This is a genomic window from Paenibacillus sp. LC231, assembly GCF_001860525.1.
Classification (GTDB): Bacteria; Bacillota; Bacilli; order Paenibacillales; family Paenibacillaceae; genus Paenibacillus_AQ.
The window spans coordinates 1-57,671 of sequence record NZ_JFOM01000010.1 but is presented as its reverse complement, the minus strand read 5'-3'; the positions used below and the strand labels follow the sequence as shown (position 1 = coordinate 57,671).

The window sequence follows — 57,671 nt, the reverse complement described above, 5'->3', positions numbered from 1 at the left end:
TGATGCTGGAGGGGCACCCGGAAGAGTTCGCTGTACAGGAAGCGGTGAAACAAATGGGGGATCCGGGGGATATCGGCAAAAGCCTGCATTTAGCTCATCGGCCACAGTTGGATTGGAAGCTGCTGGTTATGCTGGCCCTGTTCTTAATCATTGGACTGGTTGGCATGTTGAGTGTTTATTACGCGGATGAAAGGTATTCCGTTAGCCTAGTCGAGAGGAAGTTGTTTTACTTCGGAATCGGAGTTTTATTGCTGATAGTTTTTTATTTTCTGGATTATCGGAAGCTGAAAAAATACTCGGCCCCTGTGTTTTTCCTTATTGTTATTCTAATGGTCATTTCATTGGTATATGGAGAACTGCACGATATGAGCACTGACTATCTCAGCATAGGTCCCATTGGAGTCAATATCATCACGTTCTCCTTGATACCGCTTCTGCTCGCTTTGGCAGGGATGAAGCCTGTTAGTCAGTGGGGACGGTGGGAGACGGTATTGAACATTCTCTATCGAGGAGTATTCCCTGTAGTTTTGTATAGCATGAGCAGCTCTATTATCTACACGTACATCTATGTAATCGGGTTCCTAATTTTGACATGGAGAACAAGTATAAGCATGAAACAATTCGTTATGATCGCCGCGCTGCCATTTGCAGGATTAGTTATTTTCCTCTGCACCCGGACAGATCATTTACTGTTACGGTGGAGGGAATTTATGAACCCTTCAGCCAAAGAAATGTGGTATATGGGGAATAACGCAGATGCTATCCAAGCAGCGGGTTGGTTTGGACAAGGTTTTGGTCAAGCCACACCGAAGATTCCATATGTCCTATATGATAACGTATTTCCATACCTCATCTATTGCTTCGGCTGGTTGTTCGGGGGTGTGGTTGGCGTACTGATTCTGCTGTTCCTCGCTAGACTATGGAATATTTCTACGGTTCACAAGGATTCTTATGCGAAGCATATCGCTGTATTACTCATCGTTGTCTTTGGATTTCGACTGCTATGGCCGCTCCTCATGGGGCTCGGTATTCTTCCAAGGGTTACATTGGATCCACCCTTCTTTTCTTACAGCGGGATGAACCAAATCCTGGACATGGCGGCCGTCGGCCTGCTCCTCTCCATTTACAGACGTAAAAACATGATCCCAAGCGAGGTGGGAGAAGCTGCCACGATGAAAGTGGTTTAGTGGAGGTTGGAGATCATCCTTCGATTTCCGTTAGCAGGCTAAACTTTTGCAAAAGAAAAAGCGAGATCTTGGCTCTCGCTTTTTTCTCTTTTATAGAGAGGTGCCGTTATCCGTTCGGGGCGTATAAGCTACACCTTTTCCAGCGCACCGGCTGCGATCTCTTGGATATAATGGCAGGCCGCCTGATGGCCTCCGCGCTCATCGACTTCTCGAAGCAATGGCGCCTCGGATCGGCAGCGATCCGTGGCATACATGCAGCGGGTATGAAAACGGCAGCCGGAAGGCGGGTTGATCGGGGACGGAACATCCCCCTTGAGAATAATGCGTTCCTTCTTGTGCTCGGGATCCAGCGTCGGGATGGCTGACAGCAGGGCGCGGGTGTAAGGATGCTGCGCGCGCCGGAAGAGGGAGTGCTTATCTGCGATTTCCACGATTTTCCCCAGATACATCACAATAATCCGGTCCGAAATATGCCGGACAACCCCGAGATCATGAGAGATAAACAGATAGGTCAGCTTGAATTCGGTTTGCAGCGACTTCATCAGATTGAGCACCTGTGCCTGGATGGACACGTCCAGCGCAGAGACCGCTTCATCGCTGATGATCAGCCTGGGATTCACGGACAAGGCGCGGGCGATCCCAATTCGCTGCCGTTGTCCGCCGCTGAATTCATGCGGGTACCGATTGGCTTGATAGGCGGCCAGGCCGACCGTTTCCAGAAGCTCGATGGCCCGTCCCCGCCGGTCCTTCTTTGGAACAACATTCTGAATGTCCATCGCTTCTTCCAGGACTTGCAGCGCTGTTTTTCTAGGATTCAGTGAAGCATAGGGGTCCTGAAAAATCATTTGCAGGTCTTTGCGCCTTCGGTTCATCTGGGCTTTATTCAGGGAGAGCAGATCGGTTCCTTCGAACAGCACCTCGCCGGAGGTCGGTTCGTCCAGTCTCAGGATAGCCCGGCCCGTGGTTGATTTGCCGCAGCCGGATTCGCCCACGATACTGACAGTTTCCCCCTCACGTACGGAGAACGAAATATCATCAACGGCTTTTACGACGTTGACGGTACGGCCCAGGATGCCGCCCTTGATCGGAAAGTACTGCTTAAGATTTTTTACCGTTAACAGCTCTTTGCTCATGGCAGAACGTTCACCTCGCTTTCCGGCTCCCATTGATCGGTATATTTCCAACACCTGACCTGCTGGTTATCCTCCAGCGCCTGAAGCTCCGGCAGTTTGTCATAGCACAGCTTGGCTGCATGGGGACAGCGGGGGGCAAAGCGGCAGCCTTCCTGTGGGTCATAGGGACTTGGAACCGAGCCTTTAATCGGCTCCAGCGTTTCCTTATCGATATCATGCCGTGGCAGTGAGTTCATCAGGCCAATGGTGTAGGGGTGCTTCGGATGTTTGAAGAGGGTTCGTACATCGGTATATTCCACGACTTTTCCGCAGTACATGACGGCTACTTCATCGCAGGTTTCGGCGACGATGCCCAGATCATGCGTGATAAAAATAATCGACATCTGCAGCTTCTGCTGCAGCTCCTTCATCAGCTCCAGAATTTGAGCCTGAATGGTCACGTCCAGCGCCGTGGTCGGCTCGTCTGCAATAAGCAGATCTGGATTGCATGCCAACGCCATGGCAATCATGACACGTTGGCGCATACCGCCGGATAACTGGAAGGGGTACTGTCGGACTCTTTTTTCCGGAGAGGGAATGCCGACCAGTTTCAACATCTCAACGGCTTTGTCCATCGCTTGTTTCTTGCTCAGATTCTCATGGATCTGGTAGGCCTCCGCGATCTGATCGCCCACGGTGAAGACCGGGTTGAGCGATGTCATCGGCTCCTGGAAGATCATCGAGATCTGGTTGCCTCTTATTTTGCGCATCTGCCGCTCGGATTGTTCGAGCAGATTCACACCGTTATATAGGATTTGGCCACCGACGATTTGTCCCGGATGAAAGATCAGCCGCAGGATGGACAGGGACAATATGCTTTTTCCTGAACCGGATTCGCCCACGATCCCGAGCGTCCTCCCCTTGCGTACGGTTAGGCTGATATCATCCACAGCTTTTACTTCGCCTAGCTCGGTGAAAAAAGAGGTTCGCAGGTTCTTGATCGTAAGCAAGCTTGATGCGTGCTGTTCCATCTTGTCTAAGCTCCCTTCGCTTTCAATTGGCTTTGGAAATCGTTTGTCCGTGTGGACTCGCAAATAGATCGGTTTTCGGTAAATAGCGGATTATGTGTCCAAATTGGCTCAAAAACAGCTCGTTTTTTAGAGCAAATAGCGGATCCTATGTCTGCCGGCCCGAAACAGCTCGTTTTCAGCAAATAGCCGATCATGTGTCCGCATGGTACTCACCAACAGCTCGATTGTTCTGGATTCGCGATATTTGATGCTATTAGAGGACCGTGGTTCCGCTATTCCTTTGTTTTCTGCCTTTTAGTGGAGGTATGAGGACATGAGATCCGCTATTGCAAGATATTGCGGGCTAAATCCGCGATTTTGGGTGCATTAACGGATCCTCTGTCCGGATGGCCTCCCAAATGGATCGGTTTTCGGTAAATAGCGGATCGTGTGTCCGAATGGGCTCCTAAACAGTTCGATTACAGTAATTAGTAGGTTAAATGTCCGCATAGCCTCGAAAATAGGTTGGTTATCAGCAAATAGCAGATCGTGTGTCCGAATAGGCTCCCCCAACGGCTCAATTACAGTAACTAGTGGGTTTAAAATCCGCAATAGCCCGTAACTTCTATACATCGAAGGTGTGTATGGACTTAAAACGGCTCAGTATGGCTGCATTAGCGTAGTTGAGGACCGTGGTTCCGTTATTTCTTAATTCTTCGCCTTTTAGCAGCAGGTTGAGGACACCAGATCCGTTATTGCGAGAAATTCCAGGAGTAATCCGTGATTTTGGATGCATTAACGAATCGTGTGTCCGCATGTACACGAAAATAGGTCGGTTATCAGCAAATAGCGGATCGTGTGTCCGAATGGGCTCCCAGGTCGTGTGTCCCGATAGGCCCCAAATGTTCGATTAGCGGATCCTGTGTCCGTATGGGCCCCCAAACGGCTCGACTACAGTAATCAGTGGGTTATAAGTCCGCAAAAAGCTCGGTTTTCGCCAGATAGTGAATCCCGCCGTGTCCGTCTACACTCAAACCGCGATAGACGGGAACTCGCCAATCAATCGAAATCAATGCGCTTGTTGAAGTAGCGGTATGAGATGTCCACGAGCAGGTTTACGAGCACGAACATGATGGAGAGCACCAGCACGGTTGCCTGTACGACCGGAAAATCCCTTGCCCGGATCGAGTCGATGACGTAGCGCCCCATGCCGTTCACGGCGAATACGGACTCGGTCAGTACCGCTCCGCCCAGCAGGCCGCCAAATTCCAGGCCGATGACGGTAATGACGGGAATCATGGCGTTTTTCAAGGCATGCCGGTAGATAATGACCCGCTCCCGGACGCCCTTGGCTTGGGCGGTTCGGATATAATCCTGGCCGATGACCTCCAGCATGCTGGAACGGGTCATTCGGGCAATAATCGCGGCGCCGCCGGTCCCGAGCGTAATCACGGGCAGGACGGTTTGCGACCACGTGCCCCAGCCGGAGGGACGGAACCAGCCCAAATCCACGGCAAAATATTGGATCAGCATGAGCCCCAGCCAGAAATTTGGCATCGACAGTCCGAACAGGGCGATGAACATGACGCCAATATCGGCAGGCGAGCTTTTTTTGACAGCGGAGATGATGCCGGCCAGAATGCCGAGGAATACGGCCAGGATCGTAGAGTACACGGCTAGCTCGACGGTGATCCAGAACCGGCTTTTGAATATTTCATCGGCGATGGGGCGGCTGCTGCGGATCGAATCTCCCAAATCTCCCTGCAGCAAGCCGCTGACGTAGTTCCAATACTGAAGCGGCAGCGGATCGTTCAATCCCAGGTTCTCGCGGATCCTCTCAACCTGCTCTTTGGGTGCCCCTTCACCGATAATGACCTGCGCCGCGTCTCCCGGAATGAGATGCATCAGCAGGAAGACAACGATGGTTACGCCAATGACAACGGGTATCGTCTGAATCAGCCTTCGAATGGAATAGATGAGCATGGCCCGGCAGCTCCTTTCATTATTTTTTCATTTTCGGGTCAAGAACATCTCGCAAGCCGTCGCCCAGCAGATTAAATGCGATGACAACGAACACGATCGATAAACCGGGGAACAGGGCAACATGGGGGTGATCCATAATATAGTTGCGCCCATCATTCAGCATCGCTCCCCACTCCGGCGTCGGCGGCTGTGCGCCAAGACCGAGGAAGGACAGGCCGCTGGCGGTCAGGATAGCGACGGCAATCCGCAGCGTAGCCTGCACGATGATAGGGGATGTGATATTCGGCAAAATATGCCCGAAGATGATTCGTCCATCGCTTGCGCCCAGCGAACGCATGGCATCAATATATTCGAGCTTGCGGACGGCCAGCGTCGAGCCGCGCACGACTCTGGCAAAGGTGGGGATCGAGAAGATGCTGACGGCGATGATCACGTTGAACAGATTTTTTCCAAGGACGCTGACAACCGCCAAAGCCAGCAGAATGCCGGGGAACGCCAGCATAACATCGGTAATTCTCATAATGAGTGCATCCCATTTACCTCCGTAATAGCCGGAGATGATTCCGAGCACGACACCAAAGGCTGCTCCGATGATGACCGAGATAAAACCGACCGAGAGGGTGAGACGCATGCCATGGATAATCCTTGTAAAAATATCTCTTCCGTTGTGGTCCGTACCAAACCAGTGGGCAGAGGACGGCTTCAGCAGTTTCGTAGAATAATCCACTTTGGTCGGATCATACTGGGTGAGCAGGGGGCCGAAAATCGCGATAAGAATCATCAGCAGGAGAAAATAGCCCCCGAATAAGGCTGCTTTGTTCTTCTTCAGACGGTGGTAGAAAGATTTCCATTGTGCAAGTCGGGTTCCACTAGGGAGCGAATCTTGTGCTCTGGCATCAGCGGTCATGTTAGGCACGTGAAATCATCCTTTCTCCAAGTATGGATGTCAGAATTGGTGTCGTAGAAACGTGAGGTAAATCTGGCTTCTACTGGTATAAATATCAAATAGTAAAATATATGTTAACTGTGTATGAAATATTTTCCTATTTTGATTGCGAAGGGGGAGTTTGTTTCACATGACAGGTAATAGAAGATTCAAATGGCTTGTCTGCATCCTGTTCATACTTACCGTAATGATGTCGGCGTGCGGCAGTCCAAGCAAGAGCAGTAACCCGGAAACGCCGCCAAGCGGCACCAATACGCCAGCTCCTGAGCCGGGGGCCAAAGATCCTCCCGAAGGAACGGCCAATACCGGTGCGAATGAGCTTGTGATTGCCTGGCTTTCTGATCCGCCATCCATGGACCCTCATATGTCGACGGACCAGCAAACGAGCGTAATGACAACGCATATCTATAACACGCTGGTGATTCATGATAAGGATCTGAATATTCAACCGGGGCTTGCCGAGAGCTGGAAAGCAATCGATGAATTGACCTGGGAGTTCAAGCTGAGACAAGGCGTGAAGTTTACGGACGGCTCACCATTCAATGCAGAGGTAGTCAAAGCCAACATTGATCGGATGCAGGATCCGGAGGTTGCTTCTCCCCGCGCATCGCTTGTCGGCATGATTAAAGAGGTTAAAGTTGTTGACGAATACACGGTGCAGCTCGTGACCGAGTATGCCTTCTCGCCGCTGCTTGCCCATCTGGCCCATTCTGCGGTGAGCATGATTAGTGCGGAAGCCATCAAGCTGGATTACGAGAAGCTGAAGGCAGGAGAGAAAGCAGGCGCGTATCTGGCGCAGAACCCTGTAGGCACGGGCGTATTCAAATTAGAGAGCTGGAACCCGGGACAGGAAGTGAAGCTGGTTGCGAATGCCGATTATTGGGGAGATAAAGCGAAGGTTGAACGGGTCACGTTCAAGGTCGTAAGCGAAGAGGGAACGCGGATCGCGGAGCTGGAAACCGGCTATGCGCATATTATCGATCCGGTGTCGCCGAGCAGCATCAGCCGCATTGAGAGCACGGACGGCATGTCCCTGAACCGTCAGGCATCGCTGAGTCTGTCTTATATCGGGTTTAACAATAATAAAGAGCCGTTCAACGATGTGCGGGTGCGGCAAGCCCTATCGATGGCCATCAATAAGGATGAGATCATCTCGGGTATTTACGAAGGCACGGGCATCCCTGCCGTCGGTCCGCTGGCACCGGACGTGAACGGGTATGATGCTACCGTCAAGCCGATTGAACATAACATCGACAAAGCGAAAGAGCTAATGAAAGAGGCCGGCTACGAGGGTGGCTTCTCGACGACCATCTGGACCAATGACAATCCGGAACGGATTAAGATCGCCGAGTACGTACAATCCAAGCTGAAGGAATTGAACGTCGAAGTCAAAATCGAAGTGGTGGAGTGGGGAGCATATCTGGCACAAACCGCAGAAGGCAAGCATGATATGTTTGTTCTCGGATGGTCCACGGTAACGGCTGATGCCGACTATGGCATGTATGAATTGTTCCATTCCAAAAATGTAGGGGAGCCGGGCAACCGTACCTTTACGAAGGATCCGGAACTGGATAAACTGCTGGATGACGGGCGTAAAGAGAATGATCCGGAGCAGCGCAAGCTCATCTATAAACAGGCGCAAGAGAAGCTGGTTGAGTTAGCGCCGATGCTGTATATCCATCATCAGGAGTATTTAAACGGAGTCAGCAGCAAGGTGGAGGGCTTCTGGCGGCATCCGAACGGCATCATGCAGCTGCATCAGGTCTCCATTCAGCCATAAGGATGTCTGAAAGCTTTATAGCTTTGAATGATCGTAATTTATAGAGTAGTTTATAGCAAAGAGGCCGCTATACCGGGCCTCTTTTTTAATGTTTTTAAAGCCCCTGGACAGGTGAGCAGGGCCTAGCCACTGGATCATTAGCGTGCTCATCTGGGTATCTGGATAGACCCTGCAGCATGCCGAGTGAACGGTTGCCATGTTTTTCGATGTCAAAAAATGATGTGAAAAAATTTAACACATTCATTGACATGTATATACGCTTAAGTATATATTCAAATCATGAATACATCAGCTATGCAATTAACCCTGTTTACGATCTCAGAGCCGAACCGCTTCAACATCGTTGAGCTCTTAAAGCAAGGCTCGAGATCGGTCAGCGACATCGTAGAGATTCTGGGCATCGGCCAGCCCCAAGTATCCCGCCATCTTCGGATACTGAGCGAGGCCGGGCTGGTGAAAGTCCGTAAGAAGGCACAGCAGCGCATCTATAGTCTTGAAGCCCAGCCGTTTCAGGATCTGGACGTCTGGTTCGATTCGTTCAGTCGACTATGGGAAGAAAGACTCGACAAGTTCGAGGACTATATGAGCGACTTCAACGGAAAGGAGAGTTAATCAATTTTTTAGTAGATCCACAGGAAATTACGGCTCTGCGCGCAGAGCCGATTTCACAGAGAGGAGGAATTCATATGGGTAGAAAGACCATTGTCACGAAAGACCGGGAGCAGCGAAAGCTGATCGTGGAGCGTGTCGTATCGATACCACTGAAGCTGTCCTGGCAGGGATGGACGAAGCCGGAACACATCGAACGCTGGTGGGGGCCAAAGAATTGGAGTGCCACGGTATACGAGATGGATGTCAGACCGGGCGGCGTATGGCGCTACAAACTGGCTCCCGATGCGGTGGGAGAAGGGGAAGAAGCCTTTTGCAAGGCGACCTACTCCGAAGTGGTAGAGTTATCGAGGCTCGTATTTACAGACACATTCACGGATCAGAACTGGAATTCCGTAGCAGGCAGCGATATGTTGACCTCGGTTGCGTTTGAAGAGGACGGAGACGGAACGAGGCTAAGCATCATAACCCATTTTGCAAGTGCGAAGGAACTGGAAGCTGCGGAAGTCATGGGAATGGTGGAAGGATACACGGATACGCTGGAACGGTTCGAGGACGAAATAAGTTTGTACATAAAAGGACAATAAAAGGAGAGATGATCATGAACTCCGTGATGTCGAATGACGGTACCCGAATTTTTTATGAAAAGAAAGGGGCTGGTCCGGCTGTTATCCTTGTAGCTGCTGCAGCTTCGGATCACAACGATACAAAGCGCCTTGGTGAGCTTCTATCTGAACATTTTACCGTCTGCAATTATGATCGACGGGGGCGAGGCAGCAGTACGGATACGGCTCCGTATGCCGTTGAACGTGAGATCGAAGATATTGATTCCCTTATTCAGGAGGCGGGCGGCAGCGCGTATGTATTCGGAAGTTCTTCGGGCGCTGTTCTGGCGCTGGATGCGGCGAGCAGACTCGGAAGCAGTAAAGTTAGAAAACTGTTCTTATATGAGCCGCCGTTTATCATTGACGATAGCCGCGAACCTGTACCGGCGGAATACGTGCAGCATTTGAATGCGCTGATGGCCGAGCATCGACGCAGCGATGCCGTAGAATATTTCATGACGGCAGCGCTGGAAATCCCCGCGGAATATATAGAATTCATGAAGGCAGATCCTTCTTGGCAGGTCATGGAGGGCATGGCGCATACATTGGCTTATGACGGCATGATCATGGGGAGCACGCAATCCGGTCAACCGCTGCCAACGGCTCGCTGGGATGTCGACGTCCCAGTCATGGTGATGACGGGCGAGAACAGCGGACCTATGTTCCATGGGGCCGCGAGCGCATTGGTTGACTTGCTCCCTCAGTGCGAGCATCGGATGCTGTCTGGTCAGGACCATTCTGCCGTCGTGATGGCGCCGGAAGTGCTGGCTTCCGAGGTGTCGGGTTTTCTGCAGCCTTCGGCAGATCAAATACCGAGATAAGTGTATTTGGCTTGTTAAGAAACCGTGACCCTTAGGGCCACGGTTTCTTCCCGTTCCGGTCGAAGTATTTATTCGGTCTTCTCAAACGGCTCAATAAAATGATTAAAGGCGCTGGTGCGAAACAGGTCGCGCCGGAATACAAAATGGACCTTGGAGCTGCGATAACGCTTGGGGATTTGGAAGGCCTGCAATTTCCCGGCATCGACCCAGTCCTTAACGGAAGAACGCGTTAGCAGCGAGATACCCAGCCCGGCGGCAACACCGCCCATGATGGCTTCCAGCGTGCCAAACTCCATAATATTCATGGGACCCACGTTCTCTTCATGAAGCCATTGCTCCAAACGTTTACGGTGGTAGCAGCCCTTGCCAAAGAACAGCAGCGGTTTGGTGAGCAAATCGCGAAGCGCAGCCTCCGTCGGTTCCGAGATGAGGACAAGCTCCTCGTCAAAGGCCCGAATTTCGTCAAAGTCCGGGTAATCCAGAGGTCCGCTGATAAACGCCCCGTCCAGTTCATACTCATTCAGGGCTCGGACCAGGTCAGCCCTGTGGCCTGTAATCAATGACAGTTTCACATTAGGGTACCGTCTATGATAATCCAGCATGATCCCGGGAAGATGTACCGCGGCTGTGGTTTCCGAAGAGCCGATCCGCAGCGCTCCCGACGGTTCTTCCGAGAATTGCGTCGATTTCACGGCTTCGTCAAGCAAACGCGTAATCTGATCGGCATATTTGAGCAGATTACTGCCGGCCGAAGTTAAGGCGACGCCGCGGCTGAGCCGATAGAACAGGGGCGTGTTCAGCTCGGATTCAAGCTGCCGGATTCTAGCGGTCACGTTCGATTGCACATAACCTAGGCTTGCGGCAGCCTTGGTTATGTTTCCCTCGCGGGCAACAGCCTGGAATATCTTCAGATCTCCACTCTCCACCTTAGCAGCCTCCTTTATATCCATCACTCACAGTGATGGTTTGGATCTTATTTAATTATTTTACATGATATGAAGGTCGGAATAAACTGAGGATACACTTGGTCAAGGAGAGGGGAATTCATGGCATGAGCAAACCGCGTATGCTGTTTCTGACGATATTTACGATGCTGGTCGCGGGACTTAACTTCCCGATCGGCAAAATTGCGCTGTCCTTCGGTTCCCCATTCGTGCTGCTGGCGATCCGGTTCGTGGTCGCGGGCCTTCTGATGCTGCCATTCATTGTAAGACGGCCTCATCCCAGGAGCAGCGCTGCCTGGCTGAAGCTGGCAACGATCGGTCTCTTTCAATCGGGACTCGTGATGAGTGGCATCTACCTGAGTATGCAGACCATTTCCTCCGGCAGCTCCTCGGTTTTGTCCTCCAGCAACCCGATATGGTTCATCGTGTTCAGCTTCCTGATCTTTGGTATAAGGTATCGCCTTCTTCAGTGGGCGGGCGTGATCATCGGGTTTATCGGCGTGTTCATTACGCAAGGATTGGAGATGCAGATGCAGAGCGGATTCTGGTTTGCGCTGGGGGCGGGGATGGCCTGGGGCATGGCGACGCTGTTAAGCTCCCGTTGGGGCAAGGAGTTTGACGCTTGGGTCATGGCTGCCTATCAGATGCTGATCGGAGGCATCCTTCTGCTCATCGCAAGTCCACTGCTGGAGCAGCCGCATTTTGTATGGGATTCGTCCCAGATCGTCAGGGAGCTCTTTGTTCTGGGCTGGATGATCCTGATGAGCTCGATTGCCCAGTTCGTCACTTGGTTTTATGTGCTGCGCAATAGCGATCCCAATAAAGCCAACGTGTATCTGTTCCTCATTCCCGTGTTTGGCGTAGTATCCGGATGGCTTATACTAGGCGAGCAGCTGCATTGGTACACCTTGGCCGGCACAGTCTGTATTGGGCTTGGCATTTATATGGTGAATCGGCCTGGACGAGTGGACGGACAAGAGATCCATTCACGATCAGGGAGCGGTGCGGTACCGTATAAAGGGCAAAAAATCTAATGAATTTCGGATTTAGCAGGTCACGGCGATGGATTCGCGTGGCCTGCTTTTTGCTGTGACGAACAAAGAGTTCCTGGTCTGTGCAGTATTATGACAAGCAATGAGAAGGATGATGATGCAAGGAAAATATCGCCCAAGCAAAATAAGTAAATTTTATTAAAAATAAATCCGTGTTATATTAAATTTACTAACGCCTTTGGAGAGGGGATAGGATTCATGAGTGGTTTGAAGGAAATTGCAAAGCTCGCGGATGTCTCGGTGTCTACAGTGTCCAACGTGCTGAACGGGCGCAAGAACGTGGGGCGGGAGACGAGGGAGCGGGTGCTGAGATTATGCTCGGAGCACGGCTATTTTCCGCATAAGTCAACCAAATCCGATAAAAGCAACACGATTATATTCGTCTTCAGCGACTTTGATCGCGATTATTATTTAAAGATCATCAAAGGGATCAGCCATTGCCTGACGGAGAATGGATACGACCTTATCATCTGTACGAATAAATCCAGCACCAATTTTATGCGCAGCAAATTTGCAAGCGGTACCATAAGTTTGGATCGGAATATGACGGACGAATATTTAGTCTCGGTAGCCACGCCGCAATTCCCTGTCGTTCTCATGGATCGGATTATCGATAACGAGTACGCCAACACCAAAAGCGTGATCGTGGACAATTACCCGGTCATGTGTGAAATGGTCCAGGCCTTGGTGGATAAACAGTTTACGAATTTCGGATACATCGGCGGCTTGGAGTTTACCCTGGATCACAAGGAGCGGTTCGCCGGATTTATGGATACGCTTGCGAAGAATGGCATCGTGTTTGACCGTCGCAATTACTTCCATGGCGATTACAGCGAGGAAAGCGGATATCAGGCCGCCAAAATTCTGATCCTGAGCAATGCCTTGCCTGAAGTGCTGGTCTGTGCGAATGACAATATGGCTCTCGGCGCGATCAAAGCTTTGGAAGAGAACGGAATACGGGTCCCGGAGGATATCTCGATCACCGGATTCGATAACTCGGATGCGGCGGCGATGGCTGGTTTGACCACGATTGCGATCCCGCGTTATGAAAGCGGTTATTTGGCGGCGAAGGAGCTGCTCGAGATGATCAAGGGCACAACGGGCAGGGAGCCCTTTAAGCTGAATGCCACCATCCAGTGGAGAAAAACGGTGAGATAAACTTTATGATTGTAACTAGTAAAATATCAATAATTTTACTAGTTTTTTTACTTAGTATTTTTATGAAAACGCGTACAATTTTTATTGACATTCTAGGTAAACCGCCCTATGATGGGTTTGTAAACGTTTTACTTTATAGAGTCCTTAAGGGGGAGGCGTGTCACTTGAAAAAAGTAAAAAAGGTATTTAGCATACTTACAGCAACGGCTTTGGTTGCAACACTTGCAGCCTGCGGTGGTACATCTGACAAAGATTCTGGAGCAGCATCCGGTGGTGATGGGGGAGATAAGCTGAAGAAAATTACGCTCTTCCAATCGAAAGTTGAAATTACAGAACCTCTTGAAGCTTTGGTTAAAACCTATAAAGAAGAAACCGGCAATGAGGTTGAAGTATGGGGTGCCGCAGGAGACGCTTATTCGCAGCAGCTGGTAGCGAAGCTCAGCAGCAACCAGGGACCGACGATATTCAGCGTGGCTCCAGGGCCCGAGTCCGAGAAGCTGAAATCCTATTTCTCCGATTTGAGCGGCGAAGAGTATGTGAAGAACATCGCGCCTGACATGGAATTGAAGGTCGATGATAAAACGGTCGGCGTTCCATACGGCGTAGAGGGCTTTGGTCTCGTGTATAACAAGGATCTGGTGGATCCGGCTAACATGAAGGACCTGGATTCCTTCACCAAGACGCTGGAGCAGCTGAAGGCTGACGGCAAGAACGGTTTGAGCCTGTCCCAAGAGGCATACTTCCTGATCGGACATATCATCAACACGCCGTTTGCGCTTCAATCCGATCCATTGGCCTTTATCGAGCAGCTTAACAAGGGCGAAGTGAAGATGGCCGATACGAAGGAGTTCCAAGAGTGGGCGAAATTCATGGACGTGATCAAGGCCAACACCAAGAATCCGCTGGAAGTGAAATACGATAGCCAGATGGGCGACTTTGCTACGGAAAAAACGGCTATGGTGCACCAAGGCAACTGGAGTTATTCCATGCTTGCGGACTTCGGCGATTTCGGCTCCAAGGTGGGCATGATGCCGTTCCCGCTAGCCGGCAACGATAAAATCGCCGTCGGCGTGGCCAGCTACTGGGTCGTGAACAATCAGGCGGACGCTGAGGAAGTTAAAGCCGCGAACGCATTCCTGAACTGGCTCTTTACTAGCGACAGCGGCAAGAAAGCCATCGTGGACGATTTCAAATTCATCCCGGCTCTAACGAATATTGAAGCAGGCGATCTGGATCCATTGTCTCAAGCGGTGCACGAAGCAACCACGAAGGGTGAGACGATCACTTGGGCGTTGAACTACTTCCCTTCGGGTATCATCACCAATGACCTGGCTCCGGCTACGCAGGAGTACTTCATGAATCCGGGCATGACAGGAGAGCAGTTCCTGCAGAAGCTGGATGAAGTGTGGGCGAAAGCATCGAAATAATCGAGGCAAAGCGATAACCACCTGAAATAACAATTCCATGAAAATGAAAGCCTAGCCTCAGACGTTCCGATGATGAGCGTTAGGCTTTTGTTTTTTCTAACACGAATTCAAGGTTTGATGCCGCCTTGCGGGAATCATCCGGAACGGAAAGAAGGTATGGATTATGAGCAAAAGAAAGGATAAAGCCTGGTTTGCCCTGTTTACGGTGCCGCTTCTGTTTATTTTCACGACCGTGGTTCTCATCCCGTTTATTATCGGGATTGTGTACTCTTTCGTAAATTGGGATGGCATTCCGGCAAATCCCAAAGTATTCGTAGGATTTGATAATTACGTTCAGCTGTTCCAGGACGAACGATTCCTGTCATCGGCTTGGCATACGGTTCAATTCACGCTGCTCGCGCTGGTATGCGTCAACATTCTGGGCCTGGCCTTTGCCCTGTTGGTGACGACGAAGCTCCGCTCGAGAAATGCGGCGCGAACGATGTTCTTTATGCCGAACCTCATCGGCGGCCTGATTCTGGGCTACATCTGGCAGTTTATTTTTACGGATGCCTTCAGCTTCCTGGGCGAGAAGACCGGATTTGACAGCGTGTTCTTTAACTGGCTGCTGCATCCGCAGTTTGCGCTGTACGCCATCGTCGCCGTATTCACCTGGCAGCTGGCGGGTTATACGATGATCATCTACATCGCGGGCATCCAGGGGATTCCGGATGAGCTGATGGAGGCAGCGAAGGTCGACGGCGCCAACCTGTGGCAGCGACTGAAGAGCATCGTGTTCCCGCTGTTAATGCCTTCGTTCACGATCTGTCTGTTCCTGACGCTGTCCGGGGCGTTCAAAATCTATGACGTGAACCTGTCGTTGACCAAGGGCGGACCGAGCAATGCGACGGAGATGTTTGCGATGAATATTTTCAACGAGATTTTTGCTTACGGTAATTATGGTTTAGGTCAGGCAAAAGCGATCATCTTCTTCCTGATTGTGGCCGGACTTACGCTGACGCAAGTTATCATCACGAAGAGAAGAGAGGTGCAGATGTAATGAAGAAATCAGGGAAATGGCTGCTCGACATCCTGCTGTTCCTCGCCTCGCTGGTCTTCTTGTCTCCGGTCTTCATCATGCTGATTAACTCTTTTAAGGATCGTGCGGAGCTGTATGAGAATGCACTCGCGCTGCCTTCCTCCTTCAGCTTTGAGTACTATAAATCCGCGATGGAGAAGATGAATTTCTTCACCGCTCTGGGCAACTCGCTGTATGTCACCGTCATCTCGGTGATTATCGTCATCGTGCTCGCCTCCATGACGGCATGGATGCTGGTGCGGACGGATAATAAGCTGAGCAAAGTTATTTTCTTCACCTTCGTGGCGACCATGCTGATTCCCTTCCAGACGCTGATGATGCCGCTGATGCAGGTGATGGACTGGATTCGCACCAATCTGCACATCCCGATGCTCAACACCCATGAGGGCTTGATTTATATGAACGTCGGCTTTACGTCCAGTATGGCGGTCTTCCTGTACCACGGGTTCATCAAATCCGTACCGGTTGCGCTGGAGGAGGCAGCTACGCTGGACGGCTGCTCCAAGCTGGGCGTGTTCTGGCGAATCGTGTTCCCGCTGCTGAAGAACATCAGCGTGACCATCGCGATCCTGAACGTCATTGCGCTGTGGAACGACTACCTGCTTCCATCGCTGACGCTGTCGGATAAAGGGCTGCGGACAATTCCGCTGTCGACCTTTTACTTCTTCGGGGAGTTCACGATTGTGTGGAACCAGGCGATGGCCGGTTTGACGCTGACGATCATCCCGGTTGTCATTTTCTATATTTTCGCTCAGAAATACATCATCAAAGGGATTGCGGCAGGTGCGGTAAAATGAGGCGGATCATTACGAGGGCCGACGATTATGCTTCCAGCCGTTCAGCCAATGCTGCGATTGCCCGGACTGTTGAGGCCGGATTCATTAAAAACGTGTCCATCATGGCGCCCGGTCCTTATCTTGCCGAGGCCGCGCAGCTGTTGGCGCATCGCAAGGACATCTGTTTCGGCTTCCATATGACGCTGAACGCGGAGTGGGATAACGTACGCTGGGGACCTGTTGCCGCGAAGGAACAGGTTCCTTCGCTTGTCGATGAGGCCGGTTATTTCTATCAGGATCCGTTCCTGTTTCAGGATCATCCGCCTTTGCTGCAGGAGATCCTCTTGGAATGCGAAGCCCAGCTTGATAAACTGACCGCAGCAGGCTTCAGCATTTCTTATGTCGATTCTCATATGCTGCCGGAGCGTTTCATACCCGGGCTGCAGGAAGAGCTGGACCGCTGGATTGAAGCGAAGGGGCTAATCAACCATCGCCATTACTACAATTTTTTCCCGGGCGGCGTGCCGGACGGGGTCGAGTCGTTTGAAAGGGTGCTTGGCGGCTTAACGGATGACCAGTATTTCTTCCTGTCCCATCCGGCATTGTATTCAGAGGAAATGGTACAGTGCGGCAATGCTCAAGTGGATGGGGAGGAGCTGGCGCGCGGACGTGATCAGGAGGCTTCTTTTCTTGCACGGGAGGACTTGAATGAGATTAGTGAGCGGCTGGGTTTTCGTGCCATACGGTATGATGAAGCGGTCCCATTACCTGGTGTATAATGGAAGCGCCATAATGAAATTATCTTATTGATACAGGGAGAGGCGAAAGGAAGATGAACATGAAAACGGTTCAATTATTGCCAAGAAGCACCCCCGAAAATCAAGGAATCTCATCTCAGTCGATCGAACGCTTTATCCGATCGATTCAGGAAAAGGAGCTTGAACTCCACAGCTTCATGCTGGTACGGCACGGACATGTCGTGGCGGAAGGCTGGTGGAAGCCGTATCAGGCGGACAAACCGCATATGCTGTTCTCGTTAAGCAAGAGCTTTACCTCCACCGCGATTGGACTCTTGGTCCAGGAGGGCCAGATTACGCTGGAGGATCAGGTGATCGGCTTTTTCCCGGAAAATACGCCGGAGAATCCATCCCCGAATCTGTCCGCCATGACGATACGCGACTTGCTGATTATGGGAACGGGACATGCCCAGGAGCCTGCCATCCAGTCCGATATTTGGGTGGATGATTTTTTCAAGCAGGCAGTCGAGCATGAGCCCGGTACCCACTTTGTATATAACAGCGCAGCGACGTACATGCTTTCGGCCATTCTGCAGAAGGTTACCGGCATCACGCTGCTGGATTATTTGCAGCCCCGCCTGTTCGACCCGCTAGGCATTCATGGAGCGACATGGGAAGGCTGTCCGCAGGGAATCAACACCGGCGGATGGGGACTTAAGCTGAAGACCGAGGACATTGCCAAGTTCGGCCAGCTTTATCTTCAGAAGGGCGTATGGGAAGGCCAGCGGCTGATCCCGGAGGCGTGGATCGAGGAGGCGACCTCCAAGCAGATATCCAACGGACCTGCGGATTCCTCTTCGGATTGGACCGAAGGGTACGGCTATCAATTTTGGATGTGCCGACACGGGGCTTACCGCGGCGACGGCGCATTCGGACAATTCTGCGTCGTGCTGCCGGAGCAGGATGCGGTCATAGCGATTACCTCCGGCCTTGGGGACATGCAGGCCGTGCTGAATGAAGCATGGGAGCATCTGCAGCCGGCGATGGGATCTGATGCGCTCCCGGTCGATACCGGAGCTGAGGCTTCTCTTACTGGAACGCTGCAAGCGCTGAAGCTGGATCCGCCAAGCGATGAGTCGGCATCCCCGGTCGAGAAGGACGTCTCCGGGATCGTCTATGATCTCGAAGAGAATGAGGCGAAGCTGCGTTCGTTCTCCGTCCGGTTTGAAGATGACGGCGCGGTAATGGAGCTTGAGGGGGAACACGGCGTCAATTCGGTTGTCTGTGGTCGCAACGCGTGGAAGACGGGAACCACGAAGCTGATCATGATGGCGGATAATGAATATGCTGCCTCCATGACCTGGAAGGATGAACGGACGTTGAAGCTGACCATCCGACTGACAGAGACGCCATTCTACTTAACCACGGAATGCACCTTTGGTGAGGAAGGCATTCGTCTTGCGCACTGGATGAATCAATCGTTCGAGGGCAAGGTGGTCCGGGAGATTAAGGGCAAGGTTAAGGCGTAAAGACGGTAAAAGAATCGCTGTACATAAAGAAACCTCTCCATTGTCATGGAGAGGTTTCTTTACATGGCGTAATCAGAATCGCTCCGATACCGCCTTCGCCTGTGTGAACAGGAGCAGGTAGTCGCGCCCGCCGGCTTTGGAATCGGTCCCGGACATATTGAAGCCGCCGAACGGGTGGATGCCCACCAAGGCGCCGGTGCATTTCCGGTTCAAATACAGGTTGCCGACATGGAAGTCGCGCCGGGCTTGCTCCAGGTGCGCGCGGTTGTTCGAGATCACCGCGCCGGTCAGCCCGTAGTCGGTATTGTTGGCGAATTGGATCGCTTCATCGAAGGAGGCTGCCTTCGTGAAGGCCACGACCGGACCAAAGATTTCCTCCTGGGAAATACGAGCGGTGCTGGCGACGTCCGCGAAGATCGTCGGCTGTATGAAATACCCCTCCGGATCGCCGGGAAAACCGCCGAGGACCAGCCTGCCTTCGCTTTTCCCGATTTCGATATAGTCGAGAATTTTACGGTACGCCTTATCGTCGATGACGGGTCCTACCTGAGCCTCGGCATTGGAGGGGCTTCCGATCACCAGCTTCTTGGAGCGGTCAATCACCTTCTGCAGCACGATATCATAGACGTCCTCGTGCACGATGGCTCTGGAGCAGGCGGAGCATTTCTGACCGGAGAAGCCGAATGCGGAAGCGGTAATCGCGTCCGCAGCGAGCTCCAAATCGGCTTCGTTGTCCACGATGATTGCGTCTTTCCCGCCCATTTCGGCGATAACGCGCTTGATCCATCGTTGCCCCGGCTGCGTCTTGGCCGAGCGCTCCTGAATCCGCAGTCCGACGTCGCGTGACCCCGTAAAGCTGATGAACCTGGTTAATGGGTGATCCACCAAATAGTCGCCCACTTCCTGGCCCGGTCCCGGCAGGAAGTTGACGACACCCGGAGGCAGGCAGACCTCTTCCAGTAGCTCCACGAATTTAGCGGCTATGACCGGGGTGGTGCTGGCCGGCTTCAGCACAACGGTGTTGCCGGAGACGATGGCAGCCGTTGTCATGCCGGCCATAATCGCTAGCGGGAAGTTCCACGGCGAAATGACGATGCCGACGCCAAGCGGGATGTAATAGAGATGATTCTCTTCCTCCTCGTGGACCGTCAGCGGCTGGGGCGCGCTCAGGCGCTGCATTTCGCGTGCATAGAATTCCATGAAATCGATCGCCTCGGCCGTATCGGCGTCGGCTTCGGCACGCGTCTTGCCGGCTTCGAGAGTCATGAGTGCGGAGAACTCGAGCTTGCGCCGCCGCATGATCGCCGCGGCCTTGAACAGATAGCGTGCCCGTTCGCTCGGCTCGGTGTGCTTCCACGTCTCAAAGGTACGCGCTGCCGTCTGAATGGCTTGTTCGGCAAGCTCGGTATCCGCCTGGGACACGACGCCGATGACTTGGCGTTTGCGCGCCGGATTGACCGAATTTGCGGTGCGCTCCGTATGGATTTTGGCACCGCCGATGACCAGCGGGTACGATTGGCCAAGCTCGGCTTCGACCCCGGATAACGCCGCGTCGTATAACTTGTTGTTCCATTCGTTGTTGAAGTCCATAAATGGTTCGTTCCGAAAAGATGCTCGCATGGGGAGGCCCCTCCTTAACATGATATGAATCGAAGCTTCTGGCCAATGGTCCAGCTGCGAATGCGTCATGGTGGCATGGTTAGGAACTCCTGGTGAAAACCTCTATGTAAGATATGTATGTCTTCCTGCATGCCGTCATGATTTTTGCATATGAGTTAGATAGAGTGCATTTTTGGTTTACCTTGCAGAGGGGGCGCGCGCATGGACGGAACCGAGCTTTACCGCAAAGTGATCCTGACGGTGTCCGGCAATAAACTCGTGAAATGGTTGTCGATCAAGTACGGCCGGAAATTGGCGGGCCGATTCATTGCCGGCGATACCTTGGATGAGGCGCTGGATGAAATCGAGAGGCTGAACGCGAAGGGCATTCTTGTCACGCTGGACCATCTGGGGGAGGGCATCCGGACGCTGGACGAAGCAGCCGGGTATCGGGAGGAATATTTGAAGCTGGTGGAAGGGATCGCGAGGCGTGGAGTGCAGTCGAACGTATCGCTGAAACCGACGCAGATGGGCATGGCGCTGGATCTGGAGAAGGCGTACGAGAACATCAAAATGGTGGTGAAAAAGGCGAAAGAGCACCGCAATTTCGTTCGTCTGGATATGGAGGATTCGCCGTACACCCAGGCGACGATTGATATGACGCTGCGGCTCCATAAGGAGGGGCTGACCAACGTGGGGACCGTAATGCAAGCCTACTTGTTCCGTACGGAGGAGGACGTCAACAATTTGATGCATGCCGGCGTAAATCTGCGGTTGGTCAAGGGGGCGTACAAAGAGCCGGGAACCATCGCCTTTCAGCAGAAGCGGGAGGTCATTGACAACTATAAGAAGTTGATCAAAATGCATTTTGATCAGGGAGCCTACGTCGCGATTGCTTCGCACGACGACAACATCATCGACTGGGTGAAGGTGTTTGCCGAGCAGAGCCGCATAGGCAAACAGGAATTTGAGTTTCAGATGCTGTACGGGCTGCGGATGAACGATCAGGCTGCGCTTGCGCAGGACGGCTACCGAATTCGGTGTTATATGCCCTACGGAACGATGTGGTACCCGTATTTCACCCGGCGGCTGGCAGAGAAGCCGGCCAACCTGATGATGGTGCTCAAAAATATGTTCAAGTGAGCGGGGGGAAACGGCCAATTGCAATGGAAGCGAGAACGGTAGCTCTTTCTAGCAGCTGTCCTAGAAGGAATAATACGCCTCCGAGCAGTCCATCAGGAAGGAACGCTCCAGCGGCAGGCTGCCTAACCGCATACGGGTGATGTGCTGTTGCAGATTGGCCTCCAGATCGGCGAGGGCCGATACGGCGAGCTGCATTCGTACGGATCCCCACTGCTGCTGCTTCTGGGCATAGCGAACGGCCTCGGTCACGGGCATACCTCTCAGCCTCGTAAAGACGGATGCCCAGCGGATCAGATCCGCGAATTCTCTTGTGCTTGGCAGGGCATATTCGGCATACCCGGCCGCGTCATTGCAGCTGATTTTGAACAACCCGCAGTTCCAATCTCGGTCGCTCCAGGGGATAAAGCGTTCAGCCGAGCCCCGGTCGAAACGATATATCTCCATGCAGCGGATGAGCTCTGCATTTAATGCAGGCGATTCAGTTTCGATGACGGGGGCCAGTGCGGCCTCGATGAGTTTCGTCATGATCTACGCTCCTTTATAGGAATGTTATATGCACGGCAAAAAGGCCCGGTGAGCAGAGTAACCCCGCTCTCCAGGCCTATTTATCGTTAGAGGCCCTGCTACAGTGGCCGCTTCGCTTAAGGCTCGGGTGGTGTTCTCTCTCAAATCGCGCCTACGAGGTTAGCTGACGGATTCGGGCTTGAGAGCACCCTACCGCGATGCCTGATCATCAGGCCTGCGGATTCACCCCATTCACCAACAGAAGCTCCGTTGGCGGTTTTGGTTCCCCCGTCTCCCGATCTGTCGAGAGCTCAGCGTAAACGAATGTTTCGAATGATGGATGAATCATACGCCGGAGGACTCTAAAAGTAAATGGCCATATTGAACGGATACATTCCGAAAATCGATGAAAACCGTAAAAGAAAACGCGTACATTCGGTCGTGACATCTATTATCATGGCAAAATCTCGGTATCTCGATAGATTGCGATAAATACAAGAAAACAAGAGAAATACATAGTATAGAGCAGAATTCAGGAGATAATGGAGCGAAATCGGTCAGATCCTGTTCGACATAAGGCTACATGTGTTTTTGCTCACATTTACTTCCTGCAAGGCCGGACGTATGATACGAACTATGAATTGACGGACATCGGCGGTTGGTATACAGGCAGCCGTTCCATGAAGACCTAAAGGCTGTGTGAGAGCTGCCGTGCTCTTTATGGATCGAATCTCGGGCGAGGGCAACATGGGCCTTCGCTGGAAATGCAGGATGATGCGACTCTCACCGCTCGAACCTGAAGCTGTGCTGTTTTGTCGGACCTGGATGTTAGTCAATGGCTAATAGAATAACATGCTACTCGTTTTTAATTTTCGCTGAGTCCTTGAATGGAAAAGGAACGGGGGAACCAGTCGGGAGATGAACTTGATCTCTCAGGGGTGAATCCCATGGACAAGATAACGGTCTATGGGTAGGGCGACTCTCACGCCCGAATCCGTCAGCTAACCTCGTAAGCGTATCGAGAGAGGCAACGATTGTCGTGGACTTGGGCCACGGTGTATTTCACCGTGTTCTGATGAAGAAGCCTGCGGGAAGAGTTCTTCTCTTTCCCCAGGCTTCTTTGTTGTTGTCTTCTCTTTCTGAACTTTTTAGGAGGAGAACAAAAGATGGAGAAACCGCAGGAGTTTATCCTGGTATCCGCGCCGAACAAGGCCGGGGAAGAATTTATCCGCCAGCTGATCTATATGCGCATTTCGTTTGCGGCCATAGCCAACAACCGGGTTGAGCAGGAGAGGCTGCGAGAACTAGGCTGCACCAACATGATTCTTATCGATACAAGGGATGAACAAACCTGGATCATTCCCGAGTTTCCCGTCAGCAAGGTGTATTTGTTCGAAAGCAGCTTGAACTTGTGCTGCCGCTATTTACGGATCTGCCGGACATGGACGACGGAGTCGATTTATGTGATTACCCATTCCAGCAATCCGCGATTGATATACAAGGGACTGGGTGCCGATGTGGTGCTTCATACGAACCATCATCAGGTATCCTTCCTGATTACATCCATTGTCAGCTAAGCTTCTTGGCTGATGTGACCATGAGGTTTTAGGAGGTTGTATTCATGCAGGATTTATATATGGTGCTTATCTTGGGAGGAACCTACGGACTGCTCATGCTGTTTATGTCCTGGTGCGGACGGGTCATGTCGGAACCGGAGGTGGATTAGTCGTGATGATCATTTTAATATGCACGCTCTTTATTTTTCTATATTTGATTTATGCGCTGATTCACCCTGAAAAATTCTAGGGGAACAGCTGAAGGAGGAAGGCATTCGTCATGGGCATTTTACAAATTGCCATCGTTATACTCGTTCTGGTGCTGCTGGTAAAGCCGCTCGGAACTTATCTATATCAGGTGTTTCGCAATGAGGGGAATGGAACGGATAAATGGTTCTCCTGGTTGGAGAAACCGATCTTCGCACTGATTGGCTTGAAAGAACGCAAGGGAATGACATGGAAAGGGTATGCCATCAGCTTTGTGATAACGAATATCGTGCTCGTCGCGGCGGGGTATTTGATTCTGCGGATGCAGAGAGTATTGCCCTTCAACCCGAACGGTATCGACAATATGGAATCGACCTTGTCATTCTCTACGATCATCAGCTTTATGACCAATACGAATCTTCAGCATTACAGCGGGGAGTCGGGATTATCCTATATGGCCCAGATGGCCGTCATTACGATGATGATGTTCACGTCCGCGGCGACCGGGCTGTGCGTGGCGATTGCGTTTATCCGGGCGGTGACCAGCAAAGGTACAACCGTTGGCAACTTTTTTGAGGATTTCGTCAAAGCCCACACCCGGGTGTTCATCCCGGCCGCATTTATCATTGCGATGGTACTGGTTGCGCTGCAGGTGCCGCAGACTTTGCAGCCTACGCTCAGCGTCACGACGCTTCAAGGAAGCGAGCAGCAAATAGCTGTAGGGCCGGTGGCTGCACTGGAATCGATCAAGCACCTGGGCACCAATGGCGGCGGGTTTATGGGGGTGAACTCGGCGCATCCGTTCGAGAACCCGTCCCCGCTGACCAATGTCATCGAAATCCTGTGCATGTGGAGTCTTGGGGCGGCGCTTCCGTATACATTTGGTTTGTTCGCGAAGAGCCGCAGACAAGGATGGATCATCTTCTCTGTGATGATGACCTTGTTTATCGGATTTCTGTCGCTGAACTATGCGGCTGAAACCAATGGCAATCCGGCGTTGAATCGGCTGGGCATCGACGCCTCGCAGGGCAGCATGGAGGGCAAGGAGGTCCGGTTCGGGATCGCTCAATCCTCCCTGTTTACGACGGTGACAACCGCGGCCACGACCGGGTCGGTCAACAACATGCATGATACGCTCACGCCGCTTGGCGGGATTACGCCGCTGTCCCTGATGATGCTGAACTCCGTTTTTGGCGGAAAAGGCGTCGGGCTGATGAACATGCTCATGTATGCGATATTGGCAGTGTTTCTGGCTGGTCTTATGGTTGGCCGAACACCCGAATTTCTAGGAAGAAAAATAGAGGCGCGGGAGATGAAGCTGATTGCGGTTGTTATCCTGGTGCATCCATTGATCATTCTGGCTCCGACCGCACTTGCGCTGATGACGGATGCAGGGCAGGCGGGCATTACCAATGCGGGCTTTCATGGCATCTCGCAGGTATTGTACGAATACACGTCTTCCGCGGCCAATAACGGTTCCGGATTTGAAGGTCTGTCGGATAACACGCCGTTCTGGAACATTACAACCGGACTGGTCATGCTATTCGGGCGTTACATTTCGATGATTGCCTTGCTGGCAGTGGGCGGCTCGTTGATGCGGAAGCAATGGGTTCCCGAGACGCTCGGGACGTTCCGGACAGATAATAAGCTGTTTGCCGGCATTCTGATCGCGGTGGTTCTGATTATCGGTGCATTGACCTTCCTGCCAGTACTTGTGCTCGGTCCGATTGCTGAGCATCTGACGATCCGTTAATAGAAAAGGTGGCCTATTTCCATGAATAATACGAGAAAAAAAGCGATGTCCAAAGAGATGGTCCGTCAGGCGCTGAAGGACAGCTTCACGAAGCTGAATCCCGTCCTGATGATGAGAAATCCGGTCATGTTTGTTGTGGAAGCCGGGACTCTGGTTGTTCTGTTGATGACGTTATTTCCATCCTATTTCGGGACAGAGGGCAGTATCGGATTTAATGTGACGGTGTTTGTCATTCTGCTGTTGACGCTGCTGTTTGCAAACTTCGCAGAGGCGCTTGCCGAAGGACGCGGAAAGGCGCAGGCCGATTCCCTTAAGCAGTCGAAGCAGGAAATGACGGCACATAAAGTGATGGAGAACGGAGGGGTACAATCCGTGCCGTCCACGGATCTTCGCAAAGGAGATATCGTGATCGTCACGCAGGGCGAGATGATTCCCGGGGACGGGGAAGTCATTGCGGGCCTTGCGTCCGTTGACGAATCGGCGATTACCGGCGAGTCCGCCCCCGTCATTAAAGAAGCCGGCGGCGATTTCAGCTCGGTCACCGGGGGGACGCGGGTTGTCAGCGATACGATCCGCGTCCGGATTACGAGCGATCCCGGGGAATCGTTTATCGACCGGATGATCTCGCTTGTTGAAGGAGCCTCTCGCCAGAAGACGCCGAATGAAATTGCGCTGAATACGCTGTTGATCGTCTTAACGCTGATATTCCTGATCGTTGTCGTTACGCTGGCTCCGATTGCGAAGTATCTTGGCATCGAGCTGTCCGTTCCGGTGCTGATCTCGCTGCTGGTATGTCTCATCCCGACCACGATCGGGGGATTGCTGTCGGCGATCGGGATTGCCGGCATGGACCGGGTGACGCAGTTCAATGTGCTGGCGATGTCGGGCAAGGCGGTGGAGGCTGCCGGTGACATCAATACGATGATTCTGGATAAGACGGGTACCATTACGTTCGGGAACCGGATGGCCAGCCAGTTGATTGCCGTCGGCGGCGAATCGTACGCATCGCTTTCGCAATGGGCAGGCGTGAGCTCGCTGCTGGATGAAACGCCGGAAGGACGTTCCGTGCTGGAACTGCTGAAGCAGGAAGGTCTCGAAGCAGATTCAAGCATGACGGCTGAGGCGGAATTCATCGAATTTAAGGCAGAGACCCGGATGAGTGGGATGGACCTCAAGGATGGGCGAAAAGTCCGCAAGGGTGCGGTGGATGCCGTCAAGGCTTGGGTGTTGTCGCAAGGAGGCTCCATCCCTTCGGATTTGACGGCAAACGCTGACGCCATCGCGACAGAGGGTGGAACCCCGCTCGCTGTTGCCGTGGATAAACGCATCTATGGTCTAATCTACTTGAAGGATACCGTGAAGCCGGGGATGAAGGAACGGTTTGACCAGCTGCGCCGGATGGGCATCAAGACGATTATGTGCACGGGCGACAATCCGCTCACCGCAGCGACGATTGCCCGAGAAGCAGGCGTCGATGATTATATCGCCGAGAGCAAGCCCGAGGATAAGATTGCTGTGATCCGCCGAGAACAAACCGAAGGCAAGCTGGTTGCGATGACTGGTGACGGTACGAACGACGCCCCGGCGCTGGCCCAGGCCGATGTAGGGCTGGCGATGAACAGCGGTACCACCGCAGCCAAGGAGGCGGCCAATATGGTGGATCTGGATTCGGATCCATCGAAGATTATCGAGGTGGTTGCCATCGGCAAGCAGCTGCTAATGACGCGCGGCGCGCTGACCACGTTCAGCGTCGCGAACGATGTCGCCAAATATTTTGCCATCATTCCGGCAATGTTCGCGGCCGCCATTCCAAGCATGAATGTTCTGAATGTTATGGGACTGGGTTCTCCCATGTCGGCGATACTGTCGGCGCTGATCTTTAATGCCATCATCATTCCGCTGCTCATTCCGCTTGCGATGAAGGGCGTGGCTTATAAACCGATGAGCTCGTCGAAGCTGCTGCAGCGCAATGTGCTGGTCTATGGCTTAGGCGGCGTGATCGTACCGTTCCTCGGGATTAAGCTGATCGACATGATCGTCCATCTATGGATCTAGATATGATAATCGTACCGGGGAATAGAGATAACTCGAAAATGGTTTACGTGGAAGATATGAAGGAAGGGATCGAGGAACCATGAATAATCCATTGCAAAAATCATCACCGGCACCTCATGCTGTGGCGGATGCGGCCCGTATCTCCCTGGGCATGGCCCTAAGAACGAGCCTTGTATTTATCGTGTTATGCGGGGTTCTCTATCCGCTGATTACGACGGGAGCCGCGCAGCTGCTCATGCCGAAGCAAGCCGGCGGCAGCTTGGTCACGGATTCCGGCGGAAAGGTGGTCGGATCGGAATTGATCGGCCAGAACTTTACGGAGCCTCAATATTTTCACGGCAGGGTGTCCAGCATTGAATATAACGGAGCCGGCTCAGGCAGCAATAACTATGCACCTTCCAACCCGGACCTGATCGATCGGACGAAGGCCTCGATTGAAGCGTGGAAGGAGAGCAACCCGGACGTTCCGGTGAGCAAGGTTCCGATGGATCTGGTTACGAATTCCGCCTCCGGATTGGATCCACACATCTCGCCACAGGCCGCGGAAATTCAGATTCCGCGGATCAGCAAGCTGACCGGAATTACGGAGGCAGAACTTAATCAGTTAGTAGAGGAGTATATAGAGGGACGGGACTTGGGCGTGTTCGGTGAACCGCGCGTCAATGTGTTGAAGCTGAACCTGGCGCTTGCCGAGCTTCTTGATTGATCATGGACCCGTTTCGGAGAAAATCACCGGAGGAAATTTTAAGGTCGATTGCGAAGCTCCACCATGGAAGGCTTAAGGTATATATCGGGGCCGTAAGCGGTTCGGGAAAAACCTATCATATGCTTCGCGAAGGACATACCTTGAGACTGCAAGGCATCGATGTTGTCATATGCGCGGTATCCACGATGCAGCGTCCGGAAACGGTCGAGCAGGTCCGGAATCTGGAGCGGGTGCCCAGCATCCATTGGGTGGAGAACGGCGTAAAGAAGAAGGATCTTGATCTGGATCTGCTGGTGCAGCGCAACCCGGAGGTGGTACTTGTCGATGGGCTTGCCCACCGGAACCGGAAGGGGGCGAAGCATGCCACGCGGCTGGATGACATCCGATTTCTGTTAAGCCGGGGGATTAGCGTCATCACGACGGTCAATGTGTATGAGCTGGAGGACGTCCAGGGTATTGCAGTCAAGCTGACAGGCATTAAGGCTAGTTATACGGTTCCTGCCGATACGCTAGAAAACGCAGACGAGGTGGTGCTCATTGATGTAACGCCTGAAACGATGCTGGAGCGGGCACAAGGCGGCTTGCTCGGGGATGGCAGCGTATGGAAGGAGGGTAATCTGGCCGTGCTTCGGGAGCTAACGCTTCGCCTCGTAGCCGAAGGGGTAAACCACTCGCTGGAGCGGCACCGCAAGGAACGGGGATTGGTCGGCCCATCGGGAGCCCATGAGCGAATATTGGTATCCACCCAGTATCATTGGAACGGATCCATTTATATGCGGCGCGGACAGCAGATCGCGAAGAGATTGAACGGCGAGCTTATGGCCGTTACGTTTGTGAATCCGAGGTTAGAGCTCACGAAAGAGCAGGCGGCCTTCAAGCGATCTTTGCTGAAACTGTCGGAGCGTATCGGCGTCAAGCTTGAAGAGCTTCCTCTCCGCTCGCGTAGGAAGCTGGCCGACGTGCTTGTTCAATATGCGTTGGAGCACCATGTGACCCGCATTGTGCTGGGTCACTCGAAGCAGACCCGCCCGCAAGAGATGCGGCAGGGCTCCCTCCTTCAGGATCTGCTGAAGAAAACGCGCGGGATCGATATTTTTATTGTGGCGGATCGGGCGGCGCATGACGGAGAACGGATCATCCCGGCGCAGATCCATCCGCGGCGAGTTTCCTCCGATTCGTTTCACCGATTGAATGAGCAAGAGTTGGACCGGAAGATGGAGCAGGTCAAGCGCGGACGGTTTAAAGTCTATATCGGGGCTGCTCCGGGCGTGGGCAAGACGTATGCGATGCTGCGCGAAGGCAATGATCTGCTAAAGAAGGAGTTGGCCGTTCTTACCGGACTGTTGGAGACGCACGGCCGGATGGATACGCGATCACAGATCGGTGATCTTGAGGTTCTTCCGCGCAAAGAGATGGACTACCAGGGATCACGCCTTGAGGAGATGGATACCGATGAGATCATTCGTCGCAGGCCTGACGTTGTTCTTGTGGATGAGCTGGCGCATACGAATGTTCCCGGAAGCCAGCACAAGAAACGGTATGAAGACGTGCTGGATATTCTGTCGGCCGGCATCTCCGTCATTACGACCATGAACGTGCAGCATTTGGAGAGCTTGAATGATGCCGTCAAGCAAATGACCGGCGTTCGTGTTCGCGAGACGGTGCCTGATCATATTCTGCAATTGGCCGATGAGGTTCAGCTCATCGACGTCACGCCGGAGTCGCTGCGGCAGCGGATGAAGGACGGGAAAATTTATGCGCCTGAGAAAATCCCGCAAGCCCTTGGACATTTTTTTAAGACGGGAAATCTCATTGCCTTAAGAGAGCTTGCCTTAAGAGAAATTGCGGATGATGTGGACGAGAGACTGGAGTCATGGCAGCGCAGCAGTTCGCTGCGGGGGCCGTGGCGGCGCGAGGAGGTTATCTATGTCATACTTGGTGAAGGTCCCCAGGGAGAGCGGCTCATTCGCCGCGGCTTCCGGATCGCCCATCGGCTGAAAGCGGCCTGGTATGTGGCATTCCCTCTGGAGCGGCATCACAGTCTGCCTCTTGATGACGAACAGCGCCTGACGGCGCTTCAGACTTTAACGGAACGTCTCGGGGGAACGTTCACTGTGCTGCCGGTAAACAAGGGGCCAACCCGCGCCGTTTCTTCTCAATTGGTCGCAGCAGCAGATGCGGTCAAGGCCACCCAGTTGATTATCGGGCAGCCGCAGATGGCCGGATGGAAGCTGTACGCCCAGCGGAGAATGATCCGGGGCCTGCTAAGAAGCGCAAGGCATATGGATGTGCTGGTGGTTGCGGATTACGATCCGCACGCTTGACGGCTTAAGCGGAGGGAGCTGAACGTTTTGAGAGGAGCGGGGACACAAGAGGCATTGAAAATGCAGGAAATGCAGGAAATGCAGCAAACGCAGTAAACGCAGTAAACGCAGGAAACCGCAGTAGACGCGGAGAACGCAACAATTCGGAAAGCAAGAACACCGAGAACGAACATGGAACGAACATGGAACGAACATGGAACGAACATGGAACGAACATGGAACGAACCCTCCGGAAGGCAAGAACACAGAAACCCAACAAACGTGGAAACGGAAGAACGCAAACATGACGAGTGAGTTATGCAATACTAACACAATTGACACGGATAACACCAAAAAGCCCACAGACCTATAATTAAAAGGTCCTGTGGGCTTTTCCATGCTGCCAAACTGCTGATACGCAGGCTTGTCCTATGATTCACCCGACAGCGTGCGGTCGCCGGTCAAATATTTCTCGGTCAAGATGGAGAGCAGGCGAATGCCGACTTCATTCTCTCCGCCTTCGGGAATGATCAGGTCGGCATACTTCTTGGAGGGTTCGATGAACGCCTCATGCATCGGCTTGACGGTTGTCAGGTACTGATTATGGATCGACTGGATGGTCCGGCCGCGGTCCTCGATATCGCGTACGACCCGGCGAAGCAGGCGTACATCGGGATCGGTATCCACAAACACTTTAATGTGAAGCAGCTTGCGCAGATTCTCATCGGACAGCACGTGCAGGCCTTCAATGATGACGATGTTGTTCGGCTTCAGTTCGATGGTCTGATCCGTGAAACGGGCATGAGCGGTAAAATCATACACCGGTGCAAATGCGGGTTGTCCGGTTTTCAAAATGCCGAGATGTTCGACGAGCAGCTCGTTGTCAAAGGCGAACGGATGATCATAGTTAATCGCTTCGCGTTCCTCGAAACTGAGCTCCTTATGATCCTTGTAATAGTTATCCTGCGAAATAAAAGTGACTTTATCTGAACCAAGACGGTCAATGACAGAGCGGGCAACCGTCGTTTTGCCCGATCCGGTGCCGCCGGCGATACCAATTATGAGCATGGCGAATCCATAACCCTCCCTAGAGTTTGCAATTTTATTATTGTAGCACAGCATGCGCTTATTTTCACTATGGGGGCATAGAGCAAAAGATGGGATTTCCCATATGTTCTTTATTCTTACCATGGAATAGCTAACCGAATCTGTATGTCTTATCATAGAGGATAGACTAACCATTGAATTTTTTTCGGAGGGATGATCATGCATTATACGGCAATTTATTCATGCAAGCCCGCCCTATACATCCAGCAGGGAGAGCATCGTGGGAACATCGATTGGAACCGGTATGAAGCGGTAGCCCTGAGCGATACCGTGACCGGGCTTGCTGCAAAGGAAGCGACCGAGGTTCGCGCCTGCTGGAGCTCCGAATACCTTTATGTACGGTTTGTTTGCCAGGATTCTCATATCGTATCGGAGTACCAGCATCGGGATGATCCGCTGTATGAACAGGATGTCGTGGAATTGTTTATAGACGAAGCAGGAACGGGAATGGAATATATCGAGCTTGAGGTGAGTCCGAACAATATTATATTTGACGCCCTGATCCGTAATGATGGAGGGAAGTCGATCACAAGCAGCGATATTCATTGGGATCTTACCGGTCTTCAAACCTCGGTAGAGCATGACGGTAAGGGGAATTTGATTTATGAAATTCGCATTCCGGCTGCGACCTTCAAGAATCCTCCGCAAGCGGGACGAAGCTGGAACGTGAATTTTTACCGCATTGATGAGGACACCGAAGGAAACCGGGAATATCAGGCATGGAGCCCGACCGGTGAGGTGAATTACCATATTCCTTCGCGTTTTGGGAAGCTGGAGTTTGTCGATGTGATTTAGCATATCCATATAAACCAGAAGGCCGCATCGGTGGATTTTTATATCTGCAGTGCGGCATTCTTGTGTTAATCCTCCGATAGGAGAACGGGCTATCTCTGTCCCGCAATGGCCTATCCCTGGTATCGAATTAGCTGATTCCGGTCATGAAATAGCTGCGCTTCAGCAGCCAGAAATCCCCCAGGGTGTTTTCATAAAAGAACCAAAACGAACATCTCAAGAGGGATTTTGTCCCTTTTTTTGCATGCCGCAGGACATGTTGTTTTCATTGCAGCGTTCTATATACTTTTTAGTAAAAGGAAGCACTCGGCTTTGAGTGAACATGCAATCAACGGAGGTTATTTTATGAATGCTGTCATGGATAGACTGATGCTCGAGCTTGAGCAGCAGTTGGAGGAGAAGGTCGCCGAAGATCTTCGGGATTTGCTGGATGAATATAAACAATTGGAGGGGGCGGCACCTGACCAATTTCAACTTTTTGAAGCGGAGTTCGGGATCGAGCTGCCGCAGGACTTTCGTTCGTTTTACAGTAAGAAGAACGGCAGCGGATATGGGTTTCACGTGCTCTACCCCGGTAATGAAGGGGATGGGGAATACACGCCGTTTTATCTGATGAGCCTGGATGAGATGAGGGAGGTCAAAGCTTATTTCTGCGAACGGGATGAACCTCTGGATGCGTATTACAGTTCGGAGGAAATACAGCAGCTGGATCCGGAGATTAAGCCTTACCTGTTTCACAAGGCTTGGTATCCGTTTGCCACGATGGCAGGCGGGTCGTTGTATCTGATGCTGGATTTCGATCCGGCTGAGCCGGGAACGTCCGGGCAGATCATCATGTACGTGCATGATCCTGATTTTGTGTATTATATCGCGCCTTCCTTCACGGAGCTGCTTCAGGCGTCAAACCGCAATCTACGCACCGATATTGAAGAGGTGGACTACTGATGGAACGCCACGAAGCCTCCTGATGCTTGCAACAGCGTCGCTTGTGCGTGGTCATCTGAAGAGAAGGACTTGCGAGGGGAGGTGACAGCATGAAAGGCAGGCGGGTCCTCTGGGGAGTGATCATACTGGTGGCAGCCACGTTGTTGATACCTGGTTACTTTATTGGGCGCACGTATGGGCTTTTTCAGAATGAGGTGGTCCTGGCCAAATACCAGCTGGCCGTTGATGTGGATGGTGAACAAGTAGATGCTTGGCCGCTGCTGGCCGGCTTTGCCGCAACCGATAAACAAGGGGAACTTCGTCCGTTGTACTACAGGTTGGAAGGGTCTGACCTCAACATGCTGTATCAATTGGCATATGGGCAGTTCGAGGTGGAGGCTTCGGAGGATAATCCTTTCTTGGCAGGGAGGGTCCAGTATGACCATCTGGAGAACGATTATATCAAGACGCAAAAAGAGTATGTGAACGCAAAGGAATACCGGCAGAACATGATCTTTTATAATGACCGTAAAGAGCCGATATTTACATATGATCCGGACGCCGAGGCGGATGGGGAGATGGTGAAAGAAATAATCACCGCAGGCATGACACGTTCCAACGGCCAAGGAGGATCGGGAGTCGTAGAGGACAAGTATCTGAATGTCACCCGATTGTTCGAGGAGAAGCTGGGCATCAGCATGCGGGTCCAGGTGGATAAGGAACGCAGGCTGGCCACGCTCCATCTGGAGCGGCTTAAATAGAATGCAGGTATCTAAAAAGCGAGGTGTTTTACATATGCAGCATACGAAAATGACTCAAGAGGTGGACCTCACTATTTCGCACCATCAGATCCAAGTCCGCTCACGGGACTTTGATGAGGATTTGTGCCAATGGGGAGAAACCAATATCAAGCAGGGCGTTGTCATACATCCCGGTTATCTCACCTTTGATCCTATCCCTGATGATGCTTTCGGCGCCTGGGTGAAGCTGGCCTTGAAAGAGGCGTTCATCGAAGATCCGAAAGCGCAGCGGCGGATGGTCGTGCCGTTTGACGTTCTGGATCCCGGGAAGCTGGAGCTGTTGTCGGTCATGTCGGACGCCGCTATTGAGCTTCCGCTGCAAGCAGCGCGATATGCACTGTATTTTGAGATTTGCGAGGATGAAGAAGTGTATTATCGCTTCACTTTTGTTTATGAGGGGGAAAGGGTTCAAGCCCGGTATCTGATGGATGATGAATGGGGCGGCAAGGCTGGAGAAGCATTGTCGTTGGGGTATTGTTGACGGGATTTTGCGCTATAACAGGGCACGGAAAGCCTCGTTGAGGTAAACCTTCTTAACTTAACATGAATGAAGAGGCCGTCTCCGTGTTGAAGAGGGCCTCTTTTTTTACCATATGCTGTACTGTGCCTGCTTTGAAAGATCGTGTGCAGGAGCCACAGATGTTAAATAGGGTGGATCTATTATTTTGCAGCGGTCACCGTTATCTGGCCATGCTTGCTTTGATCTGCATTCAGATTCAGAACGTCTGTCAGGAAAGCAAGCGGAACATAGACGTGGCCTTTTTTCATGACAGGAGCCGAGCCCAGCGAACGTGGGGCCATTTTGCCCAAAGTGTAAGCATCCTTGTTCAGCTTCACCGCGCTCCAGACGGCTCCCTTGGAGATTTCCGCGGTTTTGCTCTTGCCGTTCCACTTGACATTGAACTGCAGCTGGCGCAGCACGGATACCTGAACCATGAGCTTGCCGTTGTTATCTTTGTAAAAAGCGCCTGATTTCAAGGCTGCTGCAGGCTTTATGTCGGATCCTTTACCCGGCAGCTTTACGGCAAATTCCGGTGTACCTGTGGCTCCAGGGGCAATGCTGTATTTTTGGAATACGATATAGGCCTTTCCGTCCGCGACATAGAAGGATTGCTCCGCGTCTATGCCTTGAAACCCGTCTTCGTTCGCGAAGTAATGGTTTTGATCCGCGGCAATCGCCGTTTTGACCGCTTGATCCACGATGGATTTGTAATCCTTGCCGAACAGGTCTTCAAGCGTCACGCGCTGTGCTTCGGCTTCGTTCGTGAAGTTGTACGTATCCACGCGGGGATCGCCATTGTTCATCCCGATGCCTTCGGTGATGACCTTAAGGGAGATCAAGCTGCCGTCTTTACCATCCGATGTGAGCTCATAAGTGATGTTCAGCTGATAAGGGTGCATGGTATAGCCGTTCTTTTGTGCATTTGCAGCAGCCTCCGCCGCTTCTTTCTCCCATTTGTCCATATCCTTGGAGGCATGGGATTCGATAATGTCGTTCAACTGGTCTTGATATTTGGCGTCAGTTAAACCTTGGAATACAGGGATCTTAATATTGGTTTGCAGCCATTTTTCCTCGGATTGCAGCGCTTTGGATGTTACCAGTTGCGGGGCAACGGTTGGGGCGGTCACCCGATTCGTGCTCGCTGCAGCTTTGGTTTCGGCATGGACATGAGCGGATGGCAGACCCGAAGCGGAGATCATCAGGATGCCCGCTAATCCGGCAGCCGCCAGGGTTTTGGTGATTGGGGTTGTGTGCTTCATTGTTTTTTTCATGATATATTACCTCCAGGTTTATGGTTTTGAATGTTTACTGTTTGTGATCTGCATTCGCCTTGATCTATCGGATGTATTCGCTGCTGACGAGCTGGTCTGCGATTACTTCCGTTGGGATCGTAAATTCCACGACGCCCATATAGCCGGGTGCAACTTCGTATTCATTGAAGCTGATGACCAGTTTGCCGTCTTGGTTGATATAGAAGTTTTGGTCCTTGGCGATCGTTTGGAACAGATCCTCTGATGCATCGGACTCCACGCCAGGCTGCTCCACCCAGTAGATGTTGTCCGGATTAGCCTGCATCTGGTGGCGCATCTGCTCCTTGATATTGTCGCTGATGACCTGGATATAACGATAATCCTTGAACAGACTCGGCAGCGTGATCACCATCTGGTTCTTCTTGTCGATCGTATCGTATTTTCTGGATTCGGCAGAGCCTCCAGCAGATTCGACAATATAACGCGAAAGCGTCAGCAGTTGTTCATTGTCGGTGATCACTTCATAACCGCTAGTAAGACTCAGATGCGCGCCGCCTTCTTTATTTAACAGGGCCACTTCGTCTTTGAAGTTCTCATACAGTTTCTTGTTTTCTTCCAGGTATTTGTTATTCAGGGTTTGCTCAAGCTCCGTATTTCCTAGGTTGGCAATGCCGGGTGTTTCGATATGCACTTCCGTGTTATCGTCTTGCTCGGCATATTCACGGATGGTGATCACCTTGATGATATGGCCCAGAACCGGCACATCGGACATGGCCTGGGCCAAGGCAGGGCTGGTATTCACTCCGGCGAACAGTAGGATGCATGCAGCTGCGCTACTAGCGAGCCAGGGCAGCGCTCTATTTTTTTTTCGTCTGGTTGCTATGGTCTTGTTGACAATCGAGCTTAGTTCGTCAGGAATAGGAGTGCTCTCGTACTGCTCTTTCATCCTATTCAGCTTGTCATGCATTATCGTTGTGCCTCCTCTTGATCTTCCTCGCTTAAGTTCACCCGCAGTCTCTGTAGTCCTTGGTATAATCTCGTTTTCACCGTGCTGACGTTCTCGTGGAGCACTTCGGCAATTTCGTCAATCTTCATATCTTCAAAAAACCGGAGTATGATGACGACCCGATACTTGTCGGGTAATTCCTCCAAAGATTGGGCCAGATCCAGATTCGGATAGTGGTCATGGCTGCCGGGTAATATAACCTCCAGGTTCTCGTCGTCCATGACGTGGACTTTTTTCTGTTTTCTAATGAAATCCAGGGAGGTTGTTACAATAATTCGGAAAAACCAGCTTTTTAGTGAACCCGTCTGCTTCAGCTTTTCCATGGATATAAATGCTTTGTGGATCGCGTCCTGAACGATATCGAGGGCATCCTCTTTATTTCTAACGTAGCTGTATGCCAGCCGGTAGGCGCTGTCCTGATGTTCGGTTATGCATTGGATAAGAAGCTTCTCAAGCTTCCGGCCGCCTCTCATGTAAATATGACACTCCTTTGGGCCCGCGCGGGTAACCATCAATTGCAATTGACTTACGGAAGCAAGACGTGCGAGTCTTGCAAAAAGTTTGATTCTGCGAAAAAAATTAAAAAAGCCGTTGTTTCTGTTTCTGTCTCATTATTCGGCCCAGCCTTCCAGAATCGCAACAAGAAAAAGCCCCCAGTTTTCACTGGGGTCCGGGACGCATGGGTTATTTGTGCTCATATTTCTGGATAACAATCGCCGAATTATGTCCGCCGAAGCCGAAGGAATTCGACATGCCAATCCGAAGCTCGGCCTTTCTCGCCTGATTCGGTACGTAATCCAAATCGCATGCCGGATCGGCATGTTCCAGATTGATCGTCGGCGGTATGACGCCTTCCTGTAAGGATTTCACGAGGGCGATGGCCTCTACGCCGCCGGATGCGCCCAGCATATGTCCGGTCATCGACTTGTTCGCCGTTACCGGAATGCGATACGCCTCCTTGCCAAACACCTGCTTAATGGCCGCTGTCTCCGAACGGTCACCGATGACCGTGCTTGTGGCATGGGCGCTGATGACATCCACGTCGGCTGGGGCGAGGTTCGCCTCGGTCAGGGCCAGCTTCATCGCCCGTGCCGCGCCGTTGCCGTCTTCCGGCGTGGCGACCATATGATAGGCATCCGAGCTGGCACCGTAACCGATTACCTCGCCCAGAATGACGGCGCCTCTGCGTAAGGCATGGGAGAGCGACTCCAGAACGAGGATGCCGGCACCTTCCGCCATGACAAATCCGTCCCGGTCCGTATCAAACGGCCGGCTGGCCCGGCCCGGTTCATCGTTGCGGGATGAAAGGGCGGTTGCGTTCGCGAAGCTGGCCAGCGAAATATCGGTCAACGTCGCTTCAGATCCTCCCGCAATAATCACGTCGGACCGGCCAGCCTGAATGTTAAAGAAAGCTTCGCCGATCGCGGTATTGCCGATCGAACATGCCGTAACCGGGGCCAGCGTAGAGCCCAGCGCCTTGTATTTAATGCTGATGAGCGCGGCCGCCATATTGGGAATCATCATGGGTACCAGGGTAGGACTGACCCGTTCGGGACCCCGCGATGACAGTGTGCCGCTCTGATTCATCAGGGTCTGGATGCCGCCGATGCCGGAGCCGACATATACCCCCATCCGCTCATGATCGATCTGATCAAGATTGAGTCCCGACTGGCTTATGGCTTGATCCGCCGCAGCCAGCGCAAACTGGCAGAAGCGGTCCATACGCCGGGCTTCCTTGGCGCCGAACAGCGCGTTTGCGTCGAATTCCTTTACGGTGCCTGCTATTTGTACCTTCTGTCTTGATGTGTCCAAAGTTTCTATATGTGTAATACCGGACTCTCCTCGTACAAGCCGGGACCAGAACGTCTCAACATCATGGCCCAGCGGCGATATGACGCCCATACCGGTGATAACGACTCTTTCCATGGTTCAACAGCCTCCTTTAAGACTTTATAACTTGTCAATCTTAAGGTTATAATGTCACGTGTAGTATCCTATTACAAGATACCGTTTATCCTAGTATAAATACTGCTATCCTTAGTTGGATGAAGGAGGCTTATAAGATGAATTCTCAGGTTAGACTCCAAGCTTTGTCGGCTTTCCTGAAAGGACAGCGTGCCAAAATCTCGCCCGAGTCCGTCGGATTGCCGCCAGGGTCACGAAGAAGGACACCGGGTTTGCGCAGAGAAGAGGTGGCCCAGCTGGCGGGTGTCAGCACCACTTGGTACACCTGGCTCGAGCAGGGACGCGACATCCAAGTGTCGTCGTCCGTGCTGGACTGCGTTGCCAATGCGCTACAGCTGAACGCGGATGAGCGAAGATATCTGTATTCTCTGGCGCTGGAGAGCGGGGCGGAGCCTTATACGGTCAAACAAGAAGCGGTGCAGATCAGCCCGTCTCTGCAAAAAATTATCACCGAGCTGAAATATTGCCCCGTCATGATATCGGATCGGATGTGCAACATCGTGGGATGGAACCGTGCGGCTGCGTATGTGTTCCTTGATTTTGACCGCATTCCGCCCGAGGAGCGGAATATGATCCGGCTGCTTTTCACCCGCAGGGAGTTTCAGCGGCTGGCGGTAAATTGGGAGCAGTTCGCCAGTAGCTTCCTCTCGATGTTCCGGTCCTATTACGGTCAATATGTCGAGGATGAGTGGTATGACCGTTTTCTGGAAGAGATGAAGCAGGGGCATCCGGATTTCAATCGAATGTGGGAGCAGAGCCAGGTTAGCTACGCCCCGGAAGTACATCTGGAATTCCGGCATGCCAAGGCCGGAAAAATGGTATATGAGCTCACGTCGCTCAAAGTGTACGGAAATGATGATCTGCGGTGCAGCATTTATACGCCAGCTCCGGATACGACCACGGAAGCAAAGCTGCGGCAGCTGATGGAGGAGAAGTAAGCGGAGGGAGTGGGGCCGGGTGACGCTATAGAAGGGATTTGCGGGGGCCGATGACGCTATCGAGGGGAGTGGCAGGGCTGGGTGATGCTATTGAGGGGAGTGGCGGCGCTGGCTGCTCCTGTTGCTCCCGGTGTAGGATTCGGTTGCTGCTTGCTGTTGATGCGCTGAGGTAAGGGACTCCAGTGGCGTGTGCACTTGCTGTACCAAGAGTAGGGATTTCGTTGCTGTTGCACTAGCTGCGCCTGAAGTAGAGGACTCCAGTTCCGATTGCACTTGCTGCGCGAAGAGTAGGGTTTCCGTTGCTGTTACACAAGCTGCACCTGAAGTAGAGGACTCCAGTTCCGATTGCACTTGCTGCACCAAGAGTAGGGATTTCGTTGCTGTTACACAAGCCGCGCCTGAAGTAGAGGACTCCAGTTCCGATTGCACTTGCTGCACCAAGAGTAGGATTGCGCACCGACACTTACTGTTCTTGAAGTCATCTACTACTTGTTGCTCCCGACCTATCGGACTCCAGTTCCGCTATATTATGAGAAAACGCCATATTTTCAAACTTAGCGGACACCAGGTACGTTATTGGGCTCATATTCGGCGTTTTCATTGTTTTTTTAGTAAATAACGGAACTAGGGTCCGTTCGAGTTCAAAAAAGGTGAATTTTTTCCTAAATAACGTATTCTGTGTCCGGTTATGGATGGTATCGCCACCTATTACCCTGCTACCTGGCCCGACGTTCTGGTACTGACTATCTTGCGCAGGTGAGGCGGATTTTGCGCCGACACTTACTGTTCTTGAAGTCATCTACTACTTGTTGCTCCCGACCTATCGGACTCCAGTTCCGCTATATTATGAGATAACGCCATATTTTCAAACTTAGCGGACACTAGGTACGTTATTGGGCTCATATTCGGCGTTTTCATCGTTTTTTGGAGCAAATAACGGAACTAGGGTCCGTTCGAGTTCAAAAATGGTGGATTTTTTCCTAAATAACGTATCCTGTGTCCGTTTATGAATGGTATCGCCACCTATTGACCTGCTACCAGGCCCGACATTCTGGTACTGACTATCTTGCGCAGGTGAGGCGGATTACCTTCTAAGCAAGAGTATCTCAAGTTGATGCGGATTACCTTCTAAGCAAGAGTACCCCAAGTCGAGTCGGATTGCCTTCTAAGCAAGAGTACCTCAAATTGAGTCGGATTGCCTTCTAAGCAAGAGCACCTCAAGTTGAGTCGAATTACCCTCATAAGCAAGAGTACCTCAAGCTGAACCGGATTACCCAAGACACTGGACTTCAACTGGTTTGAACCTTAAAATCCTTAGCCGTACAAGCTTCATGCGCGCAATTAAAACGAAATCCTGCTAAGGATTAAACTCTTCCAAATAACAAAAACCCCGTGTTGGCTCAATGCCTCCGAAAAAATTGCAAGTATTTCAGTGGCCGTGTCCGCACACGGGGCTTTCTACTATTTAATGGTTATAGAGCTGCATCTGGAAGCCGCCCAGGAATTCCTCAGGCATTCCGCTGTGCTTCACCCCTTCGGGGCCGAGAACCATGCTAGCCTATCCGTTTACTCCTTGATATGACGATTATGCCCAGTCGCGCCGCAGCGTGAAGAGATCCTTCAGCTCATCGGTGGACAGCTCGGTAATCCAGCCCTCGCTGCTTGCGATAACCTGATCGCTCAGCTGCTGCTTGCTCTCCAGCATCTCATCGATCCGCTCTTCGAGCGTCCCCATGGAGATGAACTTGTACACTTGGACATCCTTGGTCTGTCCCATCCGATAAGCGCGGTCGGTCGCTTGATTCTCGACCGCGGGGTTCCACCAGCGGTCGAAGTGGAACACATGGTTCGCCGCGGTCAGATTCAGACCTACGCCGCCGGCCTTGATGGAGAGAATCATGACATTCGGCTGCTCTTCGGGCGGCAGGGTCTGGGATTGGAACTGCTCGATCATGCGGTCGCGCGTCCGCTTCGGCGTGCTGCCGTTCAAATACAGCACGGGCTCACCCAGCTCTTGATGCAGCACCTGCCGCATCATCTCGCCCATGCCGATATACTGGGTGAAGATCAGGCAGCGCTCGCCTTCGTCCCGCAGTTCCTTCACCATGGACAGCAGCCGCTCCAGCTTCGCTGAACGGTTGACCACGGCCTCGGTATCAAGCAAGCCGCCGCCTCCCGGCAGTTCCGGGAGCGGCTCCTTCGTCAGAAGAGCCGGATGGTCGCAGAGCTGCTTAAACTGCGTCAGAGCTGCCAGAATGGCGCCTTTGCGCTCAATGCCCTCAAGCTTTTGCATGCGTTCCAGGAGACTGCTCACGGTCTGATCATAAAGCGCGCCTTGCTCGGCCGTAAGATGGATATAAGTCTTCATCTCGTTTTTGTCCGGCAGGTCAAGCTGAATCGCAGGATCCTTTTTCTTGCGCCGAAGCATGAAGGGCTTGATCAGCTTTTGCAGATCGGCCGTGCGCTGCTCGTTTTTGTCTTTTTCGATGGCCTGGATGAATCGGAGATTGAATGCCCGCAGGCTTCCGAGATATCCGGGATTGATGAAGTCATAGATGGACCAAAGCTCGGACAGCCGGTTCTCAATCGGTGTGCCGGTCAGCGCGACGCGATGCCTTGCCGGGAAGCTTCGCACGGCGGCGGATTGTTTGGTGTCGGCATTCTTGATGTTCTGGGCCTCGTCGATGCCGATCGTTTCCCACTTCATGTCTCTTAACATTTCTTGATCAAGCGTCGCCGTAGCATAAGAGGTAAGGATAATATCGGCTTGGTAAGCCTCATGATAGAAATCCTCGCTGCTGCTGCGTTTCCCGCCGTAGTGCAGCATGACCCGGAGCGACGGGGCAAACCGTTCAAGCTCCTTCTGCCAATTACCCAGCACTGAGGTGGGACAGATCAGCAGGGAGGGGAGGCGTCTTTCTTCCCGCTCCATCGTCATCTTCACGTGCAGCAGGTAGGCGATAAACTGCACGGTTTTGCCAAGACCCATGTCATCGGCAAGGCATGCACCGAGCCCGTAACGCCGCAAAAAGGCAAGCCAGGCAAAGCCGTCATGCTGATAAGTCCGCAGCTCGGCCTTCAGCCCAGCCGGGACAGGGAGGCTCGGCCATTCGCTTTGCCGGCCGAGTTGACCAATAAGCTTCACGAGGTGCTCGTTCAGCTCCACCTCAAGCTTGATCCGTTCCGGGTCCCGGGTTTCCTCCGCATCCTGCTGAGTTTGCTCCGACTCCTCGTTGTTCCCGAGCAGATGCAGGTGCAGAATATCTTGAAACGATAGGCCTTCCTCACGGTCTACGCCCGCCATCATCTGGCGGATTTGGGCGACCAAGGCGGGGTCCAGCGGAATCCATTGGCCCCGGAACCGCACCAGCCGTTCATTCCGGGCAACTAGCTCGGCGAATTCCGCTTCGGAAAGGGTAGCTTCGCCGATGGCGATGCGCCAATCGAAATTGACGAGCGCATCCAAGCCGAACAGGGAACCGCCGCTGCTTCGCTCGGCGTTCTCGCCCTCGCCCGAGCGTACCTTCGCCCGCAGCTTGGGCTTCTTCTTGCTGGCGGCTTCCCACCATGCGGGCAGCAGGACCAGCCAGCCTGATTGGAGCAGCCGCTGGCTGTCGTCGGTCAGGAACTGCCATGCGGCCTCGTCGGACAGCGGCCTACCGAGCACGTCTTCAGCCGGAGCATGAAGCACCCTTGCCGGCAGTGCTGCCTGCAATCCTTGGAGCCAGCCGGGGGACCGCTCCTTGATATGGGGTGTCCATGTCTCGGGCCACGATCCATATGCCTGCCCGTCTTCAGCAAGACGAACGGCTGCAAGCGCCGCGGCGTCTTGCTTGTCTTGCAATACAAGACGAAGACGCCATGCGGCTTCTTCTTCATCAGGCTCCAACAATTGCAGCAGCGGCCGGAATGGAGCGGTATCCGGTCGCCATCCGATGGCGATCAGCCATGACTTGTCGTCCATGCCCTCGGCTGCCGTGCGGTTCCGCGAGAAGAGAAGCGGGTATTCTCTGCGCAGGTCAGCCGCCGCCTCCTCGCTGCCGTAACACTGGTCTTGAACGGCGGCGGAGAACGCTGCCCGCAAGCCTTCATTCCATATCTCATCAGCATTCAACAGGGACAGACGGGACTGCTCTTCCGCTGTGAACGCCTCTGTATCCCAGATCCATTGCAGCTTGCCCGATTTGAAGGCGCTCAAGCTTGGGGCATATTGCTTATCCTGAATGCAAGCTGCCAGCGAAGGCGCAAGTTCAATGAAGGGAAGGCAATCCTCGTCCCATACCCATTCAATATGTTCGAGCAGCCGTCCATCCGCAAAGAACGGTATGACCTGCTCGGAAGGCAGGATGACCACTTCCATGTCCTGAACGGATTGAACGGTAAGCTCTGTTCCGTAGAAGGAAGGTTCGTGCCACGCGAATAAACGGTGCTTCAGGTATTGTCCGGACACATAACCCTGCATGACCGTAGAGCCGTATATGACGGCATCTCCGTATTCGCTTAGCGCCATGTGGACCGTGATGGTTTCTGTGTGTCTGCTCATGATATCAGCTTTCCTCTCCGCAGCTCTTCTTGGAATGCGCGAAGCCGGCTGTTTCGTACAGATAACGAGATAATGAACAGATCCCAGCGCTCCTGCTGCTTGAGCTTTTTATATAGCTTGGCTAACCGTTTGAGCAGCTTGACGGCTGCTTTATAGCCGGCTCGGTTCTTATGAAGGATGTACCGCTCGACGGCCTGATGGTAAAAAGGCAGCAGCATCTCGGGGGCGTTCTTCTCGATCGGTGCCAGCTCGCTGACCCGGAGCTCCAGCGGCTCCCGGCCTGTGCTTAGTTGATAGTCGATCCATTCCCGCCATCTGCCGTGCGTGATCAAGGCATTCTGATAGATGTCCTTCGAATAAGGAAGCATGTCGGCAAGACTGCTCCACATCCGTTCAGCCTCCTCGGGCAAATGCTCTATGACGGCATCCCAGTAGTATTGATAGCTGCTGAGATGCTCGTTGCGGTGACTGCCAAGCAGCGGGCCGATCTCCGGGAGCCAGCGGGCCAAGCGGTCCCAGTGCTGCCCTGAATGCAGCATGTCGAAGAAGCCAAGGACGGAAGCCGGGGGCAGGCTGCTGACCTTGTCTGCTTGCCTGATCAGGTCCCAGGACGATTCGTCTTCTCCGAGATAGAAGGACATTAGGCTCTGCGCCATATACCATGAGGCGCGTGAAAGGCTGCTGCCGAATTCGGCTTCAGCTGCCTGCAGCTGCTCTAACTCCGCCTGGATGAAGCTGCTGTCTCTTTTCGCAAACGGATAGATCCAGTACATCCAGAGCTGTATATAGACCTGGGCGTAAAATTTGCGGTTCCGCGGCTCGCTCAGCATGCTCCGCCGGGCAAACGAAATGGTCTCGGTCAGCCGCTCCCTGAATGCCTCACCATGTTCGCTGACCTCCAGCCCTTCGTGGAAGATGCGCTCGATTCTGGCCAGGATATGATCCGCTGCCACCTGTGTATGATAGCCGATGTAGGAGCCGGAGGAATTCCAGGCACTGGCGGGCTGCTTGACGAGCTTCTCGAGAATGAAGAGATGCGCATGGAGCTCGTATAACGGATCCAGATCTGGCGGAAGCGGGGGTTTAATGTGATGGAGGGAGGCCAGCGCATTTTTGGCGTAAAACGAATTCTGCGTATTCGTTCCCAGCGAAGCCGTGCAAACTTCGAACAGCTCATGCCATGCGGAGATTGGCAGGTCGGGCAAATGATCCGCTTTGACTCTCCATTTTGATGCTCCGGCAGACGGTCGGTCCTGCGCTGGGCTGAAGCCGGACTCGCTTCGGTCATACGAAGAGGTGGAAGCATATGTGGTGGAATGCGCATTAACCAGGGCGTGAATGGAACGACCCTGAAGCTGAGCATAGTCAAGCAGAACAGCCACCATATGCTTGCAGCCATCCTTAACGGGACAGCTGCATTCGCTGTCGCTCAAGGAGCGAAGGTGAAGCTTGGTACGGTAGGTTTCCGTTCCATCCACGGAAGCCTCGACCACACCGGTCTCATCTGCCGGCTCGCTGGCGTGGACACGACCTTGCTTGTAATACTGAAATCCCCGTTTAATGGTCAAATCGCTGAAAAATCCGGCGGTTTGTTGAATCAGCGTCTGCCATTGTATATCATCTAACGTTTCATTTGAGTTCATCATCGGACGGTCTCCTAAGAGAAATAATTCTAAGTATCCATTTAATCTATCACATTCCCATAGATGAAGAAACAAGTCAGGGCAGCTTCTCGCTGGAAAAGCCCGGCAACAGGCTGCACGGGCTTTCTTTTATGGGCGGAGCAATATGTTTTCCCCCTAAACCTAATACTGAATCGTAAACCGGCCGATCTGATCGCATTCCTCGGCGAACCAGACCTCGCCGCCCGAATCCACGGTTATGCCATGAGGTTCTGCGGAGGGGGTAGGGATTGGATACTCGGTAATGTCCCCGGTGCAGGTAATTCGTCCGATTTGATTGGCTCCCCATTCGGTAAACCATAGATCCCCGGAAACGCCCGCCGTGATGGCATGGGGTCTGGCATTCCCGGACGGGAGCTTGAATTCCGTAATTTCCCCGGCCGTTGTGATCCGGCCGATTTGATTGCCGTTGATTTGAACAAACCATAGAGCGCCATCGGCACCTGTCGTGATGCCGACCGGCCCGGATTGCTCTGTTGGAATCCGGTACTCGGTAATCTCCCCGTCCACCGTAATTCGGCCGATGCAGTTGTTCTGGTTTTCCGTAAACCACAACGCGCCGTCCGGACCGGCTGTAATATAGGAAGGGTACGATCCTTCGCATGGTAAGTCATATTCCGTGATAATGCCTGCCGGCGTTATCCTTCCGATTCGGTTGCCGCTTAGCTCGGTGAACCATATGGCTCCATCCGGACCCTCAGCCAAGCCGTAGGGAGACGAATTGGCTTCAGGCAGCTCGAATTCCGCAAATGTTCCTTCCATTGTCATCCTTCCGATTTTATTTGCTTTGTACTCCGTAAACCAGAGGTCACCGGTATGGGCAGAGAGGATAGACATGACCCCGGCATCTGGAGTCGGCACTTCGAACGTGCGCATATCCCCATCCTTGGTGAGCCGTCCGATCCGGTTTCCTTTTTGTTCCGTGAACCATATGGTCCGATCTTGTCTTGCCGTAATACCATAAGGTCCCGATTCCCGATTCGCTGTCTTGTACTCCTGTGCGGCGATCTGCATGCAAACATGCCTCCTGTTTAGAAAGTAGTTGTTAGGAATGCTTTATAAGACGGATTCATCATTTGTCTGAGCGTAAACATGTCTCTCGCTCCGGTTGCCCGTAATCGGGAGGTTCAGTCTTCAGTCTTGGATGCTTGGATGAGTGCCTGTCATGGATAATCTCCATTCTCTCAATTGGTGTTTTTAAAATAGAAAAAACCTCCCACTCCGAGATTTCGGAATAGGAGGCTAATATGAACAAGAAAGATGCGGACTTTCATGTAGAAGTCTTAAACATCCACCTGTTACATAAAAAAAAGCCGCACGAATCCTATCCCGAAAACCTCGTATCGAAATCGAAGTGTTTTCCAATGCTTGGGACAGGATTAGTAGATCATTGGCTTTTGGTTCACCCTTTCATTTCTGGTTGCCTAGACTTTACCATAGGAGATTCAGTGGTTTCAACCCTGAATTAACTGAAGTTCACCTTCACAACCGCCGGTTTCTTTTCTCATCGATGTAGAGTTCGACAGCTGTTATGGCGCGAATCAAAAGTTTGATGAGCAGATACAATGCATACAAACCAAGCAGCATAAAAAGTCCGTTTATGATTAAGATCAACATGGGCCATAAATTAAACATGGAACTGGAACTACCTATTATACTCATATGGCTCGCCTCCCTTCAACATTTTCCTTGCAGGGTTCTCCCGGAACCGGAATGATAACCTCGAACTCTTTATTCCATAATATAACAATCATATCTGATTCTAACATAACAGAAGGAGTGTGGTCATGATTTTTGCCATTGAATGGGGTGAATGATTGGATGCCTGGCAGGAAGGGGACGACAGAGAAAGTATTTACATCATGTATGGATATGAACGAACCAATCCCGGCCACGATGCGTTTTAGTTATATAAGCATTACCGAATATTACAGCCAAGGAGATTTAGAGAACATGATCACCCGGAAATGGACAAGAATAGCAGTAAGCGGCGCTATAGCGGCCACGATGCTGATGAGTACCTTCGTACAGGCTCAGGCTGAAGCTGCACCCAAGAAGGAAATGGAATTAAACATCAATCATTGGATTGTTACGACGGATGTTAATCCCGTCATCGTGAATCAGACCACGCTGGTTCCCTTGCGCGTTATGAAATACTACTTGAAACCTATGGAGCTTCACTGGAACAACAAGAACAAGACGGTAACTGTCAACACAGGTGCCGATCAAGTCACATTAGAGATGGGAAGCCTGAAGGCAAAGGGAAGAGGGAAGACATATTCACTATCCATTCCCGCAGCGTTAAAGGATGGCCACGTTATGGTTCCGATCCGATTTATAGCGGAGCTGTACGATGCAGAAGTAGGCTGGGATACGAAGGAGAGAATGATTTACATCTATACTCCGGATGTCGACGTGTCAACGGCGGAGGAGAACGGGGATGTAAAGCTGTATCCGGTAAGCGCAACGAAATACGGAAGATATGAAGGCATGGTGGTCGAGGTTGAAGGAAGGAAGCAGGTCTTTGAAGACTGGAATGGTGGAGACGGTATGCGTAAACCCGTCATTCAATATCAGGATGTGACAGGCGATGGGAAGCCTGATGTTGTGGTGTTCTACGTGGACGGGACCGGCACGGGGCTTTACATGGGGGAGATGCATGTTGTCGACGCAGAGACTCTGAAGGAAATCCCTATCGAATCATTGGAGCAGGCGGTATTGAGCCATGTGCAATCCAACATCGAGAAGTATGCGGATCACTTTGTTATCAAGCTTGTGATCGACGGGAAGGAGTATGTCCAAAGAGTCGAGGATGATTCCAAGGATAAAAGCTACTTATATGATAAGGTTGGCTTCGGGGCCGTCGTCAGGCACAAACTAGCGGAAGGCCGGCTTGTTACGGAAGCGGCAGGGAGCATAAGTCCGGCCGGTTTTGCCGGGGATCTGCAAATAACGTATCGATTTCAAGAAGAGTCGAACCGGTTTGTGGTGGATAGCATCGAATACAGTCTGGAAGAGTAGGAGAAGTAATCGCTTATTGCACACGGAACTTTAGAACTACATATAAACGCATATCCAATACGAGGGTATAAACTTGAACGAGAAGTCATTAATCTTGATAGAATGATAGGTCTTGTTAATAAAAATGGCGCTGCGGCGCCCTTTTTTTGTGTTTTTTAATCCAATCCCTCCTGATTTATCCCCTCCCCGATCTCCGAAAAGGAATGAATGGAAGTGGCATATATGGAACATATGCAAGAAGATTTCATCCCCTTTCATAGGCCTTTGTTACCATTTACTTGAGTCTAAAGATTCCTCTAAGATAGTTAATAAACCTGACACATTTTCACTAGGAAAAGAGAGTGATTTCAAAGTAAACGCATTCAATGTCAAGTAATATAACAAGCCCATACCATGGGGACTTTGAACGAGGTGTTTTTGTGCAGCAATGGCTTGGGAAATCGCTAAAGCATAAATTGTCGCTACTTATTATTGTCGCTACGCTGGTGCCGCTGCTGTTTCTTGGTATTTTCTCTTTTAACATAGCCAAGAGCCTGACGGAGGAGAAGGCCAAGATTACAGGAATGAATACGCTTCGGCAGCTGGAAGCTTACCTGGATACGATGGTCAAAGACGTGGAGAACATCTCACTGTTTCTCATCGGGCATACCGGAGTTCAGGCCTATCTGAAGACCGAGCAGAGCAACTATGTCCAGCAGACGACGGTCATCAATTTTTTGACGAACCTGGCCTTTTCCAAAGATTATATCGCCAACATCATCGTCGAACCGCTCGGCAGCAAAGATGCAATCTCGCATAAATCCTTGGTACGCTCCGAGTTCCGGGATATTACCGAGGTGGTCCCTGACTATTACGAGCAGCATCCCAAATGGTGGTCCTTTGTTCATCGCCAGTGGACCTTCGAAGGCGTTAGGAAAGTCATTACATTGGCCAGACCAATCCGGAGCACGGATAAATATAAGCCGATCGGGAACCTGCAGATCAACCTGGACCAGGGCGTCATTGCCAATCAATTCCGGCAGGCCGTTCTAGAGAAGACCGGGTTTGTCCTTCTTCTTGACGAGAATAATCGGATTATCGCCGGTCCGCCGGATATGGAGACCAATCTTACGCTTGCAGATTATTATCCTGCGATTGGAGAGTTTGAGGGGCTCAGCGGAAATATAGACTATGGCGAGGGAAGCAACAAGAAGACCATTCTCTATAAGAAAATGTCCAGCGTGAACTGGAAACTGGTCGGCATCATTCCTTCACAGGAATACCGTTCCCAGAACCAGTACTTTATCAAATTGACGGCAGTTGCGGTCACGGTGGCCATCCTGCTCGCCATTATACTGGTACTTTTCCTGATCCAGAAAATTACGAATCCGCTGTCTGTGCTAACGAAGTTTCTCAAGAACTCAAGCCCGGAGGAGCCGCTGCCTGCGCTCCCGGTTAAGACGGTCGATGAGGTCGGACAGCTCATTATCAGTTATAACCGGCTCAGTTCGCGAATTGTGAAGCTTACCGATGAAGTGAAGCTGAACGAGTCGCTGAAGAAGGAGGCGGATATGCATGCGCTGCAAGTGCAGATCAATCCGCATTTCCTCTACAATACGCTATCATCCATCCATTGGCTGGCGCTGATGAACCAGGATGTGAAAATTGCCGAGATGGTGGGATCGCTCAGTGATTTCCTGAGGTTCAGCCTCAATAACGGGCAGGAATATTGCACGATTCAGCAGGAAATTATGCATGTCCGTCATTACGTGAATATCCAAACCATCCGCTATCCGGAAAAGTTCAAGTTTGAGGTTCATGCGGAGGAAGAGCTGTATCAGCACACCATGTTAAAGCTGCTGCTGCAGCCGTTGGTTGAAAACTCCATGCTGCATGGTATTTTGAGCCGTGACGGGATGGGGACGATTACGATTCGCGGGCACCGCGAGCCTGAAGGGATCCACTTCGTGGTGGAGGATGATGGCATCGGAATGACGACGGATCGCCTGAAATGGCTTCAGGATCAGCTGGTTGAGAATCCGCTCCAGTACGAGAAGGGGCAGACCCCGCGCGGAAGCTACGGGCTGCGAAATGTCCATAAACGGCTGCTCCTTCATTACGGCAAGGATGCGGGCTTGCGTGTGGAGAGTACGGAAGGAGCCGGAACGCGTGTGATGTTTACGATACCTGATTTACCTGAAATTCAACAATCTGAATTATCCAGCAAAGGGGATGGCGACAATGAAGGTACTGATCGTTGATGATGAAGTGATCATTCGAAATGGTCTGAGTACAGTGATCAATTGGGCCGATAACGGCTTTACGGTGCTGACGCCCGCGGCTTCAGCGGAGGAAGCCCTTCAGCGTATTCCCGTTGAAATGCCCGAAATTATTTTTACCGATATTCGCATGACAGGCTTGAGCGGACTGGATATGGCACATGAAGTCAAGCAGCAGTATCCCGAGATCGAAATCATTGTTATTTCGGGATATGATGAATTCTCATATGCGCAGCAGGCCATGCGGGAAGGCGTAAGTGACTATTTGCTGAAGACGAGCAGGCCCGGGGAAATTATCGAGGCTGCTGTCCAAGCAAGAGAGCGTTTGTTACAGCGCAGGCTTACACAAGCGAAGGGAAGGGCGCAGGAGTTGGTAGTCAGCCGGGGTTTCCTGAGAAGGCTGCTTGCTTCCGGCACTCCGCTGGACGAGCATGCCGAGGCCGAATTGTGTGAGCGATACCCGGAGCTGCGTTTGGAATCGAACGGCTCGGTGCTGCAGATCTGGATGCTGTCGGTATATCCGCTGCATCCAGAAGAAGAGGAACAATCGAACGTTAGCGAGCTGCATCGATTAATCGGCACGGAGTTGGCCGAAGAGCTGCAATGCGCGTGGCTGGAGTGGAACGGCTCCTTGCTTCTGTTGGTGCGGGCAGAGCCGAATAATGGCTGGGGGCGGGTAGATTCCGCTCTGCGGAAGATGGAATCCACGCACGCCTGCCGCATCACGGCTGCCAGCGGCCGACGGGTCGCAAACGCCAGGGAGCTGCACATTGCGCTGGCTACCGCGGTAGAGGCCAGCTCCTACGAATGGCTGCTGCAATCGGAACGGCATATCCGTTATGAAGATATCGAAGGACGTACAGGCATCCGCACGGTCTGTTCGATGGAGGAAGAAACCAAGATGTCATCCCTGCTGCGTTCGGGAGATTCCGCCGACTTGCAGGCATGGGTGACGGATTTGCTTCGGCGCATCCAAAGTCAGGGCCAGGCAACGCCCGGCTCGGTTCAGGCTTACCTGCATTCCCTGATCGTCTCGGCACAGCGCTGGCTTATACGGGCTGCGACGTCTATTGGCTATACCAGTCCGGTGAAAGTGGAAGAGACGTACGATATCCGCGAGTTGACCAAGAATCCGGAGAAGGTGCTGGTCGATTCACTCGGGCTCATCATGAAGGAGTACCGTGACATGGTGTCGACGACAAGTCCCGTCCAGCGAGCGATCTCCTTCATTCATGAGCATCTGGGACAGAGCTTGTCTCTCCAACAAGTGGCCAAGCATGTTCATATGAACCCCAATTATTTCAGCGAGATGTTCAAGAAGGAAACCGGACAGAATTATATCGAATTCGTGACCCAGGCCAAACTGCGAAAAGCAATGCACCTGTTAAGGGAAACGCCAGCCAAGATCAGTGAAATCGCGAATGAAATCGGCTATGAGGATATTAAGTATTTTAACCGCCTGTTCAAGAAATGGACGGGACAAACCCCGTCGGAGTATCGGGCAAATCCTGAATTTTGTCCCTCTATGGACTGAATTATATCCCCTATGTAAGCGTTATATCCTTTTATATACTTGGACTAATCATCTAAGACGTTTCATCATTTTCGTATATTAAAAAGGGGGATTGACCATGAGACCAAAACGTAAAATAGGTCTTGTACTGCTGATGATGTCACTGGTCCTTGCAGCTTGCGGAGGCGGGCAGGGCAAAGAGCAGGCGGGAGGAAATGAGGGTAATCAAGAGAAGGTCAAGCTGACCATCTGGCATAACTTCGCCGGTGACGACCTGCGCGCAAAATCAGTCCGAAGCTTTATCGATCAGTTTGCTCAGGACCATCCTGAAGTGACGCTCGATGCACAAGCGATTCCGCCGGACGGTTATCGTCAACGTCTGAGTACGGTTGCGGCTGCGAATGAAATGCCGGATGTATTCTTCGTATATGCAGGAAGTCAGTCAGCCGAGCTTCATCAGGCGAAGCTGCTTCAGCCGATTACAGAGGTGCTCGATGCGCATTCGGATTGGAAAGATAAATTCCTGCCGGGAGCGTTTGATCCGTACGAGTTCGAGGACGGCCAGATCTACTCCACTCCACTAGGCATGTCGGCAACTTCGATTCTCTATTACAACAAAGCATTGTTTGACAAACATAACGTAAAAGTTCCAACGACTTGGGAAGAAATGATGGCGGCGGTTAAAACGTTCAACGATAACGGCATTACGCCGATCGCGCTCGGAAACAAAGCGCCATGGGTTGCGCAATCCACCATTATCGGATCGATTGCCGACCGTGTGACAGGCACCGAATGGTTTAAGAAAGCGGCAGCACAGGATGGCGCGAAATTTACCGATCCTGAGTTTATCGAAGCGCTTGGATATTTCAAAGAGCTCGTCGACAACAAAGCATTCCAAGAAGGTGCCAACAGCATCGACAACACGCAAGCCGAGCAGTATTTCATCCAAGGCAATGCAGCGATGATGATCAGCGGCGCATGGACCCTCACGAACCTGGCGGCTTCTTCCTCGGAAGAGCAGATGAAGGATATTGAAGTGACGACTCTGCCTGCAATCCCTGGAGGCAAAGGCGAAGCTAACACCATCTCCGGCGGAGCTGGCGGCGGTCTGGCTCTTAGCAGCAGAACGGAAGGGAAAGCGAAAGAATTGGCGCTGGAGCTGATTTATGCGGTCAGCGGACCGGAAGCGCAAAAAGCGATTGCCGAGAGCAACTCCATGGTCATGTACGATACCGAAATCGATGAGTCGAAAGTTACTTCCTTGTACTACAAAGCCTTTAACCTGGTGAAATCCACAGGCATTACGCCGGTATACGATGCTTATCTGTCTGCAGAGGCGGCTGAAGTCATCAACAACGGTCTGCAGGAAATTATGATGGGCGGTCCCGTCGAAGGTGTGGCCCAGAAGCTGCAGGACGCGCAAGCCAGATCCGCTACTCCATAAGAAACCATTCACCACTGCATAAGGATTAGGAGGGAGGAGGCTGCCATGCCTACAGCGATGAGAAGCAAAGGATTTATAGCCATAGCTCTTCTTCCTGCGCTTCTGTTGTTTCTGATATTTGTCATTATTCCGGTCTTCTGGTCAGCTTACTACGGATTTTTCAGTTGGAAAGGGTTCGGAGACGCCACATTTATCGGCCTTGATAATTATATAGAGATGTTCAAGGATCCAATCTTCTGGCGGGCGCTTCGAAACAACCTGATTCTGGTCGTATCATCCATTATTGGTCAGGTTCCAATCGCGTTGATTCTGGCCATTGTATTGTTCAAGAATTCGTTCTTCTCCAGGTTCATCCGGTCTGCCGTATTCATGCCGATGGTTCTCTCCACGGTTGTTGTCGGTCTCATCTGGGGTTACATTTACCATCCTCAGTTCGGAATCGCTAACTATGTGCTGGAGATGCTCGGTCTGGAGTCATGGACCCGCGCCTGGCTGTCCGATCCAAAAGTCAATATGCTGGCGATATCGATCCCGATTAACTGGGCGAACATCGGCCCTTACCTGGTCATCTTTATCGCAGCACTGCAAAATATTTCACCGGAGATCCATGATGCGGCCAAAATTGATGGGTCCACCGGCTGGAACAAGCTGATGCAAATCACGCTCCCGATGATCTGGAGCACGGTTGTCGTAACCATTGTGCTCTGTATCTCGGGAAGCCTGAAGGCTTTTGATCATGTCATCGTCATGACGGGCGGCGGACCGGCGCAATCGACCGAGCTGCTTGCCACCTACATGTACAACAGCACGTTCAGCGTGTATCGCTACGGTTACGGCTCCGCCGTTTCCACGATGATTATGATCGTCAGCGCCATTCTTATCGCGCTTAACTATTTCGCAACGCGCAGAAAGTCAAGTTAACATGAAGGAGGGAGCGATGTGAATTTACAGACGACCGGGACCGGAAGTGCCTCAGGGAAACGCGTCATCACGAAGGGGTTAACCGGGTTCGTAAAATTGCTGCTGATTGTGTATGCGATTCTTACGCTCTATCCCTTGTACTGGCTTTTTACGAGCGCGTTTAAATCGAATCAGGATTTCTTCACCAACCCTTACGGCTTGCCGAAGGAGTGGATGACCGAGAATTTATTCCGGGCATGGGAGCTTGGAAATATGGGCAGAGCGATGCTGAATTCAACGGTTGTGACGATTACAGCCGTCGTTCTGACCATCCTGCTTAGTGTACTTGCGGCGTATGTACTGTCCAGATTCGAGTTTCGGTTCAAAAAGCTGGTGGTCGTGTTGTTTACGACCGGGCTGCTGATTCCGATTCACAGTACGTTGGTGCCTTTGTTTATTATGATGAAAAATATCGGCTTACTCGACACGTACGGTGCGCTCATTCTGCCGTATACGGCATTTGAGCTGCCGATCGCAATCTTCCTGGCGATGGCCTACATGTCATCCATTCCTAGAGAGATTGAAGAAGCGGCCATGATTGACGGTAGCGGCTGGTGGGGAATCTTCGGCAGAATGATTCTTCCGCTCTGTACGCCCATCGTGGCAACGATATCGATTCTGGCATTCCTCCGATTCTGGAATGACTTCTCCTTTGCACTCGTATTTATTAATACGCAAGCGCTAAAGACGCTTCCGCTCAGTCTGTCTCTGTTCTCGGACGGCTTCGGTACGGATTACAGCTTGACGATGGGAGCGATGGCGATCGCAGTCATTCCGACGATCGTGGCCTACCTGATCCTGCAGGAGCAGATCATGAAGGGCATGGTGGCAGGATCCATCAAAGGTTAATTCTCCAGCCATTTCAATATTCTTGAAAGAAAGAGCCTCTTCCGGTCAACGGAAGGGGCTTTTCGTAGTATTAGGTCAACCAGGATCATCAGGTTGGTCTAATTCCCGTATTGCGGTTTGTTTAAGTACCGAAGTTGGCAAAGTTTTCGCTTCTCCCTCAAAAATATTCATGCACGATTTTCGGCTACGCCATGCCGGCATATCCAATATAATAGGAACACCAGGACAAAGAGAGCATAATGGCATGGCTTGCAAGCGACAGTCATTTAGAGTAAGTACATGAGATCGAGGGAGGAACCCCAAGTGATATCGGCTGCGAATCGACAGGAGTATTACCAGGCATTGCTGGAAAAGAAATCGGAGTACGAGGGCGTTTTTTATGTTGGCGTGAAAACAACGGGGGTATTCTGCCGCCCAACATGCCCAGCCCGGAAACCGAAGATGGAAAATTGCGAATTTTACGAGACGGCTCAAGAAGCGCTGCTTGCTTCCTTCAGACCATGTAAACGATGCCGTCCGCTATCACACCCCAATCAGGTGTCAGACCTGGTCCGGCTGCTCGTCGAGGCGGTGGAAGAAAACCCGGAGAAAAGATGGACCAACCAGGACTTTCAGAAGCTGTCCGTGGATGCTTCGACCGCAAGGCGCCAATTCAAAAAGCGGTTCGGGATGACCTTCGTTGAATATGCACGGGCACGGCGGATGGGACTTGCCCTGAAGCAAATCCGGGAGGGGCACGCCGTCATCGATGCGCAGCTGTCAACCGGCTACGAGTCCAGCAGTGGCTTTAGGGATGCATTTTCCCGCATCATGGGCGCGGCGCCTAGCCGATCGGGGCACCATAACATCTTAAAAGCTTCATGGATCGATACGCGTCTCGGACCGATGATGGCCATCGCAGATGAGGAGGCGCTGTATTTACTCGAATTTGTAGACCGACGGGGCTTGGAGCGTGAAGTTGAGCGTCTTCGGCAGAGAACCAAGTCGGCAATCGTTCCGGGTTACACAGCTCCGATTCGTTCGATCGAGCTTGAGCTCGGCGCGTATTTTGACGGGAAGTTAACGGAATTCAAGACGCCCTTGTTCCTGTTAGGATCGCCATTTCAAAAAGAAGTATGGGACCAGTTACTGCAGATTCCACCCGGACAAACGTCTTCGTATGGCGAGATCGCAGCAACCATGGGAAGGCCCACCGCCTATCGTGCCGTTGCCCAAGCGAATGGCGCCAACCAGCTCGCAATTGTCATTCCATGCCACCGAGTGATCAATACGAGCGGCGAATTGGGCGGATACGGCGGAGGATTGTCGCGCAAGCAGTGGCTGCTGCATCATGAGAAATCGATGAGCAATGCAACCATACATGAATTGTAGACTTTGGTCGTAGAAAGGGTCTTACCTATAGGTAAGACCTTCAGATTGTCGAGAAACCCTGTACTTTTTTCAAAGTACAGGGTTTCTCCCTTTCTAAGTAGTCACTTCAAGAGGGGAAATGGGGGGATTACCCCCTGTTTTCCAGGCGATCCAGGTGGATCGCCAT

General features: G+C 52.1%; 49 protein-coding genes and 2 riboswitches (1 of these 51 running past the window's edge). Of the genes, 33 read left to right on the top strand and 16 right to left on the bottom strand.

Annotated features, from left to right (window positions below):
* Positions 1-1,187: the 3' portion of an FtsW/RodA/SpoVE family cell cycle protein gene (locus AK95_RS06415; protein WP_071219147.1), read on the top strand. The gene continues 133 nt to the left of window position 1, outside the view; 1,187 of the gene's 1,320 nt are visible here — the last part of the coding sequence; its start codon lies off the left edge, out of view; the stop codon is at positions 1,185-1,187.
* Between the two features lie 128 nt (positions 1,188-1,315).
* On the opposite strand, the gene AK95_RS06410 is transcribed toward AK95_RS06415, so the two are convergent.
* The 4 genes from AK95_RS06410 to nikC form a co-directional block, all read right to left on the bottom strand.
* Positions 1,316-2,320, bottom strand: a complete 1,005-nt coding sequence (locus tag AK95_RS06410; RefSeq protein WP_071219146.1) for an ABC transporter ATP-binding protein — start codon at positions 2,318-2,320, stop codon at positions 1,316-1,318.
* Positions 2,317-3,330 (bottom strand): ABC transporter ATP-binding protein, encoded by a 1,014-nt coding sequence (locus tag AK95_RS06405; RefSeq protein ID WP_071219145.1) that lies wholly within the window; start codon positions 3,328-3,330, stop codon positions 2,317-2,319. Before AK95_RS06405 ends, AK95_RS06410 begins: the two co-directional genes overlap by 4 nt.
* 1,038 nt (positions 3,331-4,368) lie before the next feature.
* Positions 4,369-5,292, bottom strand: coding sequence for an ABC transporter permease (locus tag AK95_RS06400; RefSeq protein WP_071219144.1), 924 nt, complete (start codon positions 5,290-5,292; stop codon positions 4,369-4,371).
* Positions 5,293-5,311: 19 nt separating this feature from the next.
* Positions 5,312-6,208, bottom strand: coding sequence for a nickel transporter permease (gene nikC / locus AK95_RS06395; protein WP_071219143.1), 897 nt, complete (start codon positions 6,206-6,208; stop codon positions 5,312-5,314).
* Between the two features lie 160 nt (positions 6,209-6,368).
* On the opposite strand from nikC, the gene AK95_RS06390 reads away from it, so the two are divergent.
* The 4 genes from AK95_RS06390 (at position 6,369) to AK95_RS06375 (ending at position 10,053) form a co-directional block, all read left to right on the top strand.
* Complete coding sequence (locus tag AK95_RS06390; protein ID WP_071219142.1) at positions 6,369-8,018, top strand: glutathione ABC transporter substrate-binding protein; 1,650 nt, start codon at positions 6,369-6,371, stop codon at positions 8,016-8,018.
* 279 nt (positions 8,019-8,297) lie between these two features.
* Positions 8,298-8,630, top strand: a complete 333-nt coding sequence (locus AK95_RS06385) for an ArsR/SmtB family transcription factor (protein WP_071219141.1) — start codon at positions 8,298-8,300, stop codon at positions 8,628-8,630.
* A 74-nt stretch (positions 8,631-8,704) separates the two neighbouring features.
* Positions 8,705-9,214 (top strand): SRPBCC family protein, encoded by a 510-nt coding sequence (locus AK95_RS06380; protein ID WP_071219140.1) that lies wholly within the window; start codon positions 8,705-8,707, stop codon positions 9,212-9,214.
* 14 nt (positions 9,215-9,228) lie between these two features.
* The gene (locus AK95_RS06375; protein WP_071219139.1) at positions 9,229-10,053 is read left to right on the top strand and encodes an alpha/beta fold hydrolase; all 825 of its coding nucleotides are present in this window, start codon (positions 9,229-9,231) and stop codon (positions 10,051-10,053) included.
* Between the two features lie 68 nt (positions 10,054-10,121).
* Here AK95_RS06375 and AK95_RS06370 read toward each other — a convergent pair whose 3' ends face one another.
* The gene (locus AK95_RS06370) at positions 10,122-10,979 is read right to left on the bottom strand and encodes a LysR family transcriptional regulator (RefSeq protein ID WP_071219138.1); all 858 of its coding nucleotides are present in this window, start codon (positions 10,977-10,979) and stop codon (positions 10,122-10,124) included.
* Between the two features lie 125 nt (positions 10,980-11,104).
* Here AK95_RS06370 and AK95_RS06365 point away from each other — a divergent pair, with 125 nt between their 5' ends.
* The 7 genes from AK95_RS06365 to AK95_RS06335 all read left to right on the top strand — a co-directional run bounded on the left by AK95_RS06365 (position 11,105) and on the right by AK95_RS06335 (position 18,754).
* Positions 11,105-12,031, top strand: coding sequence for a DMT family transporter (locus AK95_RS06365; protein WP_083397539.1), 927 nt, complete (start codon positions 11,105-11,107; stop codon positions 12,029-12,031).
* Positions 12,032-12,247: 216 nt separating this feature from the next.
* Positions 12,248-13,207, top strand: a complete 960-nt coding sequence (locus tag AK95_RS06360; RefSeq protein ID WP_071219137.1) for a LacI family DNA-binding transcriptional regulator — start codon at positions 12,248-12,250, stop codon at positions 13,205-13,207.
* A 164-nt stretch (positions 13,208-13,371) separates the two neighbouring features.
* Positions 13,372-14,634 (top strand): ABC transporter substrate-binding protein, encoded by a 1,263-nt coding sequence (locus AK95_RS06355; protein ID WP_071219136.1) that lies wholly within the window; start codon positions 13,372-13,374, stop codon positions 14,632-14,634.
* Between the two features lie 163 nt (positions 14,635-14,797).
* Positions 14,798-15,673, top strand: coding sequence for a carbohydrate ABC transporter permease (locus tag AK95_RS06350; protein ID WP_071219135.1), 876 nt, complete (start codon positions 14,798-14,800; stop codon positions 15,671-15,673).
* Entirely contained in the window at positions 15,673-16,509 is an 837-nt protein-coding gene (locus tag AK95_RS06345) for a carbohydrate ABC transporter permease (RefSeq protein WP_071219134.1), read from the top strand. The genes AK95_RS06350 and AK95_RS06345 overlap by 1 nt, the downstream gene beginning before the upstream one ends.
* A complete protein-coding gene (locus AK95_RS06340; protein ID WP_071219133.1) occupies positions 16,506-17,267 on the top strand; it encodes a polysaccharide deacetylase family protein in 762 nt (253 codons plus the stop codon). Before AK95_RS06345 ends, AK95_RS06340 begins: the two co-directional genes overlap by 4 nt.
* A 59-nt stretch (positions 17,268-17,326) precedes the next feature.
* Positions 17,327-18,754, top strand: a complete 1,428-nt coding sequence (locus AK95_RS06335; RefSeq protein WP_235613028.1) for a serine hydrolase domain-containing protein — start codon at positions 17,327-17,329, stop codon at positions 18,752-18,754.
* Positions 18,755-18,826: 72 nt separating this feature from the next.
* Here the strand turns inward: AK95_RS06335 and pruA are convergent, their stop codons facing one another.
* Positions 18,827-20,374 (bottom strand): L-glutamate gamma-semialdehyde dehydrogenase, encoded by a 1,548-nt coding sequence (gene pruA, locus AK95_RS06330; protein ID WP_071219131.1) that lies wholly within the window; start codon positions 20,372-20,374, stop codon positions 18,827-18,829.
* Positions 20,375-20,575: 201 nt separating this feature from the next.
* Between pruA and AK95_RS06325 the strand changes: the two genes are divergently transcribed.
* Entirely contained in the window at positions 20,576-21,496 is a 921-nt protein-coding gene (locus tag AK95_RS06325) for a proline dehydrogenase family protein (protein WP_071219130.1), read from the top strand.
* 60 nt (positions 21,497-21,556) lie between these two features.
* Here the strand turns inward: AK95_RS06325 and AK95_RS06320 are convergent, their stop codons facing one another.
* Complete coding sequence (locus AK95_RS06320) at positions 21,557-22,021, bottom strand: hypothetical protein (RefSeq protein WP_083397538.1); 465 nt, start codon at positions 22,019-22,021, stop codon at positions 21,557-21,559.
* 132 nt (positions 22,022-22,153) lie between these two features.
* Positions 22,154-22,327: riboswitch (cyclic di-AMP (ydaO/yuaA leader) on the bottom strand.
* Positions 22,328-22,542: 215 nt separating this feature from the next.
* Here AK95_RS06320 and AK95_RS34070 point away from each other — a divergent pair.
* The 7 genes from AK95_RS34070 to AK95_RS06295 all read left to right on the top strand — a co-directional run bounded on the left by AK95_RS34070 (position 22,543) and on the right by AK95_RS06295 (position 30,601).
* Positions 22,543-22,692 (top strand): hypothetical protein, encoded by a 150-nt coding sequence (locus AK95_RS34070; RefSeq protein ID WP_162487544.1) that lies wholly within the window; start codon positions 22,543-22,545, stop codon positions 22,690-22,692.
* Positions 22,693-22,863: 171 nt separating this feature from the next.
* Positions 22,864-23,032: riboswitch (cyclic di-AMP (ydaO/yuaA leader) on the top strand.
* Positions 23,033-23,166: 134 nt separating this feature from the next.
* Positions 23,167-23,577, top strand: a complete 411-nt coding sequence (locus AK95_RS06315) for a hypothetical protein (RefSeq protein ID WP_071219129.1) — start codon at positions 23,167-23,169, stop codon at positions 23,575-23,577.
* 154 nt (positions 23,578-23,731) lie between these two features.
* Positions 23,732-23,806: a potassium-transporting ATPase subunit F gene (locus tag AK95_RS35290; RefSeq protein WP_074961812.1), complete on the top strand. Its 75-nt coding sequence runs from the start codon at positions 23,732-23,734 to the stop codon at positions 23,804-23,806.
* A 30-nt stretch (positions 23,807-23,836) separates the two neighbouring features.
* Positions 23,837-25,516 (top strand): potassium-transporting ATPase subunit KdpA, encoded by a 1,680-nt coding sequence (gene kdpA, locus AK95_RS06310; RefSeq protein WP_071219128.1) that lies wholly within the window; start codon positions 23,837-23,839, stop codon positions 25,514-25,516.
* A gap of 21 nt (positions 25,517-25,537) precedes the next feature.
* On the top strand, positions 25,538-27,571 hold the full coding sequence (kdpB, locus tag AK95_RS06305) for a potassium-transporting ATPase subunit KdpB (RefSeq protein WP_071219127.1): 2,034 nt from the start codon (positions 25,538-25,540) through the stop codon (positions 27,569-27,571).
* A 79-nt stretch (positions 27,572-27,650) separates the two neighbouring features.
* Positions 27,651-28,277, top strand: a complete 627-nt coding sequence (gene kdpC / locus AK95_RS06300; protein ID WP_071219126.1) for a potassium-transporting ATPase subunit KdpC — start codon at positions 27,651-27,653, stop codon at positions 28,275-28,277.
* A gap of 2 nt (positions 28,278-28,279) precedes the next feature.
* Positions 28,280-30,601 carry a histidine kinase gene (locus tag AK95_RS06295; RefSeq protein ID WP_071219125.1) on the top strand — a complete coding sequence of 774 codons (2,322 nt, stop codon included), beginning with the start codon at positions 28,280-28,282 and terminating at the stop codon, positions 30,599-30,601.
* A gap of 408 nt (positions 30,602-31,009) precedes the next feature.
* On the opposite strand, the gene udk is transcribed toward AK95_RS06295, so the two are convergent.
* Complete coding sequence (udk, locus tag AK95_RS06290; RefSeq protein WP_071219124.1) at positions 31,010-31,648, bottom strand: uridine kinase; 639 nt, start codon at positions 31,646-31,648, stop codon at positions 31,010-31,012.
* Between the two features lie 198 nt (positions 31,649-31,846).
* Between udk and AK95_RS06285 the strand changes: the two genes are divergently transcribed.
* The 4 genes from AK95_RS06285 (at position 31,847) to comJ (ending at position 34,684) form a co-directional block, all read left to right on the top strand.
* Positions 31,847-32,482 (top strand): carbohydrate-binding family 9-like protein, encoded by a 636-nt coding sequence (locus tag AK95_RS06285; RefSeq protein ID WP_071219123.1) that lies wholly within the window; start codon positions 31,847-31,849, stop codon positions 32,480-32,482.
* A 342-nt stretch (positions 32,483-32,824) separates the two neighbouring features.
* Positions 32,825-33,424, top strand: a complete 600-nt coding sequence (locus AK95_RS06280) for an SMI1/KNR4 family protein (protein WP_071219285.1) — start codon at positions 32,825-32,827, stop codon at positions 33,422-33,424.
* A gap of 89 nt (positions 33,425-33,513) precedes the next feature.
* Positions 33,514-34,164 (top strand): hypothetical protein, encoded by a 651-nt coding sequence (locus AK95_RS06275; protein ID WP_071219122.1) that lies wholly within the window; start codon positions 33,514-33,516, stop codon positions 34,162-34,164.
* Between the two features lie 34 nt (positions 34,165-34,198).
* Positions 34,199-34,684, top strand: coding sequence for a competence protein ComJ (gene comJ, locus AK95_RS06270; protein WP_071219121.1), 486 nt, complete (start codon positions 34,199-34,201; stop codon positions 34,682-34,684).
* 179 nt (positions 34,685-34,863) lie between these two features.
* On the opposite strand, the gene AK95_RS06265 is transcribed toward comJ, so the two are convergent.
* The 4 genes from AK95_RS06265 to fabF all read right to left on the bottom strand — a co-directional run bounded on the left by AK95_RS06265 (position 34,864) and on the right by fabF (position 38,887).
* Entirely contained in the window at positions 34,864-35,976 is a 1,113-nt protein-coding gene (locus AK95_RS06265) for a DUF3298 domain-containing protein (protein ID WP_071219120.1), read from the bottom strand.
* Between the two features lie 64 nt (positions 35,977-36,040).
* The gene (gene rsiV, locus AK95_RS06260) at positions 36,041-36,922 is read right to left on the bottom strand and encodes an anti-sigma-V factor RsiV (protein WP_071219119.1); all 882 of its coding nucleotides are present in this window, start codon (positions 36,920-36,922) and stop codon (positions 36,041-36,043) included.
* The gene (locus AK95_RS06255) at positions 36,922-37,434 is read right to left on the bottom strand and encodes an RNA polymerase sigma factor (RefSeq protein ID WP_071219118.1); all 513 of its coding nucleotides are present in this window, start codon (positions 37,432-37,434) and stop codon (positions 36,922-36,924) included. Before AK95_RS06255 ends, rsiV begins: the two co-directional genes overlap by 1 nt.
* A gap of 211 nt (positions 37,435-37,645) precedes the next feature.
* On the bottom strand, positions 37,646-38,887 hold the full coding sequence (gene fabF, locus AK95_RS06250; protein ID WP_071219117.1) for a beta-ketoacyl-ACP synthase II: 1,242 nt from the start codon (positions 38,885-38,887) through the stop codon (positions 37,646-37,648).
* A 137-nt stretch (positions 38,888-39,024) separates the two neighbouring features.
* Between fabF and AK95_RS06245 the strand changes: the two genes are divergently transcribed.
* Positions 39,025-39,864, top strand: coding sequence for a helix-turn-helix transcriptional regulator (locus AK95_RS06245; protein WP_071219116.1), 840 nt, complete (start codon positions 39,025-39,027; stop codon positions 39,862-39,864).
* Positions 39,865-39,951: 87 nt separating this feature from the next.
* On the opposite strand, the gene AK95_RS34065 is transcribed toward AK95_RS06245, so the two are convergent.
* The 4 genes from AK95_RS34065 to vgb(C) all read right to left on the bottom strand — a co-directional run bounded on the left by AK95_RS34065 (position 39,952) and on the right by vgb(C) (position 47,103).
* Complete coding sequence (locus AK95_RS34065) at positions 39,952-40,305, bottom strand: hypothetical protein (RefSeq protein ID WP_162487543.1); 354 nt, start codon at positions 40,303-40,305, stop codon at positions 39,952-39,954.
* A gap of 1,144 nt (positions 40,306-41,449) precedes the next feature.
* Positions 41,450-44,407, bottom strand: a complete 2,958-nt coding sequence (locus AK95_RS06235; protein WP_071219114.1) for a DEAD/DEAH box helicase — start codon at positions 44,405-44,407, stop codon at positions 41,450-41,452.
* A complete protein-coding gene (locus AK95_RS06230) occupies positions 44,404-46,053 on the bottom strand; it encodes an SWIM zinc finger family protein (protein ID WP_071219113.1) in 1,650 nt (549 codons plus the stop codon). The genes AK95_RS06235 and AK95_RS06230 overlap by 4 nt, the downstream gene beginning before the upstream one ends.
* Positions 46,054-46,212: 159 nt before the next feature.
* Positions 46,213-47,103: a streptogramin B lyase Vgb(C) gene (vgb(C), locus tag AK95_RS06225; RefSeq protein WP_071219112.1), complete on the bottom strand. Its 891-nt coding sequence runs from the start codon at positions 47,101-47,103 to the stop codon at positions 46,213-46,215.
* 233 nt (positions 47,104-47,336) lie between these two features.
* On the opposite strand from vgb(C), the gene AK95_RS06220 reads away from it, so the two are divergent.
* The 8 genes from AK95_RS06220 to AK95_RS06180 all read left to right on the top strand — a co-directional run bounded on the left by AK95_RS06220 (position 47,337) and on the right by AK95_RS06180 (position 57,505).
* Positions 47,337-47,558 (top strand): hypothetical protein, encoded by a 222-nt coding sequence (locus AK95_RS06220; protein WP_071219111.1) that lies wholly within the window; start codon positions 47,337-47,339, stop codon positions 47,556-47,558.
* Positions 47,559-48,042: 484 nt separating this feature from the next.
* The gene (locus tag AK95_RS06210; protein WP_071219284.1) at positions 48,043-49,110 is read left to right on the top strand and encodes a copper amine oxidase N-terminal domain-containing protein; all 1,068 of its coding nucleotides are present in this window, start codon (positions 48,043-48,045) and stop codon (positions 49,108-49,110) included.
* 419 nt (positions 49,111-49,529) lie between these two features.
* A complete protein-coding gene (locus AK95_RS06205; protein ID WP_071219109.1) occupies positions 49,530-51,350 on the top strand; it encodes a cache domain-containing sensor histidine kinase in 1,821 nt (606 codons plus the stop codon).
* Positions 51,331-52,902 (top strand): response regulator transcription factor, encoded by a 1,572-nt coding sequence (locus AK95_RS06200; RefSeq protein WP_071219108.1) that lies wholly within the window; start codon positions 51,331-51,333, stop codon positions 52,900-52,902. Before AK95_RS06205 ends, AK95_RS06200 begins: the two co-directional genes overlap by 20 nt.
* 97 nt (positions 52,903-52,999) lie before the next feature.
* On the top strand, positions 53,000-54,325 hold the full coding sequence (locus tag AK95_RS06195; RefSeq protein WP_071219107.1) for an extracellular solute-binding protein: 1,326 nt from the start codon (positions 53,000-53,002) through the stop codon (positions 54,323-54,325).
* 45 nt (positions 54,326-54,370) lie between these two features.
* Positions 54,371-55,246, top strand: a complete 876-nt coding sequence (locus AK95_RS06190) for a carbohydrate ABC transporter permease (RefSeq protein WP_071219106.1) — start codon at positions 54,371-54,373, stop codon at positions 55,244-55,246.
* A gap of 18 nt (positions 55,247-55,264) precedes the next feature.
* Positions 55,265-56,134 (top strand): carbohydrate ABC transporter permease, encoded by an 870-nt coding sequence (locus AK95_RS06185; protein ID WP_071219105.1) that lies wholly within the window; start codon positions 55,265-55,267, stop codon positions 56,132-56,134.
* Positions 56,135-56,437: 303 nt separating this feature from the next.
* On the top strand, positions 56,438-57,505 hold the full coding sequence (locus tag AK95_RS06180) for a bifunctional transcriptional activator/DNA repair enzyme AdaA (protein WP_071219104.1): 1,068 nt from the start codon (positions 56,438-56,440) through the stop codon (positions 57,503-57,505).
* Positions 57,506-57,671 lie beyond the last annotated feature (166 nt).

Bases quoted from the DNA above. Each gene is read 5' to 3' on its own strand.
- kdpB (WP_071219127.1), top strand. From the start codon at position 25,538: ATGAATAATACGAGAAAAAAAGCGATGTCCAAAGAGATGGTCCGTCAG.
- kdpC (WP_071219126.1), top strand. From the start codon at position 27,651: ATGAATAATCCATTGCAAAAATCATCACCGGCACCTCATGCTGTGGCG.
- AK95_RS06390 (WP_071219142.1), top strand. From the start codon at position 6,369: ATGACAGGTAATAGAAGATTCAAATGGCTTGTCTGCATCCTGTTCATA.
- AK95_RS06190 (WP_071219106.1), top strand. From the start codon at position 54,371: ATGCCTACAGCGATGAGAAGCAAAGGATTTATAGCCATAGCTCTTCTT.
- AK95_RS06345 (WP_071219134.1), top strand. From the start codon at position 15,673: ATGAAGAAATCAGGGAAATGGCTGCTCGACATCCTGCTGTTCCTCGCC.
- AK95_RS06280 (WP_071219285.1), top strand. From the start codon at position 32,825: ATGAATGCTGTCATGGATAGACTGATGCTCGAGCTTGAGCAGCAGTTG.
- AK95_RS06365 (WP_083397539.1), top strand. From the start codon at position 11,105: ATGAGCAAACCGCGTATGCTGTTTCTGACGATATTTACGATGCTGGTC.
- rsiV (WP_071219119.1), bottom strand. From the start codon at position 36,922: ATGCATGACAAGCTGAATAGGATGAAAGAGCAGTACGAGAGCACTCCT.
- AK95_RS06245 (WP_071219116.1), top strand. From the start codon at position 39,025: ATGAATTCTCAGGTTAGACTCCAAGCTTTGTCGGCTTTCCTGAAAGGA.
- AK95_RS06380 (WP_071219140.1), top strand. From the start codon at position 8,705: ATGGGTAGAAAGACCATTGTCACGAAAGACCGGGAGCAGCGAAAGCTG.
- AK95_RS06285 (WP_071219123.1), top strand. From the start codon at position 31,847: ATGCATTATACGGCAATTTATTCATGCAAGCCCGCCCTATACATCCAG.
- AK95_RS06385 (WP_071219141.1), top strand. From the start codon at position 8,298: ATGAATACATCAGCTATGCAATTAACCCTGTTTACGATCTCAGAGCCG.
- AK95_RS06320 (WP_083397538.1), bottom strand. From the start codon at position 22,021: ATGACGAAACTCATCGAGGCCGCACTGGCCCCCGTCATCGAAACTGAA.
- AK95_RS34070 (WP_162487544.1), top strand. From the start codon at position 22,543: ATGGAGCGAAATCGGTCAGATCCTGTTCGACATAAGGCTACATGTGTT.
- AK95_RS06220 (WP_071219111.1), top strand. From the start codon at position 47,337: ATGAACAAGAAAGATGCGGACTTTCATGTAGAAGTCTTAAACATCCAC.
- comJ (WP_071219121.1), top strand. From the start codon at position 34,199: ATGCAGCATACGAAAATGACTCAAGAGGTGGACCTCACTATTTCGCAC.
- AK95_RS06335 (WP_235613028.1), top strand. From the start codon at position 17,327: ATGAAAACGGTTCAATTATTGCCAAGAAGCACCCCCGAAAATCAAGGA.
- AK95_RS06265 (WP_071219120.1), bottom strand. From the start codon at position 35,976: ATGAAAAAAACAATGAAGCACACAACCCCAATCACCAAAACCCTGGCG.
- AK95_RS06340 (WP_071219133.1), top strand. From the start codon at position 16,506: ATGAGGCGGATCATTACGAGGGCCGACGATTATGCTTCCAGCCGTTCA.
- AK95_RS06255 (WP_071219118.1), bottom strand. From the start codon at position 37,434: ATGAGAGGCGGCCGGAAGCTTGAGAAGCTTCTTATCCAATGCATAACC.
- AK95_RS06200 (WP_071219108.1), top strand. From the start codon at position 51,331: ATGAAGGTACTGATCGTTGATGATGAAGTGATCATTCGAAATGGTCTG.
- AK95_RS06235 (WP_071219114.1), bottom strand. From the start codon at position 44,407: ATGAGCAGACACACAGAAACCATCACGGTCCACATGGCGCTAAGCGAA.
- AK95_RS06360 (WP_071219137.1), top strand. From the start codon at position 12,248: ATGAGTGGTTTGAAGGAAATTGCAAAGCTCGCGGATGTCTCGGTGTCT.
- AK95_RS06325 (WP_071219130.1), top strand. From the start codon at position 20,576: ATGGACGGAACCGAGCTTTACCGCAAAGTGATCCTGACGGTGTCCGGC.
- AK95_RS06295 (WP_071219125.1), top strand. From the start codon at position 28,280: ATGGACCCGTTTCGGAGAAAATCACCGGAGGAAATTTTAAGGTCGATT.
- AK95_RS06210 (WP_071219284.1), top strand. From the start codon at position 48,043: ATGATCACCCGGAAATGGACAAGAATAGCAGTAAGCGGCGCTATAGCG.
- AK95_RS06350 (WP_071219135.1), top strand. From the start codon at position 14,798: ATGAGCAAAAGAAAGGATAAAGCCTGGTTTGCCCTGTTTACGGTGCCG.
- pruA (WP_071219131.1), bottom strand. From the start codon at position 20,374: ATGCGAGCATCTTTTCGGAACGAACCATTTATGGACTTCAACAACGAA.
- udk (WP_071219124.1), bottom strand. From the start codon at position 31,648: ATGCTCATAATTGGTATCGCCGGCGGCACCGGATCGGGCAAAACGACG.
- AK95_RS06230 (WP_071219113.1), bottom strand. From the start codon at position 46,053: ATGATGAACTCAAATGAAACGTTAGATGATATACAATGGCAGACGCTG.
- kdpA (WP_071219128.1), top strand. From the start codon at position 23,837: ATGGGCATTTTACAAATTGCCATCGTTATACTCGTTCTGGTGCTGCTG.
- AK95_RS06375 (WP_071219139.1), top strand. From the start codon at position 9,229: ATGAACTCCGTGATGTCGAATGACGGTACCCGAATTTTTTATGAAAAG.
- AK95_RS06315 (WP_071219129.1), top strand. From the start codon at position 23,167: ATGGAGAAACCGCAGGAGTTTATCCTGGTATCCGCGCCGAACAAGGCC.
- AK95_RS06195 (WP_071219107.1), top strand. From the start codon at position 53,000: ATGAGACCAAAACGTAAAATAGGTCTTGTACTGCTGATGATGTCACTG.
- AK95_RS06410 (WP_071219146.1), bottom strand. From the start codon at position 2,320: ATGAGCAAAGAGCTGTTAACGGTAAAAAATCTTAAGCAGTACTTTCCG.
- fabF (WP_071219117.1), bottom strand. From the start codon at position 38,887: ATGGAAAGAGTCGTTATCACCGGTATGGGCGTCATATCGCCGCTGGGC.
- AK95_RS06400 (WP_071219144.1), bottom strand. From the start codon at position 5,292: ATGCTCATCTATTCCATTCGAAGGCTGATTCAGACGATACCCGTTGTC.
- AK95_RS06405 (WP_071219145.1), bottom strand. From the start codon at position 3,330: ATGGAACAGCACGCATCAAGCTTGCTTACGATCAAGAACCTGCGAACC.
- AK95_RS06275 (WP_071219122.1), top strand. From the start codon at position 33,514: ATGAAAGGCAGGCGGGTCCTCTGGGGAGTGATCATACTGGTGGCAGCC.